Origin of the sequence: Nocardia sp. NPDC051750, from assembly GCF_044453135.1 — a bacterium.
Classification (GTDB): Bacteria; Actinomycetota; Actinomycetes; order Mycobacteriales; family Mycobacteriaceae; genus Nocardia.
In genome coordinates this window covers 1,221,152-1,276,892 of the sequence record NZ_JBITCK010000001.1, presented here as the reverse complement: position 1 = coordinate 1,276,892, position 55,741 = coordinate 1,221,152, and the positions used below count along the sequence as shown (strand labels likewise).

At 67.1% G+C, this 55,741-nt stretch carries 56 protein-coding genes and 1 pseudogene (1 of these 57 only partly in view); 25 read left to right on the top strand and 32 right to left on the bottom strand.

Annotated features, from left to right (window positions below; translation table 11 throughout):
- Positions 1–5: 5 nt before the first annotated feature.
- The 5 genes from ACIA75_RS05625 to ACIA75_RS05605 form a co-directional block, all read right to left on the bottom strand.
- Positions 6–134: a hypothetical protein gene (locus ACIA75_RS05625; RefSeq protein ID WP_397100229.1), complete on the bottom strand. Its 129-nt coding sequence runs from the start codon at positions 132–134 to the stop codon at positions 6–8.
- 21 nt (positions 135–155) lie between these two features.
- Entirely contained in the window at positions 156–902 is a 747-nt protein-coding gene (locus ACIA75_RS05620) for a DUF427 domain-containing protein (RefSeq protein WP_397100227.1), read from the bottom strand.
- Between the two features lie 93 nt (positions 903–995).
- Positions 996–2,222, bottom strand: a complete 1,227-nt coding sequence (locus ACIA75_RS05615) for an MFS transporter (protein WP_397100974.1) — start codon at positions 2,220–2,222, stop codon at positions 996–998.
- A 14-nt stretch (positions 2,223–2,236) separates the two neighbouring features.
- Complete coding sequence (locus tag ACIA75_RS05610; RefSeq protein WP_397100225.1) at positions 2,237–2,707, bottom strand: MarR family winged helix-turn-helix transcriptional regulator; 471 nt, start codon at positions 2,705–2,707, stop codon at positions 2,237–2,239.
- Between the two features lie 37 nt (positions 2,708–2,744).
- Positions 2,745–2,903, bottom strand: coding sequence for a hypothetical protein (locus tag ACIA75_RS05605; RefSeq protein WP_397100223.1), 159 nt, complete (start codon positions 2,901–2,903; stop codon positions 2,745–2,747).
- A 46-nt stretch (positions 2,904–2,949) separates the two neighbouring features.
- On the opposite strand from ACIA75_RS05605, the pseudogene ACIA75_RS05600 reads away from it, so the two are divergent.
- Positions 2,950–3,570 (top strand): annotated as a pseudogene (locus ACIA75_RS05600) (cytochrome P450); the annotation flags it as partial.
- Positions 3,571–3,624: 54 nt separating this feature from the next.
- On the opposite strand, the gene ACIA75_RS05595 reads toward ACIA75_RS05600, so the two are convergent.
- Together ACIA75_RS05595 and ACIA75_RS05590 are read right to left on the bottom strand one after the other, a co-directional pair.
- Entirely contained in the window at positions 3,625–4,779 is a 1,155-nt protein-coding gene (locus tag ACIA75_RS05595; RefSeq protein ID WP_397100972.1) for an acetyl-CoA C-acetyltransferase, read from the bottom strand.
- A 44-nt stretch (positions 4,780–4,823) separates the two neighbouring features.
- Entirely contained in the window at positions 4,824–5,435 is a 612-nt protein-coding gene (locus ACIA75_RS05590) for a TetR/AcrR family transcriptional regulator (RefSeq protein ID WP_397100221.1), read from the bottom strand.
- A 294-nt stretch (positions 5,436–5,729) separates the two neighbouring features.
- Between ACIA75_RS05590 and ACIA75_RS05585 the strand changes: the two genes are divergently transcribed.
- Positions 5,730–6,236, top strand: a complete 507-nt coding sequence (locus ACIA75_RS05585) for a nitroreductase/quinone reductase family protein (protein WP_397100219.1) — start codon at positions 5,730–5,732, stop codon at positions 6,234–6,236.
- Between the two features lie 63 nt (positions 6,237–6,299).
- Here ACIA75_RS05585 and ACIA75_RS05580 read toward each other — a convergent pair whose 3' ends face one another.
- Positions 6,300–7,097, bottom strand: a complete 798-nt coding sequence (locus ACIA75_RS05580) for an SDR family oxidoreductase (RefSeq protein WP_397100216.1) — start codon at positions 7,095–7,097, stop codon at positions 6,300–6,302.
- Positions 7,094–8,245 carry an acyl-CoA dehydrogenase family protein gene (locus ACIA75_RS05575; RefSeq protein ID WP_397100970.1) on the bottom strand — a complete coding sequence of 384 codons (1,152 nt, stop codon included), beginning with the start codon at positions 8,243–8,245 and terminating at the stop codon, positions 7,094–7,096. The genes ACIA75_RS05580 and ACIA75_RS05575 overlap by 4 nt, the downstream gene beginning before the upstream one ends.
- Positions 8,246–8,494: 249 nt before the next feature.
- On the opposite strand from ACIA75_RS05575, the gene ACIA75_RS05570 reads away from it, so the two are divergent.
- The 5 genes from ACIA75_RS05570 to ACIA75_RS05550 all read left to right on the top strand — a co-directional run bounded on the left by ACIA75_RS05570 (position 8,495) and on the right by ACIA75_RS05550 (position 14,284).
- Complete coding sequence (locus ACIA75_RS05570; RefSeq protein ID WP_397100214.1) at positions 8,495–10,063, top strand: FadD3 family acyl-CoA ligase; 1,569 nt, start codon at positions 8,495–8,497, stop codon at positions 10,061–10,063.
- The gene (locus ACIA75_RS05565) at positions 10,063–10,983 is read left to right on the top strand and encodes an enoyl-CoA hydratase (RefSeq protein WP_397100212.1); all 921 of its coding nucleotides are present in this window, start codon (positions 10,063–10,065) and stop codon (positions 10,981–10,983) included. Before ACIA75_RS05570 ends, ACIA75_RS05565 begins: the two co-directional genes overlap by 1 nt.
- On the top strand, positions 10,984–12,123 hold the full coding sequence (locus tag ACIA75_RS05560; protein ID WP_397100209.1) for an acyl-CoA dehydrogenase family protein: 1,140 nt from the start codon (positions 10,984–10,986) through the stop codon (positions 12,121–12,123).
- The gene (locus ACIA75_RS05555) at positions 12,120–13,154 is read left to right on the top strand and encodes an acyl-CoA dehydrogenase family protein (protein ID WP_397100207.1); all 1,035 of its coding nucleotides are present in this window, start codon (positions 12,120–12,122) and stop codon (positions 13,152–13,154) included. Before ACIA75_RS05560 ends, ACIA75_RS05555 begins: the two co-directional genes overlap by 4 nt.
- A 77-nt stretch (positions 13,155–13,231) precedes the next feature.
- Positions 13,232–14,284, top strand: coding sequence for an acyl-CoA dehydrogenase family protein (locus ACIA75_RS05550; RefSeq protein WP_397100205.1), 1,053 nt, complete (start codon positions 13,232–13,234; stop codon positions 14,282–14,284).
- Positions 14,285–14,328: 44 nt separating this feature from the next.
- On the opposite strand, the gene ACIA75_RS05545 is transcribed toward ACIA75_RS05550, so the two are convergent.
- Positions 14,329–14,646 carry a type II toxin-antitoxin system VapC family toxin gene (locus ACIA75_RS05545; RefSeq protein ID WP_397100968.1) on the bottom strand — a complete coding sequence of 106 codons (318 nt, stop codon included), beginning with the start codon at positions 14,644–14,646 and terminating at the stop codon, positions 14,329–14,331.
- 312 nt (positions 14,647–14,958) lie between these two features.
- On the opposite strand from ACIA75_RS05545, the gene rsgA reads away from it, so the two are divergent.
- The 3 genes from rsgA to ACIA75_RS05530 all read left to right on the top strand — a co-directional run bounded on the left by rsgA (position 14,959) and on the right by ACIA75_RS05530 (position 16,758).
- Positions 14,959–16,002, top strand: coding sequence for a ribosome small subunit-dependent GTPase A (rsgA, locus tag ACIA75_RS05540; RefSeq protein WP_397100200.1), 1,044 nt, complete (start codon positions 14,959–14,961; stop codon positions 16,000–16,002).
- Positions 16,003–16,117: 115 nt separating this feature from the next.
- On the top strand, positions 16,118–16,327 hold the full coding sequence (locus tag ACIA75_RS05535) for a type II toxin-antitoxin system VapB family antitoxin (RefSeq protein WP_397100198.1): 210 nt from the start codon (positions 16,118–16,120) through the stop codon (positions 16,325–16,327).
- A complete protein-coding gene (locus ACIA75_RS05530) occupies positions 16,324–16,758 on the top strand; it encodes a PIN domain nuclease (protein WP_397100196.1) in 435 nt (144 codons plus the stop codon). Before ACIA75_RS05535 ends, ACIA75_RS05530 begins: the two co-directional genes overlap by 4 nt.
- 398 nt (positions 16,759–17,156) lie before the next feature.
- On the opposite strand, the gene ACIA75_RS05525 is transcribed toward ACIA75_RS05530, so the two are convergent.
- From ACIA75_RS05525 to ACIA75_RS05515, 3 genes are all read right to left on the bottom strand, one after another.
- On the bottom strand, positions 17,157–18,578 hold the full coding sequence (locus tag ACIA75_RS05525; protein ID WP_397100194.1) for a hypothetical protein: 1,422 nt from the start codon (positions 18,576–18,578) through the stop codon (positions 17,157–17,159).
- Positions 18,579–18,745: 167 nt separating this feature from the next.
- Positions 18,746–19,075, bottom strand: coding sequence for a hypothetical protein (locus ACIA75_RS05520; protein WP_397100192.1), 330 nt, complete (start codon positions 19,073–19,075; stop codon positions 18,746–18,748).
- Between the two features lies 1 nt (position 19,076).
- Positions 19,077–20,318, bottom strand: a complete 1,242-nt coding sequence (locus ACIA75_RS05515; RefSeq protein ID WP_397100190.1) for a Rieske 2Fe-2S domain-containing protein — start codon at positions 20,316–20,318, stop codon at positions 19,077–19,079.
- Positions 20,319–20,532: 214 nt separating this feature from the next.
- Between ACIA75_RS05515 and hsaA the strand changes: the two genes are divergently transcribed.
- The 4 genes from hsaA to hsaB all read left to right on the top strand — a co-directional run bounded on the left by hsaA (position 20,533) and on the right by hsaB (position 24,190).
- Positions 20,533–21,696: a 3-hydroxy-9,10-secoandrosta-1,3,5(10)-triene-9,17-dione monooxygenase oxygenase subunit gene (hsaA, locus tag ACIA75_RS05510; protein ID WP_397100188.1), complete on the top strand. Its 1,164-nt coding sequence runs from the start codon at positions 20,533–20,535 to the stop codon at positions 21,694–21,696.
- Positions 21,696–22,574 carry a 4,5:9,10-diseco-3-hydroxy-5,9,17-trioxoandrosta-1(10),2-diene-4-oate hydrolase gene (gene hsaD, locus ACIA75_RS05505; RefSeq protein WP_397100186.1) on the top strand — a complete coding sequence of 293 codons (879 nt, stop codon included), beginning with the start codon at positions 21,696–21,698 and terminating at the stop codon, positions 22,572–22,574. Before hsaA ends, hsaD begins: the two co-directional genes overlap by 1 nt.
- Positions 22,575–22,576: 2 nt before the next feature.
- Positions 22,577–23,476 (top strand): iron-dependent extradiol dioxygenase HsaC, encoded by a 900-nt coding sequence (gene hsaC / locus ACIA75_RS05500; RefSeq protein WP_397100183.1) that lies wholly within the window; start codon positions 22,577–22,579, stop codon positions 23,474–23,476.
- 96 nt (positions 23,477–23,572) lie between these two features.
- Positions 23,573–24,190, top strand: a complete 618-nt coding sequence (gene hsaB / locus ACIA75_RS05495; protein WP_397100181.1) for a 3-hydroxy-9,10-secoandrosta-1,3,5(10)-triene-9,17-dione monooxygenase reductase subunit — start codon at positions 23,573–23,575, stop codon at positions 24,188–24,190.
- 19 nt (positions 24,191–24,209) lie between these two features.
- Here the strand turns inward: hsaB and ACIA75_RS05490 are convergent, their stop codons facing one another.
- Complete coding sequence (locus tag ACIA75_RS05490) at positions 24,210–25,088, bottom strand: NAD(P)-dependent oxidoreductase (RefSeq protein WP_397100179.1); 879 nt, start codon at positions 25,086–25,088, stop codon at positions 24,210–24,212.
- 149 nt (positions 25,089–25,237) lie between these two features.
- Here ACIA75_RS05490 and ACIA75_RS05485 point away from each other — a divergent pair, with 149 nt between their 5' ends.
- Both ACIA75_RS05485 and ACIA75_RS05480 read left to right on the top strand, forming a co-directional pair.
- Positions 25,238–25,627, top strand: a complete 390-nt coding sequence (locus ACIA75_RS05485) for a winged helix-turn-helix transcriptional regulator (RefSeq protein ID WP_397100177.1) — start codon at positions 25,238–25,240, stop codon at positions 25,625–25,627.
- 139 nt (positions 25,628–25,766) lie between these two features.
- Entirely contained in the window at positions 25,767–26,099 is a 333-nt protein-coding gene (locus ACIA75_RS05480) for a hypothetical protein (protein WP_397100175.1), read from the top strand.
- A gap of 335 nt (positions 26,100–26,434) precedes the next feature.
- On the opposite strand, the gene ACIA75_RS05475 is transcribed toward ACIA75_RS05480, so the two are convergent.
- A complete protein-coding gene (locus tag ACIA75_RS05475; protein ID WP_397100173.1) occupies positions 26,435–27,388 on the bottom strand; it encodes a helix-turn-helix transcriptional regulator in 954 nt (317 codons plus the stop codon).
- Positions 27,389–27,486: 98 nt separating this feature from the next.
- Between ACIA75_RS05475 and ACIA75_RS05470 the strand changes: the two genes are divergently transcribed.
- The gene (locus tag ACIA75_RS05470; protein WP_397100171.1) at positions 27,487–28,098 is read left to right on the top strand and encodes a TIGR03086 family metal-binding protein; all 612 of its coding nucleotides are present in this window, start codon (positions 27,487–27,489) and stop codon (positions 28,096–28,098) included.
- 32 nt (positions 28,099–28,130) lie between these two features.
- Here the strand turns inward: ACIA75_RS05470 and ACIA75_RS05465 are convergent, their stop codons facing one another.
- The 3 genes from ACIA75_RS05465 to ACIA75_RS05455 all read right to left on the bottom strand — a co-directional run bounded on the left by ACIA75_RS05465 (position 28,131) and on the right by ACIA75_RS05455 (position 31,777).
- Positions 28,131–28,757 carry a GyrI-like domain-containing protein gene (locus tag ACIA75_RS05465; RefSeq protein ID WP_397100169.1) on the bottom strand — a complete coding sequence of 209 codons (627 nt, stop codon included), beginning with the start codon at positions 28,755–28,757 and terminating at the stop codon, positions 28,131–28,133.
- A 274-nt stretch (positions 28,758–29,031) separates the two neighbouring features.
- Positions 29,032–29,871: a DUF5995 family protein gene (locus tag ACIA75_RS05460; RefSeq protein ID WP_397100167.1), complete on the bottom strand. Its 840-nt coding sequence runs from the start codon at positions 29,869–29,871 to the stop codon at positions 29,032–29,034.
- Positions 29,872–30,130: 259 nt separating this feature from the next.
- Positions 30,131–31,777, bottom strand: coding sequence for an FAD-binding protein (locus tag ACIA75_RS05455; RefSeq protein WP_397100165.1), 1,647 nt, complete (start codon positions 31,775–31,777; stop codon positions 30,131–30,133).
- Between the two features lie 104 nt (positions 31,778–31,881).
- On the opposite strand from ACIA75_RS05455, the gene kstD reads away from it, so the two are divergent.
- The 5 genes from kstD (at position 31,882) to ACIA75_RS05430 (ending at position 36,799) form a co-directional block, all read left to right on the top strand.
- Complete coding sequence (gene kstD / locus ACIA75_RS05450; RefSeq protein WP_397100162.1) at positions 31,882–33,591, top strand: 3-oxosteroid 1-dehydrogenase; 1,710 nt, start codon at positions 31,882–31,884, stop codon at positions 33,589–33,591.
- 14 nt (positions 33,592–33,605) lie between these two features.
- A complete protein-coding gene (locus ACIA75_RS05445; protein ID WP_397100160.1) occupies positions 33,606–34,469 on the top strand; it encodes a MaoC/PaaZ C-terminal domain-containing protein in 864 nt (287 codons plus the stop codon).
- Between the two features lie 297 nt (positions 34,470–34,766).
- Positions 34,767–35,420, top strand: a complete 654-nt coding sequence (locus ACIA75_RS05440; protein WP_397100966.1) for a Uma2 family endonuclease — start codon at positions 34,767–34,769, stop codon at positions 35,418–35,420.
- 8 nt (positions 35,421–35,428) lie between these two features.
- Positions 35,429–36,016: a putative glycolipid-binding domain-containing protein gene (locus ACIA75_RS05435; protein WP_397100158.1), complete on the top strand. Its 588-nt coding sequence runs from the start codon at positions 35,429–35,431 to the stop codon at positions 36,014–36,016.
- Positions 36,017–36,112: 96 nt separating this feature from the next.
- Positions 36,113–36,799: a class I SAM-dependent methyltransferase gene (locus ACIA75_RS05430; protein ID WP_397100156.1), complete on the top strand. Its 687-nt coding sequence runs from the start codon at positions 36,113–36,115 to the stop codon at positions 36,797–36,799.
- 114 nt (positions 36,800–36,913) lie between these two features.
- Here the strand turns inward: ACIA75_RS05430 and ACIA75_RS05425 are convergent, their stop codons facing one another.
- The 3 genes from ACIA75_RS05425 to ACIA75_RS05415 all read right to left on the bottom strand — a co-directional run bounded on the left by ACIA75_RS05425 (position 36,914) and on the right by ACIA75_RS05415 (position 39,798).
- On the bottom strand, positions 36,914–37,840 hold the full coding sequence (locus ACIA75_RS05425) for an ADP-ribosylglycohydrolase family protein (protein WP_397100154.1): 927 nt from the start codon (positions 37,838–37,840) through the stop codon (positions 36,914–36,916).
- Between the two features lie 197 nt (positions 37,841–38,037).
- A complete protein-coding gene (locus tag ACIA75_RS05420) occupies positions 38,038–38,784 on the bottom strand; it encodes a lipase family alpha/beta hydrolase (RefSeq protein ID WP_397100152.1) in 747 nt (248 codons plus the stop codon).
- 72 nt (positions 38,785–38,856) lie between these two features.
- Entirely contained in the window at positions 38,857–39,798 is a 942-nt protein-coding gene (locus ACIA75_RS05415; protein WP_397100150.1) for a MerR family transcriptional regulator, read from the bottom strand.
- A gap of 67 nt (positions 39,799–39,865) precedes the next feature.
- Between ACIA75_RS05415 and ACIA75_RS05410 the strand changes: the two genes are divergently transcribed.
- Positions 39,866–40,291, top strand: a complete 426-nt coding sequence (locus tag ACIA75_RS05410; protein ID WP_397100148.1) for an inorganic diphosphatase — start codon at positions 39,866–39,868, stop codon at positions 40,289–40,291.
- A 32-nt stretch (positions 40,292–40,323) separates the two neighbouring features.
- Here ACIA75_RS05410 and ACIA75_RS05405 read toward each other — a convergent pair whose 3' ends face one another.
- From ACIA75_RS05405 to ACIA75_RS05355, 11 genes are all read right to left on the bottom strand, one after another.
- A complete protein-coding gene (locus tag ACIA75_RS05405; RefSeq protein ID WP_397100146.1) occupies positions 40,324–40,809 on the bottom strand; it encodes a hypothetical protein in 486 nt (161 codons plus the stop codon).
- Positions 40,806–42,080, bottom strand: coding sequence for a DUF58 domain-containing protein (locus ACIA75_RS05400; protein ID WP_397100144.1), 1,275 nt, complete (start codon positions 42,078–42,080; stop codon positions 40,806–40,808). Before ACIA75_RS05400 ends, ACIA75_RS05405 begins: the two co-directional genes overlap by 4 nt.
- A complete protein-coding gene (locus tag ACIA75_RS05395; RefSeq protein ID WP_397100142.1) occupies positions 42,077–43,039 on the bottom strand; it encodes an AAA family ATPase in 963 nt (320 codons plus the stop codon). The genes ACIA75_RS05400 and ACIA75_RS05395 overlap by 4 nt, the downstream gene beginning before the upstream one ends.
- 27 nt (positions 43,040–43,066) lie before the next feature.
- Positions 43,067–43,561, bottom strand: coding sequence for a hypothetical protein (locus ACIA75_RS05390; protein ID WP_397100140.1), 495 nt, complete (start codon positions 43,559–43,561; stop codon positions 43,067–43,069).
- The gene (locus tag ACIA75_RS05385; RefSeq protein ID WP_397100138.1) at positions 43,558–44,586 is read right to left on the bottom strand and encodes a DUF4129 domain-containing protein; all 1,029 of its coding nucleotides are present in this window, start codon (positions 44,584–44,586) and stop codon (positions 43,558–43,560) included. The genes ACIA75_RS05390 and ACIA75_RS05385 overlap by 4 nt, the downstream gene beginning before the upstream one ends.
- A gap of 529 nt (positions 44,587–45,115) precedes the next feature.
- Positions 45,116–46,303, bottom strand: a complete 1,188-nt coding sequence (locus ACIA75_RS05380; RefSeq protein WP_397100136.1) for a lipid-transfer protein — start codon at positions 46,301–46,303, stop codon at positions 45,116–45,118.
- 124 nt (positions 46,304–46,427) lie between these two features.
- Entirely contained in the window at positions 46,428–46,853 is a 426-nt protein-coding gene (locus ACIA75_RS05375) for a MaoC family dehydratase (RefSeq protein ID WP_397100134.1), read from the bottom strand.
- The gene (locus ACIA75_RS05370; RefSeq protein ID WP_397100964.1) at positions 46,850–47,737 is read right to left on the bottom strand and encodes a bifunctional MaoC family dehydratase N-terminal/OB-fold nucleic acid binding domain-containing protein; all 888 of its coding nucleotides are present in this window, start codon (positions 47,735–47,737) and stop codon (positions 46,850–46,852) included. Before ACIA75_RS05370 ends, ACIA75_RS05375 begins: the two co-directional genes overlap by 4 nt.
- 262 nt (positions 47,738–47,999) lie before the next feature.
- Positions 48,000–49,169 (bottom strand): acyl-CoA dehydrogenase family protein, encoded by a 1,170-nt coding sequence (locus tag ACIA75_RS05365; protein ID WP_397100132.1) that lies wholly within the window; start codon positions 49,167–49,169, stop codon positions 48,000–48,002.
- Positions 49,154–50,218, bottom strand: a complete 1,065-nt coding sequence (locus tag ACIA75_RS05360) for an acyl-CoA dehydrogenase family protein (RefSeq protein ID WP_397100130.1) — start codon at positions 50,216–50,218, stop codon at positions 49,154–49,156. The genes ACIA75_RS05365 and ACIA75_RS05360 overlap by 16 nt, the downstream gene beginning before the upstream one ends.
- 26 nt (positions 50,219–50,244) lie before the next feature.
- A complete protein-coding gene (locus ACIA75_RS05355) occupies positions 50,245–52,419 on the bottom strand; it encodes an acyl-CoA dehydrogenase family protein (RefSeq protein WP_397100128.1) in 2,175 nt (724 codons plus the stop codon).
- Positions 52,420–52,552: 133 nt separating this feature from the next.
- Here ACIA75_RS05355 and kstR point away from each other — a divergent pair, with 133 nt between their 5' ends.
- Together kstR and otsB are read left to right on the top strand one after the other, a co-directional pair.
- Positions 52,553–53,206, top strand: a complete 654-nt coding sequence (gene kstR / locus ACIA75_RS05350; protein ID WP_397100126.1) for a cholesterol catabolism transcriptional regulator KstR — start codon at positions 52,553–52,555, stop codon at positions 53,204–53,206.
- Between the two features lie 108 nt (positions 53,207–53,314).
- On the top strand, positions 53,315–55,741 hold the 5' portion of the coding sequence (gene otsB, locus ACIA75_RS05345; protein ID WP_397100123.1) for a trehalose-phosphatase. It continues 126 nt past the right edge of the window; 2,427 of the gene's 2,553 nt are visible here — the first part of the coding sequence; the start codon lies at positions 53,315–53,317; the stop codon falls past the right edge of the window.

Below are 55,741 nucleotides of genomic sequence, written 5' to 3'. Positions count from 1 at the left end.
CGGGCTCAACGGGTGGTCGGTGTTGCGACCAGTTCCTGGAAGTCGACCAGGCGTTCGGTGGTGCTGATCTCCGGGCGCGTACCGGTGCGTCCGGTGGCGCGGTCGCCGATACCGGGCTCCTCGGCGATAAACACCGCGCCGGGGGGCCATTCACCTCACCCCAACTGCGTATTCGGACGCTCCTGCAACTCGCCGTCGAGGTACATATCGACCTTCTCGTTGTAGAAGCAGGCCAGACCGGCGATCTTCTGACTCTCCGGCGTCGGCGTGCGATAGATCCACACCAGGTCCGGATACTCGGTGCCGCCGACCTCGATGTTCCAGTAGTCGGCATTACCCTTGTACGGGCAGCTGGTGTGGGCGTCCGAGGGCCGCAGAAGGTCCATCCGGATATCGGTGAGCGGCAGGTAGTAGCGGGCAGGTAGACCTGTTTCGAACAGGATGCGCGGGGTCCGTGAATCCGCGACGGTGACGCCGTCGATCTCGACGCGTACGTGTCGCGAGCTGGCGAGGATATCGACGCGCGAGTACGGGTCGCGCGGGTGGACGTAGATCGGTTCGTCCTCCTCGAACCATTCGTCCATCGCGTTCCATTCCAGCCGCACCAGTTCGCTCAGCTGCGGTGCGTCCGGGTAGATCCGGGCGGCACCGGCCGCGACGGCACCGTCGACCACGACGTCGTATCCGACCCCGTCACCGCGACGCCGCGAGGGGTGGGTGGTGCCGTCCGGTTCCAGTTTTGCGCGCAGATCGGCTACCTGTATGTAGTAGGCCGGGTAGTAGGGGATCTCCCACACCAGTGCGGGCCGGACGGTATCGGCTACCAACTGCCCGCCGAAGTAGACCCGCACTCGCTTCTGGATCGTCTCGACCCGGATCTCGTCTCGCTGCGCCTCGGTCATACTTCTCGAGCCTACGCCGGGGTGTCGCCGGCCCGGACGCAAAAGGCAGGCCCCGCCGATGGGCGGGGCCTGCCGGGCGACCTCTTGTGAAGGTCAGTCTCCGACCGTGACCGCTTGCGCTTCTTCCACGCTGTGCGGGGCGGGGTCGTGGTCGTCGATATGAGCGAGCGCACTCCGGCCGGCCAGCAACACCACCACACCCACGGCGGTACACGCGGCGCCGACCCAGAACGGCAGCGAAATGCTGGTTTCTCCCAGTTTGCCCGCCAGCCACGGCGCGGCCGCGCCACCGGCGAACCGGACGAAACTGTAGGCCGCGGACGCGGTGGAGCGTTCCACCGGCGCGGAGATCATGACGGCTTCGGTGATCAGGGTGTTGTTGACGCCCAGGAACAGGCCGGCGATGACGACTCCGCCGATCAGCACCGGCTTGTGCTCGGCGAACAGCGCCATCACCGCCAGATCGGCGGCGAACAGCCCGACCGCGAGCGCGATCATCGGCAGGGTGCCGAACCGTGCCTGCAGTTTCGGGGCGAGGAACACCGAGGAGATCGCGAGCAAGATGCCCCAGCCGCAGAAGATGAAGCCGATCGCGTAGGTGCCCATATCCAGCGGGAACGGGGTGTAGGCGAGCAGGGTGAAGAAACCGAAGTTGTACAGCAGCGCGGTAATGCTCACCACCAGCAGCCCGCGATGCCGCAGCGCCTTGAACGGCGCGGCCAGCGAGGTCGGTTTCGCAGCCCGGGGCCCTTCGGGCAGGAGTACGACGATGGCGACGAAGGCGATGGCCATCAGCACCGAGACACCGAAGAACGGGCCACGCCAGCTGATTCCGCCCAGCAAACCACCCACCAGCGGTCCGGTGGCGATACCGATACCGAGCGCGGCCTCGTACAGGATGATCGCTTTGGCAACCCCGCCGGTGGCGGCGCCGACGATCGTGGCGAGCGCGGTGGCGATGAACAGGGCGTTGCCCAGACCCCAACCGGCCCGGAACCCGACGATCTGCCCGACCGTATCCGATAGTCCCGCGGCCGCGGCGAAGACGATGATCAGCGCCAGCCCGGCCAGCAGCGTCTTCTTGGCACCGAAGCGGCTGGAGACGACACCGGTGACGAGCATGGCCACACCGGTGACGAGCATGTAGCTGGTGAACAGCAGCGATACCTGCGATGGGGAGGCGTTGAGCTGTTCACCGATGGGTTTGAGGATCGGGTCGACCAGGCCGATCCCCATGAATGCGATAACGCTGGCGAAGGCGACGGCCCAGACCGCCTTCGGCTGCCCGGTCGATGTGCTGGTGGTCGGCGTGGTGGCCATCCTGGTGGTGATGCTCATCGGTGTTTCCTCGGTGACGTGTGGTTCCCGGTCGATTCCCGGATCGCCGTCAGCAGTTCCCGCAGGTCGGCGGCGAGTCCGGTCAGGCGTTCGGCGTCGAATCCGGGTAGTGGGCCCGATAACGCGTCACGCATGGCCGCACGAGAGGCGGCGAGCCGGGCGTGCCCGGCCGGGGTGAGTTCTACGACGACTGCGCGGGAATCATCCGGGTCGCGGTGCCGGGAGGCGTAGCCCTCCCCCACCAGCCGGGCGATGAGCGCGGTCGCCGTGGGTTGCGATGTGCGATCGATACGCGCGAATTCGCTGACGCGCAGCGAACCGTGTTCTTCGAGTACTGCCAGTGCGCGCACGGTGGCGCGCGGCAGGTCGTCGACGCTGAGCGTTCCCGCCGCGCGCGTGAGCCGACCCGCGGTGACCAGTAGATCGACGACGGTGTCGTCCACATCGGTCACCGGGCTCGGCTGCACTCCAATATTATTACATAGGCTAACTATCTATTTCCAGCTACGCGAGTGGGATGCCCGCCACATGCCGCAACTGGGCGAGGAAGGTCGCGCGGTCGTCGCCCGGGACCACGTAATGACAGGCCGCGAGGCGGATGATCGCCGCGGCGACGATATCGACGTCCGGACCCTCGATCATCGGACGGATGAGGTCGCGCATTGCTCGCCGCCTTCGGTCGCTACGAGCAGCAGAACACGCGATACCGCTGGAACGCCGGCCCGGGGAAACCGGTATGCGCCCGGAAGCGAAACAGGCGATCGAGGAGGCCGGGCGCTACCACTTCGAGTTGATCTTGGAACGGCGTGCCCGCCCCCGCGACGATATGATCAGCCGTCTCATCGAGGCCGAAGTAGACCGCGGCGACGGGGTCGCGACCAGGCTGACCGATCTCGAAATCGCCGGTTTCATCTCGCTACTGGGCGGCGCGGGCGCCGAAACCGTCGCGAAACTCATCGGAATCGCCGCCGTACTGTTCGCCGACCACCCGGAGCAATGGCAGGCCCTGCGCGACGTCCACCTGCACGACCGGACCATCCCGCAGGGCAGCCACGTCCTGATGCTGCTGGCCTCGGCCACGCGCGACGAGAACGCTTTCCACAATGCCGGCCGATTCGATATCGACCGCCCGCATTCCGGGCACAATCTCGGTTTCGGCTACGGCATCCACAGCTGCCTGGGCGCTGCCCTGGCCCGGATGGAAGGCCGGATCGCCCTGGACGCCCTACTCGACGTCATGCCGGAGTTCACCCTCGACCGAGAGGGTCTGCAGCGAGCCACGACGACGAACGTCGCCGGCTGGGCCAACGTGCCCGTGCACGTGGGCTGAACCCGCCGCAGCGGTATCGCCGGATCGTGACCGGCGATACCTCCGTGCGGTGATCTAGCGTTCGATCCGTTCGATGATGGTCGCGTTCGCCGTCCCGCCGCCCTCGCAGATGGTGAGCAGGCCGTAGCGGCCGTTGATCCGCTCCAGTTCGTTGAGCAGCGTCGCGAACAACTTGGCCCCCGTCGCGCCCAGCGGATGACCCAGCGCGATCGCCCCGCCGTTCACATTCACTTTCTCCGGATCGGCCCCGGTCTCCTTCAACCAGGCCAGCACCACCGGCGCGAAGGCCTCGTTGATCTCGATCGCGTCGATATCGTCGATGGTCAGACCGGTTTTCTCCAGCGCCCACTTGGTCGCCGGAATCGGCGCGGTGAGCATGTAGAGCGGATCGGCGCCGCGAGCGCTGACATGGATGATCCGGGCACGCGGGGTCAGGCCGTATTCCTGCACCGCCCAGTCCGAGGCCAGCAGCGTAGCGCTGGCGCCATCGGAGATCTGCGAAGCGACGGCGGCGGTAAGAGGGCTGCCCTCTTCCAGCGCGGGCAGCGAGGCCATCTTCTCCAGGCTGGTTTCCCGCGGACCCTGGTCGATCCAGAAATCTCCCACCGGGACGATCTCCTTGTCGAACCGGCCGTCTTTGATTGCGGCGCGGGCCCGGTCGTGGCTGCGCAGTGCCCAGCGTTCCATATCCTCGCGGCTGATCCCCCACTTCTCGGCGATCATCTGGGCGCCACGGAACTGGGACACCTCACCGGTGCCGTACCGGTGGTCCCAGCCCGTCGAACCGACGAACGGGGAATCGAAACCGTATTCCTTACCGGCCAGCATGGCCGCGGAGATCGGGATGGCGCTCATGTTCTGCACACCGCCGGCCACGATCATCTCCGCCGTACCGCTCATGATCGCCTGAGCGCCGAAGTTGATCGCCTGCTGACTGGACCCGCACTGCCGGTCGACGGTGACCCCAGGAACTTCCTCCGGATATCCGGCGGCCAGCCACATCGTCCGGCCGATATTCCCGGCCTGCGGGCCGACATTGTCGACGCAGCCGACGATCACATCGTCGACGTTCGCCGGATCGACCGGGTTACGCGACAGCAGGCCCTGCAGCGCGGCCGCGCCGAGGTCGGCGGGATGCACTCCGGCCAGCGCACCACCGCGCTTGCCGATCGGGGTGCGCACCGCGTCGATCACATACGCCTCACGCAGCGGTGCGTAGGGGCGGCGGGCAGCTGTAGCCATGGGATTGTCTCCTAATCGGTGTGGCCCGGCACGGTGAGCCCGTCGAGCACGATGGTGAGGTATTGCTTGGCGAGAGCGTCGACGGTGACCGATCCGCCACCCGGCTGGTACCAGCGAACAGCCACCCAGACCGTGTCGCGCAGGAAGCGATAGGCCAGATCGATATCGAGTTCGGCGCGGAAGCTACCGTCGGAGACACCGCTGGCGAGCACCCGCCGCCACAGATCCTTGAATTCCCGGTTGTAGTCGTCGATATAGGCGAACCGCTCGGCCGAACGCAGCCGTTTGGCCTCGGATTGGTAGATGGCGACCGCGGCATGGGAGCGGTCGAACGATTCGTAGGAAGCCAGCACCAGGGCCTCCAGCGTGGCGCGGGCGCTCAGACCGGCGGTCACGATCTCGCGGTAGCGGCCGAAGAGATCGTCCAGGAACCCGCGCAGGATCTCGTCTACCATCCCCTCTTTCGAGGAGAAGTGGTGGTAGAGGCTGCCGGAGAGGATGCCGGCGGCGTCGGCGATATCTCGCACCGTGGTGGAGCGCACGCCCCGCTCGGCGAACAGCTCGGCCGCCAAGTCGAGGAGTTCGGTTCGCCGGGCCGATTTCGAAGGGTCGGGTGCGGTCACCCCGCCATAATACAACCAAGCATTTGCTTGGGTCCATGGTCACCGGATACGAATCGGGCCCGGCGTTTCCGGCTCCCCCCTCTAATCGGAGCCGGACCCGCCGGGCCCGAATAGCGGAAAAGCGCTTCCGCACTACTTTCCGATCAGTTGGACGCGCGATACCGGGACCCGGTTCCGCGGCCTCGAGGATTCACCTGTGATCGCGACTCAGTTCGCATATCTGTGACGGCGCCGACTGCCGGGGAGAAGGTCGAAACACGGAAGCGCCTGGCGTCCGCCGGTATATTCCGGCCCATGACGACGCCTTTCCCGCAGTGGCAGTGGGGTTCACGGGACAACCCGCTGTCCCGTATCGCCGGCAAGTTCGCAGCCACCGCGCCGGGGTCGTGGGTGATCCGCACACTCACCCCGCTGGACCGCCGGTTGCTGGAACGTACGGGCGCCAAGTACACGGTGCTGGGCCCGATCGGCGCACCCGTCATCCTGCTCACCACCACCGGACGCAAATCCGGGCAGCCGCGCACCCAGCCGTTGCTGTACGTGCACGGCGGCGACACCCTGTACGTCATCGGCAGCAATTTCGGCCAGACCCGGCATCCGGCCTGGAGTGCCAACCTGCTCGCCGAACCCCGCGCGACCGTGGCGATCGCGGGCGAGCGCATCCCCGTGACCGCCACGCCGGTCGAAGGACCGGCGAAAGAAGAAATCTTCCGGCAGTTCGTCGATCTGGTGAGCGCATATTCCGTCTACCGCGAGCGGACCACCCGCGATCTGCGCATATTCGCGCTCACCAAGGCCTGAACGGGTCTGCCACACGGCGACCCGGCAGGCCCGGCAACGAACGTGCCGGGCCGGTGATCCGGCCTACGCGCGCTGGCTGCTGATCGACACCACCTCGCCGGTGAGGTAGGTGGTGTAGTCGCTGGCGAGCATGGCGATCGTGGCGGCCACCTCCCACGGTTCGGCCGCGCGGCCGAAAGCCTCCCGCTCGGAGAGACTGTCGAGCAATTCACTGGAACTGACCTTGTCCAGGAAGGCATGCCGGGCGATACTCGGCGACACCGCATTGATCCGGACCCCGAGCTCGGCCGCCTCGACCGCGCTGCACCTGGTCAGGGCCATCACCCCGGCCTTGGCGGCAGCGTAGTGGGCCTGCCCGTACTGGGCGCGCCAGCCCAGCACGCTGGCATTGTTGACGATCACGCCACCGTGCTTCGCCTCGCGGAAGTAGTTCAGCGCGGCCCGGGTACAGCGGAACGTGCCGTTGAGGGTGATATCCAGGACCCGGTCCCACTGCTCGTCGGTCATATCGACGACCGGCGTCTCCCCGCCGAGCCCGGCATTGTTGACGAAGATATCGACCCCGCCCAGCGCGGCGGCGGATCCGCGGACGAGCTCGTCGACCTGCGCGGTGCTGGTCACATCACAGACGAGGGCGTGCACCTTGCGATCGGCGAATTCCTCGGACAGCTCGACCCGGGTCGCTTCCAAACGCCGTTCGTGCCAGTCGGATACCACCACGTCGGCGCCCTCGTTCAGCAGCCGGCGGGCCGTGGCGGAACCGATCCCGGTACCCGCGGCCGCGGTGACGACGGCCCGGCGTCCGGTGAGCAGCCCGTGGCCGGGGGTCTGCTGCGGGGCGATGGACAGGGGGCCGCTCACTGCCGGGCCTCCCGGGGGAGTCCGAGCACCCGCTCGGAGATGATGTTGCGCTGCACTTCGTTCGAACCTCCGTAGATCGTATCGGCGCGGGTGAACAGGTACAGCCGCTGCCATTCGTCGAGATCGCCGTCGGCGGCGACCAGTCCGGCGGCACCGCGCACCGCCATGGCGAGTTCGCCGAGACCGCGATGCCAGTTCGCCCAGAGCAGTTTGCCCACCGATGCCTGGCCGCCGTCGTCGGCGGTTTCGGCCATCGTCCGCATAGCATGGGCGCGCAGCACCCGCAGGCCCACCCACGCCCGGTCCACCTTGTCCGCCAGCAGCGGATCGTCGAGTGCGCCGGAATCGCGGGCCAGCTCTTCGATGGCCGCCAGTTCCCGGGCGAAGCGGATCTGCTGCCCGAGGGTGGAGATACCGCGTTCGACATTCAGCGTGCCCATGGCGACCCGCCAGCCGTCACCCGGTTCGCCGACCACGAGATCGGCCTCGGTACGGGCGTTGTCGAAGAACACCTCGTTGAATTCGGAGGTTCCGGTGAGCTGCACGATGGGCCGGACCTCGATTCCCGGCTGGTCCATCGGGACCAGTAAGTAGGACAGTCCTTTGTGGCGTTTCGAACCGGGTTCGGTGCGGCATACCGCGAAACACCAGTCGGCCACATGTGCCAGTGAGGTCCAGATCTTCTGGCCGTTGATCGACCATCCATCGTCATCGAGCCGGGCCGAGGTCGAGACCGCGGCCAGGTCGGAGCCGGCGCCCGGTTCGGAGTAGCCCTGGCACCACAGTTCGGTGACCGTGCGGATACCCGGCAGGAACCGGTCGCGCTGGGCGTCGGTGCCGAAGGCCAGCAGGGTCGGGCCGAGTAGTTCCTCGCCGACATGGGAAACGCGGGCCGGCGCGTTCGCCTTGGCGTATTCCTCGTGGAAGATGATCTGCTGGCGCACGCTCGCCGCCCGGCCCCCGTATTCGACGGGCCAGCCGAGGCAGGTCCAGCCCGCGGCGGCCAGGGCGCGGTCCCATTCCAGGCGTTCGTCGAACGCCTCGTGCTCACGACCCGGTCCGCCGAGTCCGCGCAGTTCCCGGAACTCACCGCCCAGCTGTTCGTCGAGCCAGCCGCGGACCTGCGCGGTGAATTCACCGTCGCTCAGCGCGGCCACGCTGGTCCGCTCGACAGCGATACGCGACGTCGCCGCGGCATCATCACGCGGCTCGGCCGGGCCGGCGACACGCGGCCCTGGGGCCGGTTCGGCTGATTGCCGACCGCCGTCGGGACCGGTACCGGATTCTGAGGTCTGGATAGCACCCACGCCGGTAGGATAACCTACCAAGCACTTGCTTTGTAGACTCCGCTCGAGACCGCGCGCACCGCACCCGGCCGCACGACTATGAGGACACCCGTGACAACCCCTGCGCACACACCGCCGGTGGCACAGACCATCCCCGCGGCCCTGCACGCCGCCGCCCAAAACTTCGGCACGGCGCCCGCGCTGGCCGACGGCCCCGTCCGGCTCGACTGGACCGAACTGCTCGAACAGGTCCAGGACGTGGCGCGGGCACTGCTGGCCCGCGGCATCCAGGTCGGCGACCGGGTGGCGATCTGGTCGCCGAACACCTGGCACTGGGTGGTCGCCGCGCTGGGCGCGCACTACGCCGGGGCGACGCTGGTCCCCCTCAACACCCGCTACGTCGCCGACGAAGTCGTCGATGTGCTGCGCCGGGTGGATGCCAAGGCACTCTTCATCGCCGGCACGTTCCTGAAACGCGACCGCCTCGCCGAACTGCGCGCGACCGCACCGGACCTGCGGATCGACACGGTCGTGGTACTTCCGGTCGAAGGCCCACAGGAACCGGCCTCCGATGCCCTGAACTGGGCCGATCTGGCCGTAACCGGAGCGTCGGTGACGCGGGAGCAAGCCCTCGGACGCGCCGAATCGATCACGGGTGACGAGCTGTCCGACATCCTGTTCACCTCGGGCACGACCGGCCGCAGCAAGGGTGTGCTCATCGCGCACCGGCAGACGCTCTCGGCGGTCCGCGGCTGGACCGAATGCGCCACTCTGAACAGCACCGACAACTACCTGATCGTGAACCCGTTCTTTCACAGCTTCGGCTACAAGGCGGGGATCGTCGCCTGCGTGCTGACCGGGGCGACCATGATTCCGCAGATCGTGTTCGATGTGCCGACCACCATGCGCCTGATCGATCAGGAGAAGATCACCGTCCTGCCCGGCCCGCCCACCATCTACCAGACGATTCTGGATTTCCCGGAACGCAGCGAATTCGACCTCAGCGGTCTGCGGGTCGCGATCACCGGCGCGGCGCAGGTACCGGTCGTGCTGATCGAACGGATGCGCGCGGAACTGGATTTCGATGTGGTGCTCACCGCCTACGGTCTCTCCGAATCCACCGGTTTCGGCACCATGTGCCGGGTCGACGACGACGCCGAAACCATTGCCGGGACGAGCGGGCGCCCCATGGCCGGGTTCGAGCTGAAGTTGAGCGACGCGGGAGAAGTACTGCTGCGCGGGCCCAACGTGATGCTCGGTTATCTCGACGATCCGAAGAGCACCGCGGAAACCATCGACGCCGACGGATGGCTGCACACCGGCGATATCGGGGTGGTCGACGACCGCGGCTACCTGAAGATCACCGATCGGCTCAAGGATATGTACGTCAGCGGCGGATTCAATGTCTATCCCGCCGAAATAGAACAGGCCCTCGCCCGCCTGGACGGCGTGGCCACCTCCGCGGTGATCGGGGTACCCGACACCAGGATGGGCGAGGTGGGCAAGGCCTTCATCGTCCGCACCCCGGGTGCGTCGCTCACCGAGGACCAGGTGTTCTCCTACGCCACCAAGACGCTGGCCAATTTCAAGGTGCCGCGTTTCGTCGAATTCCGCGACGAACTGCCCTACAACGCCGCCGGCAAGGTGCTCAAACGCCAGTTACGTGAGGAGAATTCGTAATGCCCGACGACACCGAGAACAACACTGGTGAGAATGGGAGCGTTCCCTACGAACCCGATGTGGTGACCTACGAGCGCCGGGGCGCTATTGCTGTCGTCACCCTGAACCGGCCGGACTACCGCAATGCGCAGAACTCCGTGATGACCTATGCGATCGACGCCGCCTTCGAACGCGCGGTGGAGGATCCCGAGGTCAAGGTCATCGTGCTGGCCGGTAACGGGAAACATTTCAGCGCCGGACACGATCTGGGCACTCCGGGCCGCGACCATCACGTGAAATATCAGAACAAGGCCGCTCTCTGGTGGGATCATGTCGACCGCCCCGGGGGCGATCAGCGCTTCGCCCGGGAGACGGAGGTGTACCTGGGGATGTGCCGCCGGTGGCGGGAGATCCCCAAGCCGACCATCGCCATGGTGCAGGGCGCCTGTATCGCGGGCGGGCTCATGCTGGCCTGGGTCTGTGACCTGATCGTCGCGTCCGACGACGCGTTCTTCTCCGACCCGGTGGTGCGCATGGGCATTCCGGGCGTCGAATATTTCGCTCACCCGTGGGTCATGGGCCCGCGTGCCGCCAAGGAATTCCTGTACACCGGCGACCGTTTCGACGCGGCGCAGGCCAAGGAATGGGGCATGGTCAACCGGGTCGTTCCGCGCGCGGAATTGGAATCCGAAACCATGGCGCTGGCGGAGAAGATCTCGGCGATGCCGCAATTCGGCCTGGCACTGACCAAGAAAGCGGTCAATCAGTCCGAAGACCTCATGGGGATGCGCACCGGTATGGACTCCGTATTCGGCCTGCACCATTTTGCCCATGCGCACAATGCCGAGGTCGGCGCGGATTCACTGGGCGGCATGAATGCCAAAACCATGAAAGCGCAGGCGAGTACGGCCGGCGCGAAAACGGAAGACGGGAAAGCCTAGATGGATCTCGATCTCGACGACAGCACCCGGGAATTCCAGCGGGAGGTCCGCGAGTTCCTGGCCGCGAACGTCCCCGCCGAACCCCTGCCCTCGATGGACACCGAGGCCGGGTTCGAGGCCCATCGGGCCTGGGAACGCACCCTGGCCGACGCCCGGCTGTCGGTGGTCTCCTGGCCCGCGGAATTCGGCGGGCGCGATGCCTCACTGCTGGAATGGGTGCTGTTCGAGCAGGAGTACTACGCGGCGGGCGCGCCGGGCCGGGTGAGCCAGAACGGTATCTTCCTGCTCGCCCCCACCCTCTTCGAACACGGCACACCGGAACAGCTGGAACGGATCATGCCGCGAATGGCCCGCGGCGACGATATCTGGGCGCAGGCGTGGTCCGAACCGGAAGCCGGTAGCGATCTGGCCGGTATCCGTTCCACCGCCCGTCGCACCGACGGCGGCTGGGTGCTCAGCGGCCAGAAAACCTGGAGCTCGCGGGCGGCGTTCGCGGACTGGGCCTTCGGCCTGTTCCGCAGCGACCCCGAAGCCGAACGGCACCGCGGGCTCACGTACCTGATGTTCCCGCTCACCGCCGAAGGCGTCACCGTCCGGCCTATCCCCCAGTTGGACGGCGAACCCGGGTTCGCGGAGATCTTCCTCGACGATGTCTTCGTCCCGGACAGCGATGTCATCGGCGCCCCGAACGAAGGCTGGCGGGTCGCGATGAGCACATCCAGCAACGAACGCGGCCTCTCCCTGCGCAGCCCCGGCCGCTTCAGCGCGACCGCCCAGCGGCTGATCGAGCTTTGGACCGAAAAGGGCGACACCGGCACTGCGGCCCGCGACGCCGTAGTGGACGCCTGGATCGGCAGCGAGGCCTACCGGCTGCACACCTTCGGCACCGTCACCCGGCTGAACGAGGGCGGCAAACTCGGCGCCGAATCCTCCATCACCAAGGTGTTCTGGTCCGAACTCGATATCGCCATGCACGAAACCGCGCTCGACCTGCTGGGCGCCGAAGCCGAGCAGGCGAGCCGCTGGACCGATGGCTATCTGTTCTCACTGTCCGGCCCGATCTATGCCGGCACCAACGAAATCCAACGCAATATCATCGCCGAGCGGCTCCTCGGCCTACCGAGGGGAGGCAGCCGATGAAATTCGCGCTCAGCCCGGAGCATCGGGACTTCGGTGCCAGTATCCGCAAAGTATTCGAATCCGGTTCGACGCCCGCCGCCGTGCGCGCGTGGAGCGCGGACGATCCCGCACCGGGTCGCGCGCTGATCGAACAGCTGGCCGCGGCCGGTGCGCTGGGTCTGACCATCACCGAGGAGTTCGGCGGCCTCGGCGCCGAACCGCTCGACCAGCTGGTCGCGTTCGTCGAGGTCGGCCGCGCCGCGGCGCCCGGTCCCCTGGTGGAATCGGCGGCCGCGATACCCGCGCTGCTCCAAGCGCTGGCCGCTACCGACCCCGAACCGGCACGCCGCTGGCTGCCGGGCATTTCTGACGGCACGCTGTCGGCCACGATCGGCTTCGCCGGACGGGGTGGTCGCGCGATCGCCGTGGACGCCGACCGATCCGACCTCGTACTCCTGGTCGACGGCGAACGCCTGAGCACGGGCCGCGTGGCCGAACAGGTGCGCTCGGTCGATCCGGCCCGGCGACTGTTCGTGCTCGAGTCCGACGAGCTGATCGCCGAGGGGTCTCAGGTGGCCGAGGCCACCGCCGCTGGGTTCGATTTCGGTGCGCTCGCGAATGCGGCGCAGCTGCTCGGCGCGGGCAAGGCACTGCTCGACGCCTCGACCGACTATGTGAAACAACGCAAACAGTTCGGCCGGCCGATCGGCGAGTTCCAGGCGATCAAGCAGAAACTGGCGGATGTCTTCATCGGACTCGATCTCGCCGAACCCCTGCTGTATCGGGCGGCGCTGACCACCGCGACCCCCACCCGATCCCGCGATATCTCCGCCGCGGCGGTCGCCTGCGCCGACGCTGCCTACCGGGCCGCCCGGTCCGCACTGCAGGTGCACGGCGCCATCGGCTACACCGCCGAATACGACCTGTCGCTCTGGCTGACCCGGGTCACCGCCCTGCGCAGCGCCTGGGGCACCCCGGACCTGCACCGCGGCCGAGTAGCCGACGCCCTGCGCGCAGGTCCCGCGGCGGATCCGTCGGGCGCACTCACCTGAGAACAGCAGCTGGGCAGCGGCCGGTGCCGGACGGATGTGCTGCCCCGGAATCCGTCCGGCGATACACGGGAGAAGAGATGATCAGCGAGGAACAGCAGGAGCTGGTGTCGGCGGTCCGGGGACTGCTCGCCAAACGCGATGCCCGGGCGGGTATCCGGCAGGCCATGGACACCGACCTGGGCTACGACCCGAACCTGTGGGCACAGCTGTGCGAACAGGTCGGGGTGGCCGCGCTGGCGATCCCCGAGGAGTACGGCGGTTTCGGCGCCGGTCTCGTCGAATCCCTGCTTGTCGTCGGCGAAATCGGCCGGACGCTGGCCGATGTGCCGATGCTCGGTTCGGCGGTCTTGGGCGCGCAGGCGGTGCTGCTGTCCGGCGACAGCGAGGCCTGCACCCGCCTGCTGCCCGGTGTCGCCGAGGGCAGCAGCACCCTCGCGGTCTGCTGGGCCTCCGCGCAGGGCTGGGACGAGTTCGGTGTCCGCGCCGACGGGGAAACTCTCGACGGCACCGCGCATTACGTCCTCGACGGAACCATCGCGGACACGCTGATCGTGGTCACCGAATCCGGACTGTTCGAAGTCGACCCATCCGCGGCCGGCGTACAGCGCCGGAAGACAGCGGCCATGGACCCGTCCCGGGCACTGTCCGACATCACATTCACAGGCACTCCCGCCCGCCGCCTCGGCACCGCCGACGCGGGCCCGGCCATCGAACGCCTCCGGCAGATCGCCTGGGCGGCGCTCGCGAACGAACAGGTCGGGGCCGCCGAGTACTGCCTGGCGGCGACAGTCGAATACACCAAGTCGCGGGTCCAGTTCGGCCGCGTAATCGGCAGTTTCCAGGCCCTCAAACACCGCATGGCCGATATGTACGTCCTGGCGGAATCCGCGAAATCCGCCGCCCTGGCCGCCGCCTTCGCCCTCACCGAAGACAACGAATCGGCCGCCGAAGATGTCTGGGTCGCCCGGCACCAGTGCTCCGAGGCGTTCTCCACCATCGCCGCCGAAACCATCCAGCTCCACGGCGGCATAGCCATCACCTGGGAACACGACGCCCACCTCTACTTCAAACGCGCCCACGGCGACGCCCACCTCTTCGGCACCCCGAAACGACCGGTGATCCACAGCTGACCTGACCGCCGGTTCGCTGTGGTGCGCCCGCCCGAGGCTCGGCGTCATACGGACAGGATCGGAACCTCGTACTTGTGGCACCACGGATCGCGTGTGGCCAGCATCAACCCTTCCGCGCTCGCCTGAGCCACCAGCATCCGGTCGAACGGATCGCGGTGAACAAGCGGAAGCCGACCCGCTGCGATGGCATGGTCCGGGCTGATCTGCAGCGTGACCAGACCGCGGTCACAGATGCGCTCGGGCAGGTCGGGCGGGCCGCCGAGTTTCCCTCCGGCCTGTTTGATGGCGACCTCCCACGCCGAAACAACACTGACAGCCACATCCGGATCGTGGTCGAGGCGATCCTTCAGTTCGTCGGACAGCGTCGGATCATCGGATATTGAACTGCTCCGCTGCGTTGCCGGCCATGTCCACCTCCTTAGCTAAGGTGTTAGGCCACTCGTCACGCCTTCGGTTGCTGTCAGGTCTCAGCGGCACAAAACTCGGTTGCGGGGATCGTCGCGACAGTGAGAGAGTGTGCCCCGGACAGCGAGTCGTGAGGGAGGTGGAGAGCGTGACAGTCGGTCGGATTGTCGTGCCGCGGCCGGTCGTACCGGTCGCCGCCCAGTTCTCCATCCCGAACCTTCCTCGCTGAACCCGGTCGGGTTCGGCGCCCGACGAAAGAATCTCTCACCATGGTCGACTACGACCTGCTCATCCCCTATGGCTGGACCGAAGCCGTAGCCGAGGACTATCTGCCGCATATCGACCCCGGTTTCGTGCCCGCCCGGATCGTGCGGATGGACCGCGGGGAATGCGATGTTGTCACTCCGTCCGGTCCGGCGCGCGCGATATGCCCGCGTTCGGATTCCGAAACCAGCGGCTTGTGCACCGGCGACTGGGTATCGCTCGACGCCCGGTCGCACGTTCGGGCACTGTTACCGCGCCGCTCGGTGATCGCCCGCTCGTCCGCGTCCGGTCGCTCCGAGAGCCAGGTCCTCGCCGCCAATGTCGACACCGTGCTGATCTGCACGGCCGCCGACGGCGATGTGGATCTGGGGCGGATCGAACGAATGCTCGCCCTGACCTGGGAGGGTGGCGCCCAGCCGGTCGTCGTCCTCACGAAGGCCGATGTCGCGGAGGACCTGCCCCTCCACGAAGTGCGCGCGGTAGCCCCCGGCTCCACCGTGCTGGCTGTCAGCGCGGAAACCGGCGCCGGTCTCGACGTGCTCACCGCCGCGCTCGACGGCACCGTCGTCCTGCTCGGTCCGTCGGGCGCCGGTAAATCCACGCTGGCCAATGCCCTGCTGGGTGCGGAGGTGTTCGCCACCGATCGGGTGCGCGCCGCCGACAAGAAGGGCCGCCACACCACAGTGCACCGGGAACTGCGCCCGCTTCCCGGCGGCGGAACTCTCATCGACACCCCCGGACTCCGCGGTGTGGGCGTATGGGATGCCGCCGAAGGCATCGGCCGGACCTTCAGCGATATCGAGGAATTCGCCCGGCAGTGCCGATTCGGCGACTGCGCCCACGACAGCGAACCGGGTTGCGCGGTGCGCGAAGCGGTCGACTCGGGCATCCTCACCCGCCGTCGCCTCGACAGCTACCGCAAACTGGCCCGGGAGAACGCATGGGTGCAGGCCCGCACCGATAAACGGCTACAAGCCGAACGCGACCAGGTCTGGCGCGGCATAGCCAAACAGCAGCGCCGCATGTACCGAGAACGCGGCACCCGCTGACACCCGACGCGACTGCTCCGGGCGGCGGCGACCAGGCACGGGAACCAACCGTCCCCGTGTCCGCCACCGCCCGGCGGGATAGACAGAAATATATATCAGACATATCCTGGGATATATGAAGACTGTCATCGACATCAACGACGAAACATTGGAACTGGCTGCCCGTGAACTGGGCACCACCAGCAAGAAGGACACAGTGAACGCGGCCCTGGAGTTCGTCGCACAGCGCCGCCAACGGATCGAGCAAGTCCTCAACGACCCCTTCGGGTTCGGGCTAGGCGAGGATATCAACGACCCGGAGGTGATGAAACAGGCCAGGCGATGAGCGCTATCACGCCACTTCGCCTGCATCTGGTCGACACCTCGGCCGCGGCGCGTATCAAGCACCCCGTTGTCCGCGAAACGCTTGCCGGGTTGATCGCAGATCGCGCTGCCGCCACGTGCGTCACCGTCGACCTGGAGGCCGGCTATTCCGGACGAAATCTCGCCGACCTCCAGAACATCGGACAGCGCCGTCGCACCCTGTATACGAACCTGCCCATCAACGAGACGATCGCAGATCGTGCCCGCGAAGTGCAGCAACTCATGGCCCGAAAGGGGCAGCATCGAGCCGCAGGTGTTGTCGATCTCCTCACCGCAGCGGTGGCGGAGTTCCACGGCGCGGTCGTACTGCATTACGACGCGGATTTCGAACATATCGCGGCGGTGACCCGGCAGCCCCAGCTCTGGATCGCGCCGCCCGGCAGTCTCGAATGATGCGGGCTACCCGGAACACCGAACTTGCGAAATGCACACGTTTATCGAACGCTGCGGATATGGAAGCCGAACCACGCGCACTCGAGGCGTTGTCGCAACTGCTCGCTCTACCGATCGATGAGATGCAGACGGGGATCGCCTCACGGTTGTCCACTACGTTCCCCTGGGCTGATCTTCTCCCCGCCCATGTACGCCCTGAGTTCGTCTCCGAGCTTCTCGATGTCTCCCGGACATGCCATTCGGTCGGCCGCTTCGACCGCTTGACCATCATCCTCGAAGCATGGAGAGCACCGCGAAGTCATACGCCGATACCGAATTGGCCCTCGACGCCTCGGATCTGCACTACTTCGACGACCCCGAGGTCGTGCCGGACCCCCGGACCGGCGAATGAGGGCGGTTCAGCGGATGCGCATGATGCCGGTGATCGTGCCCTGCCACAGTTCGCCGCTCGCTGTCGTGAGGCCGGCCATCTGCAAGGTGTCGGCAACGATCGTGGCCGACATCGGGTGCTTCGCGGTGACTTCACCGGTATTCGGATCGATGACGCCGTAGGCATAGCCGTCCAGCGGAGTTGTCAGACCCAGTCCGAGGCGGAGGACTGTGTAGATATTGCCGTCGGCAGCGGACAGTTTCGGGACTGCGGCGCTGCGGGCCTTGCTGTCCCAAACGGTGTGGCAGCCATCGGCGTCGATATCCACTCTGGTCATCCCGCCGGCGAACGGGGCGATCGCGGGTTCCGCGGGGCCCGCGTCGTCGGGGACCGTGGGATAGGGATAGCCGTAGGTGCCGGCGACGAAGACCGATCGGCCGATGCCGATGGGGGAATTCTCGCTGCCCGGACCGCCCTGGGTGAGCACCGGCTGGTTGCAGACGAGTTCGCCGGTGCCGGCGCGGTAGACCAGCAGGTGTACCTGATCGTCGGCGTTATCGACGATGGTCAGGTATTCGGTGCCGTCGCCGGGCCCGAAGTAGGTCGGCGTCGAGCCGGTACCCCAGCTGAGCTGGCCCGGTTTACGTGCCGGACCTCGATCGTAGGGGGCACGCCACAGCACCGTCGGCGCTCCCGAATCGCCGGCCCGGAATTCGTAGAGCGCGTGGGTGGTCGCGACCGCGACCCCGTCCGGCGAGGACGAGATACTGTTGGCCACCCGCTCACCGACCGGGAGTTGGTGGGTGGTCACGGCACCGCCACGCCCGACCTTGCCGACCAGTCCGGCACCGGTGGCGAACCAGACATTGCCCGACCAGTCCGGCACCAGACCGGTGACCGCGTCGCCCTCCGGGATCACTCCCGTCAGGTCGGTGTTCTCCGCAACTGCCAGACTCCATTTGCCGTCGCTGCCGCGCGTGTGGGAGATCCGCAGCAGCCGCCGTTCCCCGTCGACGACCACCAGACGGTTCTCGTTGTCCAGATAGGCATAGACACCACCGAGCAGGCTGCCTTTGGTGAGACTCAGTTTCGCGGCCGGCGGGCCGATAGGGCCCTTCGCGGGGTCGAACAGGTAGACGGTCGGCGCGCGGTCGACGATGGCCGTGCACAAGGCGACGACCATACCGTCCGAGCCCTGCAGAATGGTCGGGCAGGCTGCCGCCAGCGGATCACCGGACGGGATCACCCAGCCCGTACCGGGCCCGGCCAGTGGTGTCACGTCCGAGGATCCGGCGTCGCCGTGCATGGTCGCGGTGCCGAGCGGCCCGAGGTGGGGGTTCGCCGGACCTATCGGTCCCCAGCCGGGTTGAGCACTCGACGGAATCGCGGTGAGCGCGAGCGCGGCGGCGAGTACCGGCAGCAGCCGGCAGGCGGAACGGGCAATTCGCATGGCGGCATATTATTGGAACTTGTTACAGTTCGGGCCGAATCGGGCGGGGTACATCGGGATCCCATCCGGTCCGGAAAGGCCCCTACGGTAGCGGCGGTGCGGCGCTTCGGTCAGCACGGTCCTGACCGAAGCCTGTGGCCGGAATACGCGGCCGCGCCACCGAAGAACTACTCCGGGACGTCGAGGACGCCCTCGTCGACCGCCCATTTGATGGTCTTCTGCAAACGTTCGCAGGTATCCGGGCGACCCGGCCCGCAGCCCTTGGCGCTGAGCTCGGCGAACACCGGACACTGCGTCGCAGGATTGCCGGTCCACTGCACCGAGGTCTGCCGGGAACTGCTCTTGCGGACCAGCACCTCGGTATGGCAGGCCTGACACCGCAGCGGTGTCAGGCCTTCCTCCAGGTACCGTTCCCGGTCCACGACCGTCTGGGCCCGCACCGCGTCCCGCCGCGCGGGCTGGTCGGCAAAGTCGGGTGCTTTCGCCCAGCTCGGCATGTCAGACTCCTGCCTCCGCTTGGTCGGCGTCCGCCGAGGCACTACGCGGTTCGGCCGCGGCCGCCGCCTCTTCCTCGCGCTTACGCCGCAGGTTGTCTTCGACCTCGGCCTCCCAGGCCTCGTTCGCCTTGGTCGTATCGACCTCGAACTCGAAGCGCTGGGTCATCTTGTCCGTCACATCCGCAACGTCCACATAGAACTGGTCGTACCAGCGACGCAGCTGGTAGACCGGCCCGTCCTCCTCGCAGAGCAGCGGGTTCTCGACCTTGGACTTGTGCTTCCAGATCTCCACGTCCTGCAGGAAGCCGTCGCCGAAGAAATCGGCCATGGTCTGCGCGAGGTTCTGCGCCGTCTCGTCGTCGAGGCCCTTCGGCTTCTCGACGGTGAGGCCCCACTGCAGCATGAACGAATCCTGCGACACCGGGTAGTGGCAGTTGATCAGGTTGATGGTGATCTCGTAGCCGCCGTAGCTGTTGATCAACGGGTTGATCATGTAGGACGGCCCGAAGTACGACGCCTCCGATTTCAACAGCTGATCGCCGGCGTACTTGGCACCCAGTCCGACGTCGGGGCGACCCTTGGTCTCCAGGAACTGAGTGGCGACATGCCCCTCGAAAACGTTCTTGAAGTAGGTCGGGAAGGCGAAGTGGATATAGAAGAAGTGCGCCATATCCACGACGTTGTCGATGATCTCGCGGCAGTTCGCGCCCTCGATCAGCAGCTGATTCCAGGTCCACGCCGTCCAGCCGCTGTCGAGTTCCTCGACCGGGTTGCCGTCGGCATCGGTGTAGGGGCCCTCGATGTACGGGATCGTCACTTCGGGCGGCGGCTCGTTGCGCTCGTGGTCGTGCCAGACGAAGAGCTGGCCGTTGCGTTCCAGGGTGGTCCAGCGCCGGGTCCGGGCCAGCGGCGGCACACGCCGGGCGTACGGAATGGACGTGCATTTGCCGTTCGCGCCCCAGCGCCAGTCGTGGAACGGGCAGGCGATGTCGTCGCCTTTCACCTCACCCATGCTGAGGTCACCGCCCATATGGCGGCAGTACGCGTCGAGCACGTGCAGCTCGTCGTTGCTGTCGGCCCAGATCACGAGTTTGGTGCCGAAGGCTTGGACCGAGTGCGGTTTGCCGTCCCGGAAGTTCTGCGCCAGGCCCAGGCAATGCCATCCGCGCGCGTACCGGTCGGGGGTCGAGCCGACGTCGAGCTCCCGTACCTTCGCCCCACCGCTTGCCGGGGTTACTGCCATCGCGATTCCTCCTCCTGCTGTACTAGAACACGTTACAAAACTGGCGCCCCGAACGCCAGCGATTCACACCACATCCAGCACATGTCCCATATTCGCAGCACGCAGACACCGGTTCTCGACATGAACGAGAACCTGTTCTAGTCTCAGAAGTAAATTCTGCGTTGAGCAGATAACTACCGGTTAGCAAAACAACCAGGCAGGAGCAGGGCCGGAGATGACGCGAGAAGTGACCGAACGGGTCGAAGCGCTATTGCCCACGCTGCGCGCCCGCGCACAGGAAGCCGAAGATCTTCGGCAGATCCCCGAAGAATCCATCAAGGACCTACAGGAAGCCGGGTTCTTCCGGCTGCTGCAGCCGAAGCAGTGGGGCGGTCACGCCGCGGATCCGGTCGTCTTCTACGACACCGTCCGCAAGATCGCCAGCGCCTGCGGTTCCACCGGCTGGGTCGCCGGCATCATCGGCGTGCACAACTGGCATATCGCCCTCTTCGGCCAGGAGGCCCAGGAAGAGGTGTGGGGCGAGAACACCGATGTGCGGATCTCCTCCTCCTACGCCCCGATGGGCGCGGGGACCGTGGTCGACGGCGGCTACCGGGTCAGCGGCTCGTGGGCCTGGTCGTCGGGGTCAGGTCACGCGGACTGGACCTTCGTCGGCGGCCCGGTGATCAAGAACGGCAAGCCGGTCGATTTCGGCAGCTTCCTGATCCCGCGGTCGGAGTACGAGATCGACGACGTCTGGAACGTGGTCGGACTGCGCGGCACCGGGTCGAACACGCTCGTGGTCAAGGATGTCTTCGTGCCTACGCACCGCTTCCTGAGCTACAAGACCATGAACGATCTGAAATCGCCGGGTCTGGAACGCAACACCGATCCCGTGTACAAGATGCCGTGGGGCACCATCCATCCCACCACCATCTCCGCACCGATCGTCGGAATGGCCTACGGCGCTTATGAGGCGCATGTCGAGCACCAGGGTAAGCGCCTGCGCGCGGCCTACGCCGGCGAGAAGGCCAAGGAGGATCCGTTCACCAAGGTGCGGATCGCCGAGGCGTCCAGCGATATCGACGCCGCGTGGCGGCAGCTGTCGGGCAATGTCGCCGACGAGTACGCGCTGCTGCTGGAGGGTAAGGAAATCCCGTTCGACCTGCGGGTCCGCGCCCGGCGCGATCAGGTCCGTGCGACCGGCCGGGCCATCGCCTCGATCGACAAACTGTTCGAGAGCTCCGGTGCCACCGCGCTGGTCAACGGCACGCCGCTGCAGCGGTTCTGGCGGGACGCGCACGCCGGCCGGGTGCACGCCTCCAACGATCCGGAACGCGCCTACGTCATGTACGGCACGCACGAGTTCGGTCTGCCGGTCGCGGACGGGATGGTGTGATGACCTCGACCGCCGAACTCACCTACGAGTCCACCTCGAAGTTCGCGCAGGTGCGGCCGGACCTGAAACTGCACTACCACGAAGCTGGAGTCGGTAACGGTCCCACCATCGTGCTGCTGCACGGCGGCGGACCGGGCGCTTCGTCGTGGTCGAACTTCTCCCGCAACATCCCGGTGCTGGCCCGCGATTTCCATGTGATCGCGGTGGACCAGCCCGGATACGGGCAGTCCGATAAGCCGACCGAGCATCCGCAGTACTTCGTGCACAGCTCCTCGGCGCTGAAAGACCTGCTGGACACCCTGGACATCACCGGCCGTGTCCACCTGCTGGGCAACTCACTCGGCGGTGGCGCCGCGGTGCGGTTCGCGCTCGACTACCCCGATCGCGCCGGGAAACTGATCCTGATGGGCCCGGGCGGGCTGAGCACCAACCTGTTCGCGCCCGATCCCACCGAGGGTGTCAAACTGCTCGGCAAATTCAATATGGAACCCACCCGGGAGAACCTCGAGGCGTTCCTCCGGATCATGGTGTTCGACCAGTCCCTGGTCACCGACGAATTGATCGAGGAACGGTTCGCCTCGGCGAGCACTCCGGAAGCCCTGGCCGCCACCCGCGCCATGGGCAAATCCTTCGCGAGCGCCGATTTCGAAAAAGGCATGCTGTGGCGCGACGCCTACAAACTCCGCCAGCCGGTCCTGCTGATCTGGGGCCGGGAAGATCGGGTGAATCCGCTGGACGGAGCCCTGGTGGCGCTGAAGAACATCCCGCGCGCGCAACTGCATGTCTTCGGCGGTTGCGGGCACTGGGCGCAGTTGGAAAAGTTCGCCGAGTTCAACCGGCTGGCAACTGATTTCCTGAGCGGCGTCAAGGAGAAGTAGCGATGAGTATCAAGGCACTCGGGTACATGCGGATCGAAGCCACCGATATGGCGGCTTGGCGCGAGTACGGGCTGAAAGTGCTCGGGATGATGGAGGGCAGCGGGGCGAACCCCGATGCGCTCTACCTGCGCATGGACGATTTCGCCGCACGCCTGGTGATCGTGCCCGGCGAGCAGGATCGGCTGCTGGTCTCCGGCTGGGAGGTCACCGACGGTCCGGCGTTGCAACGGCTCCGGGAGACCCTCGAGAAGGAGGGCATCTCCTACACCGAGGGCACCAAGGAGGAGCTCGACGAACGCCGGGTCGAGGGCATGATCCGATTCCAGGACCCCTCCGACAACACGCTCGAGGCGTTCTACGGTGCGCAGTACCTGGGCCGCCGGTTCGTCAGCCCCTACGGCCACAAATTCGTCACCGCGGAACAGGGCCTCGGACACGTCGTCCTGACCTGCACCGACGACGCCGCGGCACAGGCCTTCTACCAGGATGTGCTCGGGTTCCGGCTGCGGGATTCGATGCGGTTGCCGCCGCAGCTGGTGGGCCGCCCGGCGGACGGGGACCCGGCCTGGCTGCGGTTCTACGGCTGCAATCCGCGCCATCACGCGCTGGCGTTCATGCCGTTGCCCAATCCGACCGGCATCGTGCACCTGATGGTCGAGGTGGAGAACTCCGACGATGTCGGCCTGTGCCTGGATCGCGCCCAGCGCAAGAAGGTGAAGATGTCGGCGACCCTCGGCCGGCATATCAACGACAAGATGCTGTCGTTCTATATGAAGACCCCGGGCGGATTCGATATCGAATTCGGCTGTGAAGGACTGGAAGTCGACGACGACCGCTGGACAGCGCGGGAATCCACCGCGGTGAGCCTGTGGGGCCACGACTTCTCGGTGGGTTTCCAGTGATCTCCGGCCGTGCCCGATGCGATACTCGCACCGGGCACGGCCGAATCCGGCGGCCCGCCCGCCGGCTTATCGGTACGAGGCGAGGACGGTATGAACGTGACGGCACCAGCGGACCCGGCGGACGGCGCCACCGAGACGGCGGCTGAGCAGCCCACCATCGACCCCCGGCAGTTCCGCAATATCCTCGGGCAGTTCTGTACCGGGATCACGGTCATCACCACGTTCACCGGCGAGAACACCCCGATCGGCTTCGCCTGCCAATCCTTCGCTGCCCTCTCCCTCGACCCGCCGCTCGTCCTCTTCTGCCCGACCAAGGGCTCCCGCTCCTGGGCCGCCATCGAGGACAACGGCCGCTTCTGCGTGAACGTCCTGGCCGAGGAACAGCAATCCGTCTGTGCGAAATTCGGCTCCCGCGAACCCGACAAATTCGGCGGAACCGACTGGCACACCTCAGAACTCGGACTCCCCCGCCTGGACAACTCCCTCGCGACCATCGAATGTTCGGTGGACCGGGTGGTGGACGGCGGCGACCATTACATCGTCATCGGCCGGGTCGAGGGTATGGCGGAAACCGCCGCGACAACGAACGGCCGCCCCCTGCTGTTCTACCGCGGCCAATACACCGCCATCGAACCGGAGAAGACCACCCCGGCCCCTTGGCGCGCCGACCTGGATCACTTCCTCACCACCACCACTCTGGACACCTGGCTCTGACCGCCGGCTGTCCCGGCCCCTATCGATTGCCGGCCAGTTCCTCCACGATTCGTTCCAGACCCTCACCCGCCCGGCCGTCGGCGATCTGCCGGTCGATGAGGTTCTTGATGGGGCCGACGATGTCCAGGCCCACTCCGGCGTCCCGGCTGGCCCGGACGATCGCGTCGAAGGCCGGCTTGTGGAACCGTGCGGGCTGCACCTCGTCGGTGTAGTCGCCGCTGTCGATCACCGTGGCGTACGCCGGTAGCAGCTCGGCCATGGCAGCCACGTATGCGGCGGCTCGCGGTGCGAACGAGGCGGCGCTGATACCCGCAGACCGCACCATGGCGGCACCGTGGAAGAACCCGGTGAACATCGCGTACATACCGGCCAGCAGCGCGAAATCGTAGAGTGCCGCCGTTCCGGGATCGTCACCGAAATAGTCTGCGGCGGAGAGCTTCTCGAGATCAGACCGGAACCGGTCGAAGACGGACACGGCTCCGCTGTACAGGATCGAAGCGCCCGGCCCGCCGATCATGGGCGGTACGGCCATGATCCCGCCGTCGAGGAATTCGATCCCGTGACCGGCGGCCCAGGCACCGAGTTCCCGGGATTCCTCGGGTGCGGTGCTGGTCAGGTTGATCAGGGCTTTGCCCTTCAGCTGTTCGGCCAGCGGGTCGAGTACCGCGTGCACGGAGGCGTGGTCACTCAGCACCACAACAACCAGCTGGGCCGCCGCGACAGCCGACGCCGCATCCGGGCCGCTCACCGCCCCCGCGGCCACGAGTTCGGCGGCCTTACCCGGCGTCCGGTTCCACACGGTGGTGGGATTGCCGCTGCCTACCAAGGTGGCGGCGATGGCACGCCCCATCGGTCCGAGGCCGAGGACGGCCACTGCTGTCTGCCGGGTTGGGGTCATAACTGCCGACTTCCTTTACTGAGACGAAGGTGAACTCTGTGCTCGGCGCGCGCCGTGATCAACAATCGCCAACACTGGATGCCGGAACAAGTACCCACTATTCGGTGGGGTACTTACCGGAACGTATGTGAACAGGCAGCGGAGCTGGCATGGGTGAGAAGAGATTCGGTCCGTACTTCTGCGGGATCGACGCCGCTATGGATGTCATCAGCGGCAAGTGGAAAGGCCTGATTCTCTGGGAGCTGGAGAACTACGGGGTACGCAGGTACGGCGAATTGCGGCGCGGGCTACCGGGCGTCTCGGAGAAGATGCTGATCCAGCAGCTGCGTGAACTCGAAGAGGACGGCCTGATCGACCGGCGAGCCTATCCGGAGGTACCGCCCCGGGTGGAGTACCGCCTCACCGACCTGGGCCGGACACTGAACACCGCGCTCGAACCGCTGGCCGCGTGGGGTCGTGCGCGGATCGAGCGGGTCGGCGCCGCACGCGTCCAGCCGCCGTCCGGTACGAATCCGGAAGCCGGCTCAGCCCCGGAGTAGAACCCGTCCGGCGGTTGGCGGGGCGCGAGCCAGCGCCGAATACCATTTGGTCTGTTTTTTCGGAGTCCGGTGATAGTGTTTCGCGGCCGTCGGCCTTCCGCCGGCTTACGTTGCCGTTTATCACGGAACTCCGGAATGGATGGCAGTTTCGGCATTCGCGGCGCTCTACGTGCTGGGTTACCTGGTGACAGTCGCGCTGCGGTCCCGGCGTATTGTCCACCGCGTCGACCACAGAGTGGCCGAGGTGATGGGGCGATCGGTCGTGGACTCGATGATCGACCACGATATCCGTAACCGACACTCGCTGCCCGGTTTCGCGCGGCTCATGCTCGCCGTGTACAGCCCCACGGAAGCCCAGCGCGCGCAGCGCCTGGACACCACCTTCGGGCGGCATCTCACCGCCGGTCAGGCACCACCTCCACCGGACGCAACCGGGAACGGCCAACCTCCTCAGGATGCGGCTGTGAAATAGGCCCGCAGGGTATTCACCGTGGCCGGCGGCGGGAATTCAGGAGTCCGCGCCGACCAGACCGTCCGAGCGACCACCCCACGCCCCGCCGACCCGGATGCGGCAGCGGCGGCCGTCTGCCAGTTCGAGCGCTCAGAGCTCGGGGTTCTCGCCGGCCCCGACCGGCTCGAGCGGAGGATCGACAGTGAACCCGCGAAGTTCGCGATTCCGCGGATCGTCGGCGCAGAGGAGTTCGGTGCGGCTCGGTGCCGGCCGGCAGCCGCGCGCCCCGGCACGGACCGGTGTCGAAATCATTCGCTGTACACCGGTATTCACCGAACCGACGAGGGTGCTCACCCTCAGAGATGCGCGACCGCTTCCCGGTACCGCCGGCCCAGCGTGCGGAGATGGTCCACCAGCTCCGGTGGTCCGTCGATCCGGAAATCCATCATCAGCATGCTCAGGTAGATGGCTATTGTCTCCATGGCGTCCGCGCCGGTCAGCAGCAGACAGGAGTTGTCGTCGATCGGTTCCACCACACCGACCGCCGGATTGATCCGGGCGATAACGGTTTCCGCTGGTTCGAGCACGGTGACCCGCGCATGCACCTTCCATCCTGCCGAAGCGATCTCCCGGAGTACGAACGCCACCAGATCGTCTTCGGGCAGCGGGCGGGCGGCGAATCGGCGACTGCCCGCTACCACCCGGCGCCGGTCGGCTACCGGAAAAGCCCGCCAGGTATGACCGTCCAGGTCGTAGCCGACCAGATACCAGCGGCGCTGCCAGCCGACCAGACGGTAGGGCTCCACTCGATAATCGTCGAGTTCGAGAACCCTGGTGGCACGGATCGCGGCGGCGATCGTGGCCAGCGTTTCCGCGGGCACCGGCGCATCCGGCTCGCGGGACCCGATCGTTGCCGGGCCCACAGCGGTGGTTTCGCGCAAGGCATTCACGGTGCGCTGCAATCGTTTCGGCAGAATCCGTTCCAGCTTGGCCAGGGCCCGCTTCACACTCTGGTCGATATCGGCGATCCCGGTGGAGCCGTCCTCGGCGAGACCCACCGCAACAGCGACAGCGATCGCCTCGTCGTCGTCGAGCAGGAGCGGCGGCATGGTGGCGCCCTGCCCGAGGCGGTAGCCGCCGACCTGACCGCGGGTGGCGTGCACCGGATAGCCGAGGTCGCGCAACCGGGCAATGTCCTGACGCAGGGTGCGGTCAGTGATTCCGAGGCGTTGCGCGAGCTCGGGTCCGGTGTAGCCGCGGTCCTGGAGCAGCGAGAGCAATCGGAGCACCCGCGTAGTGGTGGAGGTCACAAAATCTCCATTCGAACCGATACGGCAATCAGGAACAAAATGAGCCTAATACCGCCATATGCTGAGATCAACGCCGAAAACGACCGAGAGGCAAGTCGATGGAAACCACCGCAGCTCAGCACGACAGCACCGCCCAGCTCGCACCGATCTGGCGCGATGTCCTGACCGCCGCGCACGCTGCGCTGCGCTCCGCGGTCGCCGGAGTCGCACCGGACCAGTGGCAGCTGGCGACTCCGTGCTCGGACTGGAATGTCACGCAGGTGGCCGAGCACGCCGCCGGTGACCAGCGCGCCTACGCCGCGGCGCTCGGCGTGGGCCCCGGGCCCGCCTACGACCCTTTCTCCCCGACCGGAGATATCCCCGGCGGCCCGGTCGCGCTGGTCGCCACCGCGCTGGACGAGACAGCAACCGCGTGGGCGACCGTCACCGACGACACCGAAACCGTCCCCACCCCACTCCCCTTCGGCCCGCTGCCCACACCGGTCGCCGCTGTGCTGTGCGCCTTGGACGCCGCGGTGCACGCCTGGGATATCGCGGTCGCCACGGGACAGGAGTCGCCGCTGACCGACGACCTGTCGGCCCCGATACTCGCAGCCGCGCACGGCCGGATCGAACCGCTGCGCGACTGGGGAGCCTACGGCGCGATCGTCGACGGCGAGGACGGCACCAGCACAGACCGGTTGCTGCGCTACCTGGGCCGGCGCCCTTGATCTCGGGCCGGTCGCTGAAGTCGAGTGCGGAGTTACGTATTACGCTCGGCGACCGGCTGCCGGAGGATGGTTCGCCGCTTCTCCGGTGCCACCTTGCGCGCATCGCTGAGATAGATCTCGTGATGCTTGCCGACCATGCGGAATCCGTTGCCCGGGATGAACTGGTTGTGCATACGCGCGAGCACCTCGGCCTCGGCATCGAAGGGGCCGATATGCAACGTCTGCACACAGCGCCTCTCGGACAACGACTCCAACCGCACCTCGTCCAGCCGCGCCGGCCGGTTCTTCGCACCCGCCTGCTCGACGGCGACTGTGAACATCGCCGCGTCGATCCAATCCGGGACCATGATCATCAGCGTCCAGTCCCACCGCGACTTGTCCCGCGCCGCCGTGAACGAGTCCATGTCCGCGGCCCACCACAACCCCTCCAGTGGCATCACGACATAGTCGCGGTCGAGGTCGCGTTTACTGGCGAATTTCAGCTTGTACGCCACCGGGTAGAGCGCTTCTACCGCCCCAGTGAACTCGGTCGAGGTGTTCGGGTCGCCGTGGCCATCGATCATGAGGTACTGCAGATCGGGCACCTCCAGGACACGGAATCGGTCGCGTTTCGCCCGATAGGCATCGAGGGACTTCTTGAAGTCGGTTTTTTCTGTCATCAGGAGCCCACCGCTGTGCTGCCGGCGCCCGAGCGCGGTTTCACGGCTTCTTTCACGATCGCCAACGTACTGGTCGTTCCGGCCGGATACCGTCCTGAATTGCGCGACATAATGCGAACCGAGTCTTCACCCTGGACGAGAGCGACTTCCGGCGCTTATCGCCCCTGGGCAAGCACACCTACTTCGGGATCTTGCCGACCGATAATCCCTCCTACGGCGGTCCGTTTCCCGCACAGTCCGGCAGGTCGTCGGCGCAATGCTCCGGTGTCATGGCTTACAGGGTTTTCACGGCGGTATCGATGGATCTCCACACCAGGTTCATCTGGGCTTCGGTCAGGCCGCGCAGGAACGGGCTCTGTAAAGCCAGGCCGTTGGCGAAGTTGATCGCGTTGGAGCCGCTGAAGCCGATCCTGACGATTCGGTCGCCTGCCAGTGCCTCGAGGGCTGGACCGACGGCGTCGCCGAAAACCGCCTTGGTCCGGTCGACGATGACGTATCTGTTGCTCGATATCGTGCCGAGGACCGTGAAGTAGTCGCGCGCGTTCGCCCGCTGGGAACCGATCGCGGCGACCGCGTGGGGCATGTCCACAGTGAAATGGGCGTTGTATCCGGCCATGGTGACGTGCCCGAGCGAAAGGTCGCAGTTGTGGGCCAGTTCGAAGTGGCGCGCCCAGCGCGCTTCGACGGGCCCGCCGCTGAACTCCCCGTGCAGGTTCCGCAGGAACTGACCCATCACCTCGATGCTGAGTCGATGGACGTAGTCGGGGTTGTCGAACTCCGATTCCCTGCGCTGTAGTGGCAGCACCGCGACCTGTTCGAGGGCGTCGAGGCCGAGCGCGAACGTCGCACGCCGATCTTTGTGCTGGGCCAGGATTTCGGTGATTCTGTTCAGGCGGGCAGCGGTGGTTTCCAGCCGCGGCAGGGACGGGCCGCTCGGTAGGGTCCCGAGGTCGGACAGGGCGACGATCTCGGACACCTCGGCGGCGGCGAGTGGTTCGCCGCAGGCGGCGGACACCGGAGTCGAGGGGACGCCAGATGCGGGCTGCGCCGGAACGAGCACGGCGACGACAGTCGTGCACGAGAGAAAGATGCCGCGAACGAGAGTGCTACGCATGAACCGGAGCGTAGACAGACATGGCGAATCAGGGTGGTGCTCACGCTGAACGCTGGGCTGACATCCAGCCGACTCCGCCGATCCGCTGTGCGTCTCGACACCACTCCGGAGGGCAGTTATCGCGAGAGCCGATAACGACGGTCATCAAGACCCTCGGAACGCTCGGACGCGTGACCGGACTCGCGCTTGTCGCCCACGGTGTCGGTCGTGCTCCGATGTCCACCATTCGGACAGGAGCCTCGGATTGGCAGCTCAGCCGCTAGCGCCCTTCGGCAGAGACGCCCTTTCCGGAGTTTCCGGACACGCCTTCGGTGAGGGCCTGCTCACCGGCCGCGCTCCGGCCCGCGCGACGGCCGGAGAAGATGCAGTCGGACAGCGAAAGGCCACTGACATAGGAGTTCACGCAGATCCCGGCCGCGGTCCGGCCGGCGGCGTAGAGACCCGGGATATCGACTCCGTCGGTGCTCTTGACCGCGCCCGTCTCCTCGTCGACCAGCAGGCCGCCGACGGTGAACATCGGGCACGGGTTGGTCAGGCTGGGTTTGATCGAGACGTCCAGTAACCAGTACGGGCCGGCACCCACCGGTCGGACGTATTCGGCGGGTTTACCCACCGGGTCCGGCGCGCCGGTGGCGTAGGCACTGTTGTGGGCGGCCACCGTTTCCCGGAGGCCCCCGGGGTCGATACCCGCGGCGGCGGCCACCGCGTCCAGGGTCTTTCCGCGCTTGGCTTTGCGGCGCATGACCTCGAACTGCATCCGCTGGAACCAGGCGGCCTGCGGGCCGATCTGGGAGAGGGCGGTGCGCATGAGCTCGTCGTCGGCGAGCAACCAGCCGATACCGTCGTGCCGGTTGATCAGGGCATCACCGACCGCAGCGCCGTAACGGGTTTCGTCGATGACCCGCTGCCCCTTCCCGTCCACCAGCAGCGCTCCGGCGAACGAACTCGGCGGCAGCAGGAACCGCCAGGCCGAAACGTTTCCCATCCGGTCGGTGGCTGCCCCGACACTGCGGCCCAGTTCGATACCGCTGCCGTCGTCGCCGGAGCTGCCCAGTGCCAGCCCGTTCTTGTAGGCGGGCGCGTAGGCATGCAGCATTTCCCGGTTGGCGATGAAACCGCCGGCGGTCAGCACCACCCCGCGCCGGGCGAGCACCCGGATGGTGGTGCCGTAGCGCCGGTCGAGGCGGGCGAGCTGCTTTTCCAGGGCCTTGCGCAGGGGCGGGTAGTAGATACCCGGTTTGGCGGCGATAGCGGCCATCTTGATGTAGCGCGAGCGGACCCGGGCGGGCGCATCGCGCAATGTCCGGCATTCGACACCGACCACCGCGCCGGTGTCATCGGTGAGCAGGGCGGTAGCCGTGGTCAGGGATTCGACCCGGACGCCCTTGTTCGCGGCCGAGCGGGCCAGCGGGGCGAACAGTTTCTTCCCGGAGGTGCCCCACCCCTTGACGCGGTGGCCGCGTTGCGCCGGGGTGATATCGGCGAAGGCGCCGGAGATCTCGCTCCCGGAGTAGTAGAGGTAGTAGTCGTTGTTCGGGTAGGAGGTCTTGTACGGACACAGCGAGGCTTCGAACGGCACCCCGTGCCCGGTGAGCCAGTCGATCATGGCCGGGCTGCCCTCGACGAACCGGCGCAGGGTGGCCGGGGCGACGGCGTCACCGACCTCGCGCTCCAGATAGGCCAGCATCAGCTCCGGCGTGTCCTCGACCCCGCCCGCGCGCTGGACCCACGTCCCGCCGCCTCCGTAGATGATGCCGCCGGACAAGGCGGTCGCTCCGCCGCCGGTGAAACGGTCCAGGACGAGGACCTGGGCACCGTCCTCGGTGGCCTGCAGAGCGGTCGCGGCGCCGGCCGCGCCGTATCCGATGACCACGACGTCCGCGGTCAGGTCCCATTCCTGCACCATCTAGCCAACTCCACTGAAAATTGAAACGAGTTTCGCTGCCGTTAACGCGACAGAACAAGTCTTCTGCCACACAACATAGACCAACAGCGCTGTCATTCTATAACGTGTTCTACATGAACGATCGGGAATACGATGTGGTGGTGGTCGGCAGCGGCGCCGCCGGGATGACCGCCGCCCTCACCGCCGCGCACAACGGGCTGAGTGTGGTGATCCTGGAGAAGGCGCCGTACTACGGTGGGTCCACCGCGCGCTCCGGCGGCGGGGTCTGGATCCCCGGCAACAAGGCGCTGCGCGAATCGGGCGGGCCCGATGATCGCGAGGAAGCCCGCAGGTACCTGCACAGCATCATCGGCGACGTGGTCCCCGCCGAGCGGATCGATACCTACATCGACCGCGGCGCGGAAGCCATGAACTTCGTCTTGGCCCACTCTCCGCTGGAGATGACCTGGGTCAAGGGTTACTCCGACTACTACCCCGAAGCCCCCGGTGGCCGGGCCGGCGGCCGGTCCTGTGAACCGAAACCTTTCAACGCCATGATCCTCGGCGAGGAACGGTTCAACATCCACCCGCCCTACTCCAAAGCCCCGCTGAACGTCGCGGTCACCCAGGCCGATTTCGTCCGGCTGAACCTGATCCGCCGGCATCCCAAGGGCATGTTGCGGGCGCTGCGGGTCGGAGTGCGCACCTATTGGGCCAAGTTCACCCGTAAGCATCTGATGGTGATGGGTCAGGCGATCATCGCCGGGATGCGCAAGGGCCTGATGGACGCGAAGGTTCCCCTGCTGCTGGACACCCCGATGACCAAACTGGTCGTCGAAGACGGCAAGGTCACCGGTGTCGAAGCTACCCACAACGGCGAAACGGTCCGCTTCACCGCCCGCCACGGTGTGGTACTCGGCAGCGGCGGGTTCGAGCACAACGCCGAGATGCGCGCCAAGTACCAGCGGGAACCGATAACCACTGAGTGGACCACCGGCGCCGCCACCAACACCGGTGATGGCATCGTCGCGGGTATGGACGCGGGTGCCGCGATCGGCTTCATGGAGGACGCCTGGTGGGGTCCGACCATCTTCAAGGGCGGTAAGCCCTGGTTCGCGCTGTCCGAGCGCAACCTGCCGGGTTCGATCATGATCAACCCGCAGGGTGAGCGGTTCGGCAACGAATCCGCACCCTACGTGGAGGCCGTGCACACCATGTACGGCGGCGAGTACGGGCAGGGCGAGGGTCCCGGGGAGAACATCCCGACCTGGCTGGTCTTCGACCAGCGCTACCGCAACCGCTATATGTTCGCCAGCCTGCAGCCGGGCCTGAAGTTCCCGTCGCGCTGGATGGAGAACGACCTCATCGTCAAGGCCGCCACCCTGCAGGAACTGGCCGAGAAGATCGGGGTCCCCGCCGATAAACTCGCCGCCACCGTCGAACGCTTCAACTCGTTCGCCGAAACCGGCAAGGACGAGGACTACCACCGTGGCGACAGCCAGTACGACCGCTACTACGGCGACCCCACCGTCAAACCCAACCCCTGCCTGGCCGCGCTGGTCCAGGGCCCGTTCTACGCGGCCAAGATGGTGCCCGGCGACCTCGGCACCAAGGGTGGTCTCGTCGCCGACACCGCCGCCCGCGTGCTCCGCGAGGACGGCAGCCCGATCGACGGCCTCTACGCCTCCGGCAATGTCTCGACCCCGGTGATGGGCCACACCTACGCCGGGCCCGGCGCCACCATCGGCCCGGCCATCGCCTTCGGCTACTTGGCCGTCCACGACATCATCGAACGCAAGAAGACCGGGCCCGCCGCGTCACCGGCCGGGGCCTGAGGCGAGGAGAAGTTATGCCCATCGACCCCCAAGTCGCGCTCGGCGCCGAACTGCCGAGCAAGGAATTCTTCTGGACCGCGTCCGACGTAGCGCTCTACCACCTCGGTATCGGCGCCGGTCACCGCTGGACCGACCCTGCCGAACTGCGCTACCTCGACGATCGGGAACCGCAGGTTCTGCCCACCTTCGCCACCGTCGCGCACACCCTGCGCGATGTCGACCCGCCGAAGGTGAAGTTCCCCGGCGTCGATATCGACCTGGCCAAGGTGGTGCACGGCGCGCAGGAGATCCAGGTGCACCGGCCGCTGCCCGCCTCGGGTAAAGCGACCCGTACCGGCCGGATCAGCGAACTCTGGGACAAGGGTTCGAACGCGGTGATCGTGCAGGAATTCACGATCACCGGGTCCGACGGCGAAGCACTGTGGACCGAGCGCTCCTCGATCTTCGCCCGCGGCGAAGGCGGATTCGGCGGCGAACGCGGCCCGAGCAGCAAGTCCGAACTCCCCGACCGGGCCCCGGATTTCGACGTCACCACCGCGACCCTGCCGCAGCAGGCCCTGCTCTACCGCCTGTGCGGCGACCGCAACCCGCTGCACTCCGACCCCGAGTTCGCCAAGGGGGCAGGGTTCCCGGCGCCGATCCTGCACGGGCTGTGCACCTACGGGATCATCTGCAAAACCGCCACCGATACGGTGCTGGAGTCGGCGGCGAAGCGGGTCACCGGGTTCCGGGCGCGGTTCGCGGGGGTGCTGTTCCCTGGGGAAACGCTGCGGTCGCGGATCTGGCGGGAGCCGGGCCGGCTGACCATCAGCGCTACCGCGGTCGAACGCGAGAACGCACCGGTACTGGGAGATGTGGTGCTCACCTACGGCGAGTAACCGGACCCTTGCCGCCGTGTGGCCGATGGCCTCGCCGGAGGTCGTCGGCCACACGGCTTTCCGGGCCTGTCAGCCGGTGCGGGAGCGCTGGTCATGATCTCGGCCGGAATCGCCATCGCCGCCCCTTCCCCGCTGCTCGGTTGTCTCGCGGGCCGCATCGGGAACGGGGTCGCTGGTCCTGGCCGGGCTGACGCTCATGGCGTGTCCGAGGTGACGTTGACCGTGTCCTCATTTACGCCCATGGCGTACCTCCAGGTTTGCCGTATCAGGAGCTCTGACGCCGCTTACGATGGCGATATGTCCCTGCCGCGCATCGAACGGCCCGAACTCCCCGAATACATGACCTGGGAGGAACTCGAGCAGCTGCCCGACGAGGTCGCCGCGCAGATCGAACTCTGGAATGGGCGCGTGGTGTGGGTCCGCCGCGGCCCGGCAGAGCACCAAGTGTTCACCAACCGACTGTGGGCGGCGCTCGAGCAACACACTCGCGAGCAGAACCGGAGGAGCCCCGACGAGTGCTGGCGGGTCACCACCGAAACGAATGTCTTCCTCGGCGAAAACGGGAAATCAGATTTCCTGACCCCGGACTTTCTGGTGCACCGCTGCCTCGGATCGCCCTACCAGGACATCCGGTCTGCTGACACGCTGCTGGTCGGTGAGGTGTTGTCGCCGTCGAATACGCAATCGGACATGGAAGCGAAGAAGGCCCGCTATGCGGGAGCCGGCATTCCTTGGTATTGGGAAGTGACCTTGGCGCGCGAAGAAAGCGCGATCGCAACGATCCGCGCGTACGCGCTGGAGACCAGGCCCGGAGAACTGCCCCCTGGTGTGCATCCACTGCACCCGGCCAACTATCTGGTAGCCGGAGAATGGACCAGGGCCACCACCGGCGGGGTGCATATCGATTTTCCGTTCCGAATCGAAATCGACTGGACCGCACTCGAATTCTGATCCACGTCATGATGCCGTCATTCGACGAAATGCCCGCGACAGCGGCGTGGGCACACCAGGGTGCGCGGAGTGGCTTCGAGGTCGCCTACTTCGAACGGACCGGCTCCGGGCACCGGATCGAGGGGTGCACCACCGCGGTCGAGGAGGGCCACACCTGGTGCGTTACCTACGACATCACACTGGACTCGGAGTGGCGGACCCGCACCGCGCACGTGACCAGCCGGTCCGGCGAGGGCCGGCGCTCGGTGCGGCTCGAGGCCGACGGGGCGGGACACTGGCTGGTGAACGGCGAGCCGGCACCCCACCTGGACGGCTGCCACGATGTGGACCTCGAATCATCGGCGATGACCAACGCGTTTCCGGTACACAGGCTGGCTTTGCCGATCGGCGCGCACGCCGCGACGCCGGCGGCCTACGTGCGCGCCGCCGACCTGTCGGTCCGACGGCTGGAGCAGAAGTACCTGCGTGCACCCGACCGGGGCTCCCACCGCTGCTTCGACTACACCGCGCCGGCCTTCGACTTCTCGTGCCGGCTGATCTACGACGCGTCGGGTCTCGTCCTGGACTACCCGGGGATCGCCGCTCGGGCGGTGTGACCAGGTCACGGCCCCTCGGACCGGGTCTCCGAGTTACCGATCAAATGCCTCGGCGCGTGCCACGATGGTCTGTAGGTCAGACCCAGGAGGTGACGGATGCCGGAGCAACCAGCACCGTCCGCCGACGATCCGTTCGGCGGCCGGACCCCGACCAGCCATGAGCGGATGGCCGGGCGGCCCTGGGACGCGTCGTACCACGACGGGCCCGCGCCCTGGGACCTCGGCGTGCCGCAGCCCGCGGTGGAGCGCGTGGTCGCCGCCGGTGGATTCGCCGGCACGGTACTGGACGCCGGCTGCGGAACGGGCGAGAACACGCTCCTCATCGCCGCGCAGGGCCTGCCGGTGCTCGGCGTCGATGTCGCCGAAACCGCCCTGGCGACCGCGCGTGCGACAGCTGACGAACGCGGTATCGAGGCGGAATTCGCCACTGTGGACGCCCTGCACCTGGAACGTTTGGAACGCCGGTTCGACACAGTGCTCGACAGCGGACTGTTCCACACGCTGGATTCCGGCGAGCGATCCGAGTACGTGGCGAGCCTGGCGGCGGTGACCGAACCGGGAGCCGTCCTGTACGTGCTGTGTTTCAGCGATACCGGTCCGGAGCCTGGCCCGCACCCGGTCCCCCGCCACGAGCTGACTGCCGCTTTCGGGCCCGGTACCGGCTGGCGGATCGAGTCGATCGCACCGGAACGAGTCGGGACGAGATTCCACGACAACGGCGCACCGGGCTGGCTCGCGACGATCGAACGGATTCCGGCGGCAAGTTCGGATCACGAGTCGTAGGACATCGAACAGCAGCAACACCCACCGCGTGCTCCCGGCCCGCCGAATGCGCTGACCCTGCAGGCTTGGTCGCTACGTTTCATGGTTCCTCGGCCCCGTGGGCGCCGTGGATATTCAATGCACCTGCCGGGGTCCGGTGTCCGTAGCCCAGCCGGGCAGTTCCTCGCGTGCCGCCAACCACTGCTCCGGCACCCCGCGGGTCTCGCCCCGATTGCCGATTCCCGTATGCGCCGCAACCATGCCACCGACGATGGCGGCCGTGGTGTCCACATCTCCACCGGCCTCGATACACGCGCGGACCGCCGCGGGGTAGTCCTCGAGGAAGGTGGCTGCCGCCCACAGCGTGAAGGGCACCGTATCCTTCGCGCTGACCTGCGCTCCGTTACCGAGCTCGTAGGCCGCCTCGGCGACGGACCGTCCCAGCAGTTGTCCGATCCGGCGGATACCGGCGCCGGTCTGCCCGTCGACGAGATAGGGCTCTACCATGCGAAGCAATTCCTCAGGCGCACAGGATTTTCCCCGCGTCGCGGCGCAATGGCTCGCGGCGGCGGCAATGACCATGGCGCCGACGATCGCTTCCGGATGCCGGTGGGTGACCTCAGCGGACAGGGCAGCCTCGGCGGCCGCCCGGTCCGGGTCTCCGGCGAAATACGCACCGAGTGGGGCGACCCGCATCGCGGCACCGTTCCCCCACGATCCGCGACCGGCGAACACGGCACCCGCCGCTTCGGCCCACGGCCGGCCGTCGCGAATCTCGTGCAGCACAACGACAGTGCGCGCACCGTAACCGCGGTAGGGTTCGCAGCGTTCGGCGAAGGCGGCGGCGAGGGAGTCGCGGTCGATATATCCGCGGTCGCGGATCTCGGAGTACACCGTGCATGCCATCTCGGTGTCGTCGGTCCACGGCCACCGGCCCGCCGGCGGCCGCCCGGCCAGCAGATCGGCTACGGAACTTCCGGGGACGAAGAATTGGGCGCCCAGCGCATCGCCGACGGATAAACCGTCGAGGCTGTCCCGAACGGGATCGGAAACCTGTCGCATATCGACGCCCATAGTGCGCGACGGCACCACCACACGCAACCGAGTTACCTACCGCGCAACCGAGTCGCCTGCCGGGCCACCAGGCGTGGATCGATTCACCGGTAGTCCATCACCCCGGCGAGCCCGGCTCACGCCCACCCACGGTGAGTAGGCGATCATCTAGCCGAGACAGACCCCGGCGGCTCCGACCGCAACTTCTACGGGCAGGTGGTGGCGAGCGGTCCCCCGCTCAGTGCCGAGATGATCAGCTCCTGGAACGCGCCGTCGCGTGGCTCGTTACGGTGGATAACGTGCCGGCCTGGGCAGAACTGCTGAACGCTCGCGTTGACCGCGCCCGGCAACTGGTCCCGTTCGGAGCCTTCGTTCTCCGAGTACAGGTGGTATGCGGGAAGGCCGGGCGGAACCTCGGGCGGCTGATTGAGTTGCCGCAGGAAAGGCGAATTGGGCGAGATATCGCGGCATCCGGGCCAGAACAGGCCGCAGAACACCCCGAGTGGCTGGCCGAAATTCGGTGTACCGATATCGACGTAGGTCCCCACCGATGCGAGACCGTTCAGAAATTTGGTGTAGTGCCGTGCCGCCAGCCCACCCATCGAATGCCCGACCAGATCGACCCGGACGGCGCCGGTCTCCTGCCGGATAGCGGCCACGGTGTCCGCGACCGCGCCGGCCGAATCGGCGATCGGCACAGAACCGGTCGGCGCCCCCGAAAGCGACGGCACACTGGGAAGAACCATGGAGTAGGCCGCATGCCCGCTCTCGGCGAGCGCTTCCTCCAGCTTTTCCATGATCCCGACATCGGCATCGAATCCGCCGATCACCAGCACCGGATTCAATGCCGCGGGACTAGGCCGGGCGAACGCGGTGGGACACACCGCGGAACCGAGGCCCAGGCATACCGTTACCAGGCCGATTCGAACGAGCAGCGCAAGAAGGGTTTTCATCGACCTGCTTTCGGGAGCCGACGATCTGCTGGGATTGCGAATGTCTCGACGAACTTGGATGCTAACGCGGGGTCAGCGCTCGGCCACCAGCGACGCGCGCAACGCCACGCCGAACCAGGTGAATGCCGGTTCCAGGTCGGGGAGCGGGGGCCAGCCGTTGATGGTCCCCACCAACTGCCAGTACCGCGTGACCCGGGAGTCATCGGCGACCTCGAGGCGTTCGAGAATCCAGCGCCGCAGCGGAAGGCCGTCCTCCTTGTCGAAAGTCTCGGCATACCTGCTGGTCAGCCCGTCGATCACCGATTCCGCCGCCGACTCCGGCACGATACCCGCCGCTATCGCCCGGCCGACCTCCTCACGCACCACCTCGGTGAGGTCATGATGCAGACCCGTGGTGTCACCGTCGGCCCGCTCCTTTGCCTGATATTCGGCCATCCGTCGCACCGCCGCGCGGAAATCGTCGTCCTGCACCAACTCCACGAGTTCCATCCAGGCCCGGACCTGCTCGGTGGTGGGGTCCGCGGGCAGGTCCGGCATGCTCGAGCGCAGCAACTCCACCACAGCGGGGTTGCCCTCGACGCTGCCGAATGTTCCGTCGACGAAATCGTGGATGAGGCGGTGCCGTTCGGCTTCCGACAAGTTCACCAGTTTGTGCATCAGATCCATCTCCTGTGGGTTCGACTCCCGTTCGGCCACCGCCCGCAACACCGCACGCCGCAACCGCAGTGTCCGGATCTGCACGTCGAGAGCATCCGCGTGCGCCGCCGCCACCTCACTCAGTGAGGTTTCGCGGGCCAATATGCGCCGCACGGTCGCCAGGTCGATATCCAGTTCGCGCAGTGTGCGAACCAGCTCCAGACGTGCCAGCGCACGCATGTCGTACAAGCGGTAGCCGGCCGGACTGTGACCGGTCGCCGGGACGATCCCCTTATCGGAGTAGAACCGGATCGTCTTGACCGTCAGACCGGTCCGCGCAGCCAGTGCCCCGATCGTGAAGAGCGTCTCGTCGTCCATACGGGTACCTTCCTGTCTCCCCCTACAGGAGGGTCAAGTTGCCGGCCGGCACAGATAAGTTCGATCAGTGACCGATGAGAACGCAGAACGGATATCGGAATCGCTGGCTCTCGCCCTCCCGTTCCTGAACCGGACAGTCGACCTCGTTTTCGACCGCCCCTACGGAAGCCACCACCCGACCTGCGGATTCCGCTATCCGACAAACTACGGATACGTTCCCGGCACCCGCGCCCCGGACGGCGAGGAACTCGACGCCTACTACCTCGGTCCGCAACAGCCGATGACCTCGGCACGGGGAACCTGCATCGCGATCATCCATCGCCTGCACGACGATGACGACAAGCTGATCGTCGTCCCCGAGAACAGCCCCGCCCTCGACAACACGGCGATCGCCGCCGCCGTCGAGTTTCAGGAAACAGCGGGCGAGTACATCGTGGTGCGGTCGAGCGAGGCGGCATCGGACTACGGGTTCCGAAACAGCACGCGTATGTGATCACGAGCCATGCCGGGCAATCACAGATCCGGTCAGGTCGTTGCCGCTCGCCCCGCGGCCCCGGCGGCGGTCTCGGGTGCTGGTTTCGCCGGCCGTCTGCGGGTGGCGGTGATGCTGTAGGTGAGGATCGAGGACAGCAGGATCACCAGGACCGGGGCTACCACGGGCGACCAGGCCAGTTCGATCGGGAGCACTGCCGCCGCGCCCGCGGCTCCAGTCCACAGGACCGCGCCGACCACCGAGGGCAGGGTTGTGGGGACCACGCCGCGTGGGGCTTTCACCGTGGCGATGTTCAGCAGGTAGGTGGTGGCGACCAGGCCCGCGGCGGCGGCGGCCATCAGGTTGGTTTGGGAGAGGCCCAGGACGCCGATCACCAGCAGGACCGCGCCGACCGACGCGAGCCGCCACCACCAGGCGATCACCACGAGGGCGATCGCGGCGGGGGCCGCCCAGGGCTGGATCAGGGCGACCAGCAGGACCAGCAGGGTTCCGGAGAGGTGGGCGAGGAATTTGGTCATCGGCGGACTCGGATCCTCCGGCGGTGCTGGGGTAGCAGGCGCATCGTCTGGTCCAGGCGGGTGTCAGCGGCCCAGTTGACGATATCGACGCCGACCGTGCTCATATCGCGGTACATCGACATCCGCTCCAACTGCCACATCTTCTCCATGGTGGGGTCGAGGTCGTCGGCGAAGGGGCTGCCGCGCAACACATCTACCGCCACCACGACATGACCGCGTTTGCGGAGGTCGATCAGGGCGAGGGCGAATTGGGTGTCCAGCAGGGTGGAGAACGCGATGATGATCGCGCCGAGCGGCACCGCGGCGTAGGGCGCGAGGGTGCCGGTGGTGGGGATGTGTTCGTCGCCCACATCGAGCACGGTGTCGACGATCCGGTAGAACTGCCGGCGGCCGATATCGGGGCGCAACCAGCGCGGCGACTGACCGAGGCAGACCACGGCGGTGCGGTCACCGGCCTGCAGCGTGGACTGCACCACCTGCGCCGCACCGCGCACCGACTGTTCGAGTGCATCGGTGGCCGGGCCGGGCGCCTGCTGGGAGGTGTCCACCAGGACTACTACGTCGGCGGAGCGGTTGGTCAGGCGTTCGGTCACATAGAGCCGGCCGCGGCGAGCGCTCACCGGCCAGTTCACGATGCGTAATTGATCGCCGGGGGCGTAGGCGCGGATATCGGCGTACTCCACGCCGGGACCGTGTTTGCGGGTGAGGTGGATGCCGAGGCGTTCGGGAAGTTCGGTGCGCGGCAGGCGCATCCGCTGCGGATCGGTGATCGGATAGACGAAGATCTCCCCAGCGGGCAGGGTAGCGGTGGCCAGCGCCATCCCGGCGGGGCTCAGTGCTTTCACCCGCACCGACAGCGGGTAGCGACCCCAGCGCTGCGCCGAGACCGTCAACCGCAACCCGGCGGGCGCCGTCCCGGAATCCGAGGATTCGTCCACGGTCACCGTCATCCCGTCGGTCGCCACCGGCCGGCAGCGCAGCAGGGCGTGACCCTGGTCGACGAATGCGGCGATGGTCACGGTGACCTGCTCGCCTTCGAAACACCGCTGCGTCCCGCCGCCGTCCACCTGGATCCGGGTCCGTGAGACCTGCCAGGGCGCGCTGGCCAGCACACCGAGCATGGGCGCCGCGAAAACCACCAGTTGCCAGCTGGCCGTAACCACCGCCCCGAGCAGCGCGACCGCCGAGGCGATGGCGAGCAGATAGGTCAGTGGGGCGGGGCGCCAGCGCAGCCTCGCCTCCACTGTGGCACTGGCGTCGCGGTGTCTCATTGGGTGGCGGCGCGCGGAACCGGGAGCCGGCGCAGGAGTTCGCCGATCACATCCTCGCCGCGGATCCGGCGCACCCACATTTCCGGACGCAATGTGATCCGATGCGCCATCGCGGGCACGGCAAGCGCTTTCACGTCTTCGGGGATGACGTAGTCGCGCCCGTTCAGCAGTGCGCGGGCGCGTGCCATCTGCACCAGATCCAGTTCCGATCGCGGACTGGCACCGACCTCCACCTGGGCGTGACCGCGGGTCGCCGCGGCCAGCGCCACCACATAACCCACCACATCCGGGTGCACGGAAACGAATTCCACCGCGTGCCGCATCTCCAGCAGGCCCTTGGCGTCGACCACCTGATGCACCCGCGGGGAGACGGCACCGCGTTCGAGACGCCGCCGGATCATTTCGGTTTCGTCGAGTTCGGACAGGTAACCCAATCGCAACTGGATGGCGAACCGGTCCAGCTGGGCTTCCGGCAGCGGGTAGGTGCCCTCGTATTCGATGGGGTTGTCGGTGGCCAGCACGACGAACGGCTGGGGCAGCGGGAAGGTTTCGCCGTCGATACTCACCTGCCCTTCGGCCATTGCCTCCAGCAGCGCCGCCTGGGTTTTCGGCGGGGTGCGGTTCACCTCGTCGGCGAGCAACATATGGGTGAACACCGGGCCCCGGCGGAACGTGAACCGGCCGGTGGACATGTCGTAGATCGTGGAGCCGAGCAGATCCGCGGGCAGCAGGTCGGGGGTGAACTGCACCCGGGTGAAATCCAGACCGAGGGCGGCCGCGAAGGACCGGGCGATCAATGTCTTACCCAAACCGGGCAGATCCTCGATCAACACATGCCCGCCGGACAGTATCGCGATCATGATGAGCTGTAGCTCTTCGCGTTTACCCACCACGACCCGGGAGACCTCCCGGAGCACGGCTTCGGTGCGTTGGACAGTCGCGTCCAAGGGCATCGTCATTTCATTTCTCGCATGTGTCGACCCGTTTCACATTCTCTGAAGGCGGCTCAGGATCTCGTCCAGAGCCGCTCGACCCGGCGCGGGCGTGTTCTGGTCACGCAACGCCGAATCCGCCGGATCCACCCAGCGCCACAGTTCGGCGCCGAAGAGATGGATACCGGCACTTTCCAGCGCCCGCCGGTTCTTGCTGACCCGCAGCCCGGCGGACAATTGGAACTCTTTGGCCAGCAGGGGGCGCAGATGCCGGTCCCAGTCGGCCCGGCTCCCGTCGGCGCGGTCGGTGAGCATCTGGGCGCGGGCATGCCAGTGGCGCAGCATTTCGGCGGGCCCGTTCTCCATCTCGTCGACGAGTTCCTTTTCTCTCTTCTCCGGGCGCAACAGCACCCAGACGAAGCAGCACAGTGCGATCGCCACCGGCACCCCGGCGGCGACCAGCATGAATTCCCGAGCCCGCACGAAGGCGACAGCTTCGAATCCGGCGACCGCGAGGATCGCGGTCACGACTATCCAGGGTCTGGTCATCGGCCCGCCGCCCCGCTCGGTGCGCCGGGCAGATAACTGGCCGGATCCGCTGATTCCGGGACGGGCTGGGCAGGTATCGGCGCACCCAGATCCGAGAGGACAACCCGCAGCAGCTGTTCGGCCCGCATCCGCTGCCACGCCAGCATGTCGTGCGGACTGAACCGGGCCTCTTCGAACAACGCGACGAGTTCGCGGGCCGAGGCATCGTGCAGGGCGCCGTGCTCGAATGCCCGCGCCAGCACCTCCATCGGGGTGTCGGAGGCCAGCGGGGCAGCGCCCTGGGCATAGATCAGTCCGCGTTCCATCGCGACATAACAGGCGATGATCGCGGTGCGCGGGTCCTGGCCGGGCGCGTTCATCGCGGCCAGACCCATTTCCGCCGCCTTGACCAGGGACAGGGTTTCGCTGCGCAGTTTCTCGGCGGCGGCGTCGGCGGCGGCCGCGTCCTCCGACCGGCGCTCCCGGCGCTGGGTGTTCACGGTGACCACGGCCAGACCGGTCACGGCAACGGCAACCAGGGTGCCGGCCGCGGCGGTGGCCAGGATCAGACCGGTGCCGGTGAGCACCGGTTCGTCCTCTTGCATACCCGGCGGGACAGCGGGCCTGGTCGTACGCTCCGAGCTCTGGTCCGGTGTGGCCGGAAGCTGCTCGGCGGTGCGCCCGAATCCGATGAAATAGACCGCGAAGGTGATCGCCGCCAGGACTCCGGCGGCGGCCAGGAGGAACAGCACGACCAGTCCGAGGCGGCCGAGTTGCCAGGGCTGTTCGTTTTCGTCGGCATCGAGATCGGGCATGGCCAGGGGCAGCCGGTGCTGGCTGGCGATGACCCCGGCCAGCAACACCACGATCGAGACGGTCAGCAGCACCGGCATGAGCACGACAGAAAGAACGGCCGGTGCACTGTCCGCGTTCTCCTCGGGATTCTCCGGCATACCCGGAATATGTCCGCGCAGCGCAAGGACAGCGCAGAACAGCAGCGCGAACACCGCCACAATGCGCGCGATCAGCGCCCGCGACCCGGCCAACCCGATACCTCAAAAATCTGTACAGCTGAGAACAGCCACATAGTTACATGCCGGACGGCCGGTCCGGTAGCGATTCGACAATATGAAATAGCGACTTTTCCACCTGGACCAGCTCCCTGCCGGCAAACCTACTGCCCATTGCGCAATCGACAGTTATATCTTGTTCCCGACTGTGAATACTCACAAGGCCCTCGGGAACCTGTGAAGGGAGCAGTGGACGACCCGCCGGAGTTCGTCCCGTAAGACGGGCGGACCGTCGGCCGGTGACGGCGGTCCCGCCGCGACCCGACCCGGTCCACCGGGGTTGACGGGGTAGCCGGGCGAAGCCACCCCGGCTACCTGTACCTCCGTCGACGCTCCGGCCGGGCGCGGTGTACGTACTCGCTCAGTCGCTGCGGGTGTGCATACTCTGCGTGTTCGTCCTGATCGCTCCGCAGTGTGCACTTGTCCCGTCGCTGCGGGGTGTTTCCCTGCGTACCTCCCGCATCGCTCCGCTCACGGTTGCGGACACGCTGCACCGGGTAGGTCGTCAGGTGTGGTCTGCGCTCAGTACAAGTCCCGAGGTCGGGACCCCGGTACCCGCCGTGACCAGCACGTTCTCGACCCCGTCGACCTGATTCACCGAGTTTCCGCGCAACTGCCGAACCCCTTCGGCGATACCGTTCATCCCGTGGATGTAAGCCTCGCCCAATTGGCCGCCGTGGGTATTGATCGGTAGTTTTCCACCGATTTCGATGGCGCCGTCGGCAATGAAATTCTTTGCCTCGCCGCGCGGGCAGAATCCGAGTTCCTCCAGCTGCATGAGCACAAAGGGAGTGAAGTGGTCGTACAAAATGGCGGCCTGCATATCTTCGGGACGCAATCCGCTCTGCGCCCACAGCTGGTCACCGACCAGTCCCATCTCCGGCAGGCCGGTCAGTGCGTCCCGGTAGTAGCTGGTCATCACGTACTGGTCCGCGCCGCTGCCCTGGGCCGCGGCGGTGATCACCGCCGCCGGATTCGGCAGATCGCGCGCCCGCTCCACGCTGGTCACCACGATCGCCACCCCACCGTCCGATTCCTGACAGCAGTCGAGCAGATGCAACGGTTCCGCGATCCAGCGCGAATTCTGATGATCTTCGAGCGTGATGGGCTTGTTGTAGAAGAAAGCGTTGGGATTCACCGCGGCGTGTTTACGATCCGCGACCGCGACCCGGCCGAAATCCGCGCTGGTGGCACCGTAGACATGCATGTACCGGCGGGCCACCATGGCGACCTGCGCGGCCGGTGTACCCAGACCGTGCGGATAGGACCACCCGGCGTCGATCCCCGAGGAAGTCGGTGCCGCGGCCAGCGAGCTGGAGAACTGCCCGAACCGCGAGACCGACCGTTCGTTGAATGCCCGGTACGCCACCACCACATCCGCGACACCGGTGGCCACCGCCATCGCCGCCTGCTGCACGGTGGCGCAGGCCGCGCCGCCGCCGTAACCGATATGGCTGAAGAACTTCAGCTGCGGGATACCGACCGCCCGCGCCACCGCGACCTGCAGGTTCGTATCCATGGTGAAGGTGGTCAGGCCGTCGACATCGGCCGGCGCCAGGCCGGCGTCGGCCAGGGCGGCGGTCACCGCCTCCGCGGCCAGCCGCAGTTCGCTGCGACCGGATTCCTTGGAGAAATCGGTGGCGCCGATACCCGCGATGGCGGCCCGGCCGGACAATGGATGATCGGTACTCACACGAACCTCGTTCCGCGGGCCGCGACAGCCCTAGCTCCGCCTGCAATGCTCATGCTGTGCCCATCGGGCATGAGCGAGGGCCCTACGTGGTTACGCTGCGCTGCCGCCTTCGGGCCCGGCTCGCTCATGCGGGCCCCCCGCCCTGCCCGAGGGTGGCGACGACTTTCGCGACGATGTGATCGCCGAGGCTGTCCTTGCCGACGACCTCGAGATGGATATCGGCCCCCTCGACCGCCGTCACCTTCCCGGTGAGCGTGAGGGTGTCGTAGGCATACAGCGGCACCCCGAGGCGCAGTGAAATGGATTTCACGACGGTGCTCGGGCCCGACCAGTCGGTGACGAACCGCTGCACCAGCCCGGTATCGGTGAGGATATTGACGAAAATATCCTTGGAGCCGCGCTCGACGGCCTTGTCCCGGTCGTGGTGCACATCCTGGAAATCCCGGGTGGCCAGGGCGGTGCTGATCACGAAGGTCGGATCGGCGTGGATCGACAGTTCAGGTAGTTCGGTGCCCACCCGGACGGCCGCCGGATCGAATGTGGCGGTCATGCGTTCACCTTCCAGAACGGCAGCACCGTATCGTCGTCGAGCTTCTCGAAGCCGGCGACGACCTCCAGCCCTACCTCGACTTCGCCGGGCTCGATACCGCGCAGTTCGCCCAGCATTCGCACCCCTTCCTCGAGTTCCACCAGTGCGACCACGAACGGCAGGTCACGACCGGGGACTTTGGGCGCGTGATGCACGACGTAACTGAATACCGTGCCCTTCCCGGAGGCGACCACGTAGTCGACCGGTTCGGTCTTGTCCTGCCAGATCGCGGGCACCGGCGGATGCCGCAGTGTTCCGTCGGGAGTCTTCTGGATCCGCAGCTCCCCGGCTTTGGTGCCCTCCCAGAAGAATTCGGTGTCGTGGGAGACCAGCGGGCGCACCCGGTCGGCGAGCGACGGTTTCGGCGGGGCTCCGGTGCCGGGCGCGAATTTCAGGATGCGGAAGAGCATTTCGGTGACGAGTTCGTCGCCGACGTACCAGCTGGTGCGGTAGGTCAGGAAGAAGCCCTCGCCCAGCCCGGTGCGTTTGGGTCCGGCGATATTGTCCAGCGCGCTGGTGATGCTCACCTCTTCGCCGGGCCGCAGGTAACGGTGGTAGATCTGCTCGCAGTTCGTGCCGACCACCGAGGTGTAGCCGGCGGAGTCGAGCAGCGCGTTGGTGGCCTCCATCGGATCGTCCGCGGGGCGGCGACCGCCCAGGCCCAGCATGGTCCACACCTGGGCCATGGCCGGTGGGGCGACGATCCCGTCGAACCCGGCGGCCTTGGCGGCGGCCTCGTCGACGTAGACCGGGTTGGTGTCGCCGAGGGCTTCGACCCAGTTGTTGATCATGGGCTGGTTCACCGGGTCACGGCCGGGACGGGGGGAGCTGGCCCCGGCTTCCATGATCTTCTCGGCTGCGGCGGTGATCGCTTCTGGAGTACTGAGATCCGGCACGCTGTTCCTTTCGGCGCGCTGACGCGCGCGTGGTTTCGGCCCCCTCGGCGTCACCGTTCAGCCCTCGAGACTCGCGGCTGCGCCGCCTCGCTTCGAGGACTGAACGGCGACGCGGGCCGAAACCTCTCAGGGCCTCGCTGAACTCGGCACCGGGGCTGGTGACGTCGGGCAGACGTCCCGTCGGTCATGGTGGGCAGATCGAACGTTGGCATCAGCGTGGTACCCGGGGCAGTTTCAAGCCCGCGGAGGCGACGAGTTCGCGCATCACCTCGTTGACGCCGCCGCCGAAGGTCACCACCAGGTTCTGTTTCGTCCGCCGGTCGAGCCAGGTCATCAGTTCGGCGGTCGCCGGGTCCGCGGGGTCGCCGAAGCGGCCGATGATCTCCTCGGCCAGCCGGCCCGCCTCCTGTAGCGATTCGGTGGAGAAGATCTTGGTCGCCGAGGCGTCCGCAATCACCTGGGACGGATCGATGTCCTTATCGTCGGCGGTGGCCGCCACCTGCCAGTTCAGCAGTTCGTTGAGCCTGGTCATGGCATGGATACGGCCCAGGGCGCGCTGCGCCTCGGGTTCCTCGAGGATCGCCCGCGGACGGGCCCAGTCGCGGACCTTGTCGTAGAGCTGTTCGATCTTGCCCGACGGGCCCAGGCTCACCCGCTCGTGATTGAGCTGGGTGGTGATCAGCCGCCAGCCCTTGTTCTCCTCGCCGACCAGCATGCCCGCCGGAACCCGGACGTCGTCGAAATAGGTGGCGTTCGTGTGGTGCGCGCCGTCGGCGGTGATGATCGGCGTCCACGAATAGCCCGGGTCGGAGGTGTCGGCGATCAGAATGGTGATCCCGCGATGCCGCGATTCCACCGAACCGGTGCGGCAGGCCAGCCAGATGTAATCGGCCTCGTGTGCGCCCGTGGTGAAGATCTTCTGGCCGTTGACGATCCAGTCGCCGGAATCGTCCTTGACCGCGCTGGTGCGCAGCGCCGCCAGGTCGGTACCGGCCTCCGGCTCCGAATAGCCGATCGCGAAATGGATATCACCGGAAAGGATTCCGGGCAGGAACTTCTCTTTCTGTTCCTGCGTCCCGAACTGCTGCAGGGTCGGGCCGACGGTCAGCAGGGTGACCAGGGGCAGCGGGACATCGGCGCGGGAGGCTTCGTTGTAGAAGATCTGCTGTTCGACCGGGCCGAAGCCCTGGCCGCCGAACTCCTTCGGCCAGCCGACACCCAGCCATCCGTCGCTCCCCATCCGGCGGACCACCGCACGGTAGGCGTCGCCGTGCCGGTTGACCGCCATTTCGGCGGCCTCCTCCGGGGTGACGAGGTCGGCGAAATAGGCGCGCAGGTCGGCGCGGAGTTTGTGCTGTTCGCTGGTCAGATCGATGAACACCCTGCCCCCAATCGTTCGAGCCGCAGCGCGGCGCCGCCCAGCCAGCGGGCGAGGTCTTTGGACTGTGAGTAGTAGCGGTGCATGGAGTGGGTGACATCCACTCCGATACCGCCGTGCAGGTGATGACATTTCTGCATGGCACGCGGCAATTCCGCGGCCACAGTGTAGGCCAGCACGTTCAGATCGTCGGCGATCCGCGCCTGCTGTTCGGGGCTGGGATCGTTCTGCCCCAGCGCCCAGTTCGCGGACAGCGCCGCCACATGCAGTGTTCGCGACACCACGTACAGGTCGGCGATCTGCTGCGCGACCGCCTGGAACTCCGCGAGCGGCCGGTTGAACTGATGCCGGGTGCCCACATGCGCCGCGGTGAGTTTCACCGCGCCGGAAAGCAGCCCGTCGGCAACGGCACCGATAGCGGCGAGCACGAGCCGATGCAGTCGCGGGCCCGCATCGGGCAGCAGCCGATCGGCCGGGATCGCGACCCCGTCCAGTTTCACCGAGAACTCCGGCAGTTCACCGGAGACCGCGGACGGCGCGAACGACAGCCCGGACGCATTCGAATCCACAATGGCGACACCGGAATCCGTGGTCACCAGAATCCAGCGGGCCTGATCCGCACAGGGCACCGCCACCTTGTAGCCGGTGATGCGCACGGTCTCGCCGGACACCTCGGCCTTGGTCGTGGGCTCGGTGGTCAGCGGTGCGCCGGGTTCGCTGATGGCCGCGGTGAGCACCGCGCCTTCCGCGACGGCCGGGAACACCTCCGCGGCCACCGCCTCGGGCACCGCGCCCAGTAGCGGCAGCACGCCGAAGCCCAGGGTGGGCAGGGCGGGCGCACTGACGGCGTCGGTGGCCAGCTCGGTCAGCAGTACCGACACCGCGTCGATGCCCATATCGTCGCCGCCGAACCGCTCCGGTAGCGCTACCGACAGCAGGCCGGTCGCCGCCAGTTTCGGCCACAGCTCGCTGTCGCGCGCCGCCTCCCGCTCCAGGAGTCCGACGACGACCTCGGCCACCGCCTCCTGAGCTTCGTCTCGGGTGAAGTCCACGTTCTGCTCTCCAGTCGTCGCACGAACTAACCGGCCGCGTCCCGGGGCAAGCCCAGGATCCGCTCGGCGGCTACGGTCAACAGGATCTGCTCGGTGCCGCCCGCGATCGACAGGCAGCGGGTGAGCAGGAATTCCGAGGTGTCCTCGGTCGTTCGCGCGCCGGCCGGGCCGGCCACCTGTACCGCGAACTCGGCGACCGCTTGCCGGTGCCGTACACCCACCAATTTGCGCACACTGCTCTGCGCGCTCGGGTCGGCGCCGGCCAGGATCCGCACCGCCGCCCGCTGTTCCAGCAGCAGCCCGGCGATCGCGTCGGCGACGAAACCGCCCAGCCGGTCGTTGATCAGCTCCGAGCCCCGGCCGGTGGCGGGCAGCTTGGCGATCAGCTCCTCCAGCGCCGGCCCGATCCCGTTGCCGCTCATGGCGACCCGTTCCGCCGACAGCGTGGACCGGGCGATCTTCCAGCCGTTGCCCAGCGCGCCGACCACACACTCGTCGGGCACGAAGACCTCGTCGAGGAACACCTCGCTGAACCGCGCCTCACCGGTGATCTGCACCAGCGGCCGGATATCGATCCCGGCGCTGCGCATATCGACCAGGAAGTAGCTGATGCCCTTGTGCTTCGGCGCGGCCGGATCGGTGCGGGCCAGGCAGATCGCCCAGTTCGCCTCTTTGGCCAGCGAGGTCCACACTTTCTGACCGCGCAGGATCCAGCCACCGTCGGTCCGCTCCGCGCTGGTACGCAAGGCAGCGAGGTCCGAACCGGCGCCGGGTTCGCTGAACAGCTGGCACCAGACGACCTCACCGCGCAGTGTGGGCCAGGCGAAGCGTTCGATCTGTTCGGGCGTTCCGTGCTGCAGCAGGGTCGGGATCGCCCAGCCGCCGATGGTGAGATCGGGGACCGTCAGTCCGGCCCGGCGCAGCTCCTCGGAGATCACCAGGCCGGTCATCGGGTCGGCCGCGCGACCGTAGGGTTCGGGCCAGTGCGGCATGATCAGGCCCGCCTCGGCCAGCGCGGTGCGCTGCTGTTCGGTGGGCAGGGCGGCGATCCGGGCCACCTCGGTGGCGAGTTCGCCGCCGGCGGCCGCGGTATCGCTACCGACCGCGGCCGCGTCGGCGAACACGCGGTCGGCGCCGGTGGTGCGCCGCTGCCCGGCGCGGGTGAGTTCGGTGACCCGGCTGCGCCAGTACGCACCGCCGCCGAGCAGCTGGCTCAGGGCGACCGCCCGGCGCAGGTACAGATGCGCGTCGTGTTCCCAGGTGAACCCGATACCGCCGAGCACCTGGATGCAATCCTTCGCGGTCTCCACCGCGGCGTCCAGGCTGATGGCCGCGGCGATCGCGGCGGCGATGGGCAGTTCGGCGGCGCCCGAGTCGACGGCGGCCGCGGCGTCGGCGGCCACCGCCCGGATGAGCTCGGTGCGGCACAGCATCCACGCGCAGATGTGCTTGACGGCCTGGAACGAGCCGATACTGCGGCCGAACTGTTCGCGCACTTTCGCGTATTCGACCGCGGTGGACAGGCACCAGCCGGTGACGCCCGCGAGTTCGGCGACGGCCAGCGCGACCAGCAGGTCTTCCACGGCGTACGCGGGGGCGAACACCGCGGCGGGCTCCACGCGCACGTCGGTGCAGCGCACCCGGGCCAGCGGTGCCGCCAGATCGAGGGGGTCGAGTGGCTCGAGTTGCAGACCGGCCGTATCCGGCGGCACCAGGCACCAGCGCCGGCCGTCCGGGGTGTCCACCGGTAGCAGCACCGCGGTGCCGGGCGCGGCGCCGAGCACCGATTCCCAGCTTCCGGTCAGGGTCCCGGCCGATTCGAGTACCGGGACAACCGAGCCGGCTCCGCGTTCGGCGTCGTCGGCGACAACCGTATCCAGCGCGACCCCGCAGGGCTGATCCTCCGGCAGTGCGCCGGCCGTCACCAGCCCGGCCACCGCCGTCGTCAGTACCGGCCCGCCGACCAGGTCGTGGGCCGCCTGTTCGAGGAAGACAGCCAGGTCGGTGACCGTGCCGCCCGCGCCGCCGGCCTCCTCGGCCACCGCGACATGGAAGATTCCGAGTTCGGTCAGCGTTGGCCAGTACGAACGCCAGAAGCCGGTGGTCTCGGCCCGCATTGTTGCAATCGGTTGTGCCGCCGCGGCCCATCCGCTCATCGACTGTTGAACGGCTTTATGCTCGTCAGTGGTGGCGATGGTCACAGTCCATACCGCCTTTCCGGCGTGACTCCCACACCTAGAACATGTTCTAATATCCTCGGCGGGCGGAAGTCAAGGCATGGCGCCCACCGGAAGTCCTACGCGCTAGACACGTCACGGAAAGGAACTCCACTCCATGGCAAGCCCCTCCCGTTCCCAGCCCGGCGACTCGGATGCGGTCACCGCCGCACCTGTCACCACGCTGCGGGAGGACGAGTTGAGTTCTTCGGCCCAGCGCGAGCGGCGCAAGCGGATCCTGGACGCCACCCTCGCCCTGGCCTCCAAGGGCGGCTACGACGCGGTACAGATGCGCGCCGTCGCCGAACGCGCCGATGTCGCGGTGGGAACCCTGTACCGGTACTTCCCGTCCAAAGTGCACCTCCTGGTCTCGGCCCTGGCCCGGGAGTTCGAACAATTCGAGGGCAAACGCAAACCACTCGCCGGCCAGTCACCGGAGGAGCGCATGCATATGCTGCTCTCCCAGATCACCCGGATGATGCAGCGCGACCCACTACTGACCGAGGCCATGACCCGCGCGTTCATGTTCGCCGACGCGTCGGCCGCCGCCGAGGTGGACCGCGTCGGCAAGGTCATGGACCGGGTGTTCGCCCGCGCCATGAACGACGGTGAACCCACCGACCGCCAGCTCGCCATCGCCCGCGTCATCAGCGACGTATGGCTGTCGAATCTGGTGGCCTGGCTCACTCGCCGTGCCTCCGCGACCGATGTCTCCGAACGGCTCGAACTGACTGTCGACCTACTCCTGGGCAACCGCTCTCTGGACACGTAGCCTGCGGGCAACCGCTCACAGTTCCCGCCGAATCGGATGAGGGATGATGACACAGTATTGTCATGCGCGCCCCCTCTTAACGAAAACTCCGATCAATAGGTTGGATGTGTGAGCGCACAGGATTTGCCACTCGAACTCCGCCGAGCGCTGGCTACGGTCGCGCGCGTACCTCGGCTACTGGTCGCATCGGATTACGACGGGACTATCGCGCCCATCGTCTCCGATCCGTCCAAGGCTTACCCGCACGGTGAATCCGTGCGGGCATTACGCGCGCTGGCCGGCCTGACCGGCACGACGGCCGCGGTCATCTCCGGCCGCGCCCTGCGCGACCTGGCGGCGCTGTCGCGCTTACCGGTCGAAGTGCAGCTGATCGGTAGCCACGGCTCGGAATTCGATGTGGGCTTCGTCCACGCCATCGACAGCGATGCCCGGCAGTTACTCCGCGAGGTGGTCGCGGCGCTGAACACGATCGCCGCGGAAAATCCGGGTGCCTCGGTGGAGGTCAAACCGGCCAGCGTCGCACTGCATGTGCGCAACGCCACGCCCGAAGTCGGCCGCCTGGCGCTCGATCAGGCGCAGCAGGGGCCGGCCCGCTGGGTGGGCGTGCAGGTCACGGAGGGCAAGGCCGTGATCGAACTGGCCGTCGTGCCGACGGACAAGGGCTCCGCACTCAGCACCGTCCGGCATCAGGAGAGCGCGTCGGCGGCGGTGTTCTTCGGCGACGATGTCACCGACGAGAAAGCCTTCCGCGTTCTGTGCGGTCCCGATATCGGGATCAAGGTCGGCGACGGCGAATCCCTCGCCAAATACCGGGTGGACAGCACCGAGGCCGTCTCGCACGCACTGGCCTACCTGCTCGAGGAGCGCCGCACCTGGCTGGCCGGTGCCAGCGCACCACCCATCGAACGGCTGTCCATGCTGGCCAGCCCGCGTTCGGTCGCCCTGCTCACACCCGATGCCACGGTGACCTGGTTCTGCCATCCGGAACCGGATTCGGCGGCGGTGTTCGCGCACCTGCTCGGCGGTCTCGACGCCGGCCACTTCTCGGTGACCCCACAGCGGCCCGGTCTCCCGCTGTCGCAGCGCTATGTCGACGGCACCATGACCGTCGAGACGCGATGGGCGAAACTGCAGGTGGTCGATTACCTGCCGCACGATGTGGACCCCGACCGCACCGACCTCACCCGAGTGATCACCGGCACGGCCACGGCTGAACTCACCTTCGCTCCCCGGCCCGAATTCGGGCAGGTGCCGGTGTCCATCGAGGTGGAACGCGACGGCCTGCGCGTCTGGGGCACCAACGACCCGGTGGTACTGCGCTCCCCCGGCGTCGAATGGCAGATCCACAGCGACGGCATCCACGATACGGCCACCGCCGTCATCGATCCGTCGAACGGCCCCGTGGTTCTCGAACTGCGCTGCGGATCGAACGATCTCGACCCGGCCGCCATCCCCGAACCGGAGCGGCGCCGTACCGCGGAACTGTACTGGTCGGAATGGGCGCGGACGCTGGATCTGCCCCGGCTCAAACCGGACCTGATGAAACGCTCCGCGCTCACCCTGCGCGGTCTGGTGCACGCCCCCTCCGGGTCGATCCTGGCAGCGGCCACCACCTCGCTGCCGGAAGATATCGGCGGGGTCCGCAACTGGGACTACCGCTACTGCTGGCTGCGTGACGCCGCGCTCACCGCGAGCGCTCTGGTGTCGCTGGGCTCGCTGGACGAAGCCGAGCGGTACCTGGACTGGGTGCACCGCGTGCTGGAAACCCTGCCCGGTCCCGAGCGCCTGCACCCGCTGTACACGATCTACGGCGAAACGCTGCCGCCGGAAGCGGTGATCGACCAGCTGCCCGGTTACGCGGGGTCCCGCCCGGTCCGCGTCGGCAACGCCGCGAATATGCAGGTGCAGCTGGATGTCTTCGGGCCGATCGTGGATCTCATCACCACGCTCGCCCACGCCCGCGAGAAACAGGGAATCACCGATCCGCGCAAGGTGCTGCCCGACGCGGACTGGGAACTGGTGCACGCCATGGTCTCGGCCGTACAGCGCCGCTGGACCGAACCCGACCACGGCATCTGGGAGATCCGCGGCAACCCCCGTCACCACGTGTACTCGAAGGTGATGGGCTGGCTCACGGTGGACCGCGCCCTCACCCTCGGCGAGAAGTTCGACCGCCCGGTCGACGCCGACTGGGCCCCGCTGCGCCAGACCATCGCCGACGAGGTGAAGGCCAAGGGCTGGAACGACGAGGTCCAGTCCTACACCGCCGCCTACGACGGCACCGACCTGGACGCGGCGACCCTGCATATCGGGCTCAGCGGCCTGATCGATCCCACGGACCCCCGGTTCGCGGCCACGGTGGTAGCCACCGAGGCCGAGCTGCGCAGCGGTTCCACGGTGTACCGCTACCACCACGACGACGGCCTGCCGGGCGGCGAGGGTGGATTCCACCTCTGCGCGGCCTGGCTGGTGGAGGCCTATCTGCTGATCGGCAAACGGTCCGACGCGGAAGCCCTGTTCGCGCAGCTCGTGGAT

Coding starts and splice junctions, on each gene's coding strand:
- hsaA (WP_397100188.1), top strand. CDS start 20,533: ATGACGCGAGAAGTGACCGAACGGGTCGAAGCGCTATTGCCCACGCTG.
- ACIA75_RS05525 (WP_397100194.1), bottom strand. CDS start 18,578: ATGCGAATTGCCCGTTCCGCCTGCCGGCTGCTGCCGGTACTCGCCGCC.
- ACIA75_RS05535 (WP_397100198.1), top strand. CDS start 16,118: ATGAAGACTGTCATCGACATCAACGACGAAACATTGGAACTGGCTGCC.
- ACIA75_RS05440 (WP_397100966.1), top strand. CDS start 34,767: ATGTCCCTGCCGCGCATCGAACGGCCCGAACTCCCCGAATACATGACC.
- ACIA75_RS05470 (WP_397100171.1), top strand. CDS start 27,487: ATGGAAACCACCGCAGCTCAGCACGACAGCACCGCCCAGCTCGCACCG.
- ACIA75_RS05455 (WP_397100165.1), bottom strand. CDS start 31,777: ATGGTGCAGGAATGGGACCTGACCGCGGACGTCGTGGTCATCGGATAC.
- ACIA75_RS05400 (WP_397100144.1), bottom strand. CDS start 42,080: ATGAGACACCGCGACGCCAGTGCCACAGTGGAGGCGAGGCTGCGCTGG.
- ACIA75_RS05615 (WP_397100974.1), bottom strand. CDS start 2,222: ATGGCCACCACGCCGACCACCAGCACATCGACCGGGCAGCCGAAGGCG.
- ACIA75_RS05435 (WP_397100158.1), top strand. CDS start 35,429: ATGATGCCGTCATTCGACGAAATGCCCGCGACAGCGGCGTGGGCACAC.
- ACIA75_RS05465 (WP_397100169.1), bottom strand. CDS start 28,757: ATGACAGAAAAAACCGACTTCAAGAAGTCCCTCGATGCCTATCGGGCG.
- ACIA75_RS05560 (WP_397100209.1), top strand. CDS start 10,984: ATGGATCTCGATCTCGACGACAGCACCCGGGAATTCCAGCGGGAGGTC.
- hsaC (WP_397100183.1), top strand. CDS start 22,577: ATGAGTATCAAGGCACTCGGGTACATGCGGATCGAAGCCACCGATATG.
- ACIA75_RS05395 (WP_397100142.1), bottom strand. CDS start 43,039: ATGACGATGCCCTTGGACGCGACTGTCCAACGCACCGAAGCCGTGCTC.
- ACIA75_RS05420 (WP_397100152.1), bottom strand. CDS start 38,784: ATGAAAACCCTTCTTGCGCTGCTCGTTCGAATCGGCCTGGTAACGGTA.
- ACIA75_RS05445 (WP_397100160.1), top strand. CDS start 33,606: ATGCCCATCGACCCCCAAGTCGCGCTCGGCGCCGAACTGCCGAGCAAG.
- ACIA75_RS05375 (WP_397100134.1), bottom strand. CDS start 46,853: ATGACCGCCACATTCGATCCGGCGGCCGTCCGGGTGGGCACCGAACTA.
- ACIA75_RS05370 (WP_397100964.1), bottom strand. CDS start 47,737: ATGGAAGCCGGGGCCAGCTCCCCCCGTCCCGGCCGTGACCCGGTGAAC.
- ACIA75_RS05485 (WP_397100177.1), top strand. CDS start 25,238: ATGGGTGAGAAGAGATTCGGTCCGTACTTCTGCGGGATCGACGCCGCT.
- rsgA (WP_397100200.1), top strand. CDS start 14,959: ATGGTCGACTACGACCTGCTCATCCCCTATGGCTGGACCGAAGCCGTA.
- ACIA75_RS05490 (WP_397100179.1), bottom strand. CDS start 25,088: ATGACCCCAACCCGGCAGACAGCAGTGGCCGTCCTCGGCCTCGGACCG.
- ACIA75_RS05415 (WP_397100150.1), bottom strand. CDS start 39,798: ATGGACGACGAGACGCTCTTCACGATCGGGGCACTGGCTGCGCGGACC.
- ACIA75_RS05605 (WP_397100223.1), bottom strand. CDS start 2,903: ATGCGCGACCTCATCCGTCCGATGATCGAGGGTCCGGACGTCGATATC.
- ACIA75_RS05460 (WP_397100167.1), bottom strand. CDS start 29,871: ATGCGTAGCACTCTCGTTCGCGGCATCTTTCTCTCGTGCACGACTGTC.
- ACIA75_RS05515 (WP_397100190.1), bottom strand. CDS start 20,318: ATGGCAGTAACCCCGGCAAGCGGTGGGGCGAAGGTACGGGAGCTCGAC.
- ACIA75_RS05565 (WP_397100212.1), top strand. CDS start 10,063: ATGCCCGACGACACCGAGAACAACACTGGTGAGAATGGGAGCGTTCCC.
- ACIA75_RS05620 (WP_397100227.1), bottom strand. CDS start 902: ATGACCGAGGCGCAGCGAGACGAGATCCGGGTCGAGACGATCCAGAAG.
- kstR (WP_397100126.1), top strand. CDS start 52,553: ATGGCAAGCCCCTCCCGTTCCCAGCCCGGCGACTCGGATGCGGTCACC.
- ACIA75_RS05425 (WP_397100154.1), bottom strand. CDS start 37,840: ATGCGACAGGTTTCCGATCCCGTTCGGGACAGCCTCGACGGTTTATCC.
- ACIA75_RS05530 (WP_397100196.1), top strand. CDS start 16,324: ATGAGCGCTATCACGCCACTTCGCCTGCATCTGGTCGACACCTCGGCC.
- ACIA75_RS05405 (WP_397100146.1), bottom strand. CDS start 40,809: ATGACCAAATTCCTCGCCCACCTCTCCGGAACCCTGCTGGTCCTGCTG.
- ACIA75_RS05430 (WP_397100156.1), top strand. CDS start 36,113: ATGCCGGAGCAACCAGCACCGTCCGCCGACGATCCGTTCGGCGGCCGG.
- ACIA75_RS05555 (WP_397100207.1), top strand. CDS start 12,120: ATGAAATTCGCGCTCAGCCCGGAGCATCGGGACTTCGGTGCCAGTATC.
- ACIA75_RS05520 (WP_397100192.1), bottom strand. CDS start 19,075: ATGCCGAGCTGGGCGAAAGCACCCGACTTTGCCGACCAGCCCGCGCGG.
- hsaD (WP_397100186.1), top strand. CDS start 21,696: ATGACCTCGACCGCCGAACTCACCTACGAGTCCACCTCGAAGTTCGCG.
- ACIA75_RS05390 (WP_397100140.1), bottom strand. CDS start 43,561: ATGACCAGACCCTGGATAGTCGTGACCGCGATCCTCGCGGTCGCCGGA.
- ACIA75_RS05550 (WP_397100205.1), top strand. CDS start 13,232: ATGATCAGCGAGGAACAGCAGGAGCTGGTGTCGGCGGTCCGGGGACTG.
- ACIA75_RS05480 (WP_397100175.1), top strand. CDS start 25,767: ATGGCAGTTTCGGCATTCGCGGCGCTCTACGTGCTGGGTTACCTGGTG.
- ACIA75_RS05585 (WP_397100219.1), top strand. CDS start 5,730: ATGACGACGCCTTTCCCGCAGTGGCAGTGGGGTTCACGGGACAACCCG.